The organism is Streptomyces sp. NPDC088747 (genome assembly GCF_044751025.1).
Lineage (GTDB): Bacteria > Actinomycetota > Actinomycetes > Streptomycetales > Streptomycetaceae > Streptomyces.
Genome location: NZ_JBIVKZ010000006.1, coordinates 394,465 through 452,135 on the forward strand (window position 1 = coordinate 394,465; position 57,671 = coordinate 452,135).

45 protein-coding genes, 1 tRNA gene and 3 pseudogenes (1 of these 49 running past the window's edge) are annotated in these 57,671 nt (G+C 69.3%); 24 read left to right on the forward strand and 25 right to left on the reverse strand.

The window, feature by feature from the left end; all coding sequences use genetic code 11:
• The 5 genes and pseudogenes from ACIP79_RS17490 to ACIP79_RS17510 form a co-directional block, all read right to left on the reverse strand.
• Positions 1 to 374 (reverse strand): annotated as a pseudogene (locus tag ACIP79_RS17490) (hypothetical protein); the annotation flags it as partial.
• Positions 371 to 1,765, reverse strand: a complete 1,395-nt coding sequence (locus ACIP79_RS17495; RefSeq protein WP_401224062.1) for an O-antigen ligase family protein — start codon at positions 1,763 to 1,765, stop codon at positions 371 to 373. The pseudogene ACIP79_RS17490 and the gene ACIP79_RS17495, both read right to left, overlap by 4 nt.
• Before the next feature lie 4 nt (positions 1,766 to 1,769).
• A complete protein-coding gene (locus tag ACIP79_RS17500; protein WP_401224064.1) occupies positions 1,770 to 3,209 on the reverse strand; it encodes an exopolysaccharide biosynthesis polyprenyl glycosylphosphotransferase in 1,440 nt (479 codons plus the stop codon).
• Positions 3,206 to 4,426: a glycosyltransferase gene (locus ACIP79_RS17505; protein ID WP_401224066.1), complete on the reverse strand. Its 1,221-nt coding sequence runs from the start codon at positions 4,424 to 4,426 to the stop codon at positions 3,206 to 3,208. The genes ACIP79_RS17500 and ACIP79_RS17505 overlap by 4 nt, the downstream gene beginning before the upstream one ends.
• A 40-nt stretch (positions 4,427 to 4,466) precedes the next feature.
• Positions 4,467 to 5,564 carry a DUF3344 domain-containing protein gene (locus ACIP79_RS17510; RefSeq protein ID WP_401224068.1) on the reverse strand — a complete coding sequence of 366 codons (1,098 nt, stop codon included), beginning with the start codon at positions 5,562 to 5,564 and terminating at the stop codon, positions 4,467 to 4,469.
• A 345-nt stretch (positions 5,565 to 5,909) separates the two neighbouring features.
• Between ACIP79_RS17510 and chpG the strand changes: the two genes are divergently transcribed.
• From chpG to ACIP79_RS17555, 9 genes are all read left to right on the forward strand, one after another.
• Entirely contained in the window at positions 5,910 to 6,149 is a 240-nt protein-coding gene (gene chpG, locus ACIP79_RS17515) for a chaplin ChpG (RefSeq protein ID WP_266461998.1), read from the forward strand.
• Positions 6,150 to 6,382: 233 nt separating this feature from the next.
• Positions 6,383 to 7,135 carry a hypothetical protein gene (locus tag ACIP79_RS17520; protein WP_401224072.1) on the forward strand — a complete coding sequence of 251 codons (753 nt, stop codon included), beginning with the start codon at positions 6,383 to 6,385 and terminating at the stop codon, positions 7,133 to 7,135.
• 232 nt (positions 7,136 to 7,367) lie between these two features.
• Positions 7,368 to 7,670 carry a hypothetical protein gene (locus ACIP79_RS17525; protein ID WP_383690639.1) on the forward strand — a complete coding sequence of 101 codons (303 nt, stop codon included), beginning with the start codon at positions 7,368 to 7,370 and terminating at the stop codon, positions 7,668 to 7,670.
• 95 nt (positions 7,671 to 7,765) lie between these two features.
• The gene (locus ACIP79_RS17530; RefSeq protein WP_383690636.1) at positions 7,766 to 8,005 is read left to right on the forward strand and encodes a chaplin; all 240 of its coding nucleotides are present in this window, start codon (positions 7,766 to 7,768) and stop codon (positions 8,003 to 8,005) included.
• A gap of 187 nt (positions 8,006 to 8,192) precedes the next feature.
• A complete protein-coding gene (locus tag ACIP79_RS17535; RefSeq protein WP_401224075.1) occupies positions 8,193 to 8,690 on the forward strand; it encodes a DUF5949 family protein in 498 nt (165 codons plus the stop codon).
• On the forward strand, positions 8,690 to 9,274 hold the full coding sequence (locus ACIP79_RS17540; protein ID WP_401224076.1) for a vitamin K epoxide reductase family protein: 585 nt from the start codon (positions 8,690 to 8,692) through the stop codon (positions 9,272 to 9,274). Before ACIP79_RS17535 ends, ACIP79_RS17540 begins: the two co-directional genes overlap by 1 nt.
• Before the next feature lie 101 nt (positions 9,275 to 9,375).
• On the forward strand, positions 9,376 to 9,891 hold the full coding sequence (locus ACIP79_RS17545) for a hypothetical protein (protein ID WP_401224078.1): 516 nt from the start codon (positions 9,376 to 9,378) through the stop codon (positions 9,889 to 9,891).
• A gap of 145 nt (positions 9,892 to 10,036) precedes the next feature.
• A complete protein-coding gene (locus tag ACIP79_RS17550) occupies positions 10,037 to 10,567 on the forward strand; it encodes a tyrosinase family oxidase copper chaperone (protein WP_401224080.1) in 531 nt (176 codons plus the stop codon).
• Positions 10,551 to 11,417 carry a tyrosinase family protein gene (locus ACIP79_RS17555; RefSeq protein WP_401224081.1) on the forward strand — a complete coding sequence of 289 codons (867 nt, stop codon included), beginning with the start codon at positions 10,551 to 10,553 and terminating at the stop codon, positions 11,415 to 11,417. Before ACIP79_RS17550 ends, ACIP79_RS17555 begins: the two co-directional genes overlap by 17 nt.
• 238 nt (positions 11,418 to 11,655) lie before the next feature.
• Here the strand turns inward: ACIP79_RS17555 and ACIP79_RS17560 are convergent, their stop codons facing one another.
• Positions 11,656 to 11,940 (reverse strand): chaplin, encoded by a 285-nt coding sequence (locus ACIP79_RS17560; RefSeq protein ID WP_401224083.1) that lies wholly within the window; start codon positions 11,938 to 11,940, stop codon positions 11,656 to 11,658.
• A 196-nt stretch (positions 11,941 to 12,136) separates the two neighbouring features.
• On the opposite strand from ACIP79_RS17560, the gene ACIP79_RS17565 reads away from it, so the two are divergent.
• Positions 12,137 to 12,685, forward strand: a complete 549-nt coding sequence (locus ACIP79_RS17565) for a DUF2087 domain-containing protein (protein ID WP_401224086.1) — start codon at positions 12,137 to 12,139, stop codon at positions 12,683 to 12,685.
• Between the two features lie 37 nt (positions 12,686 to 12,722).
• Here the strand turns inward: ACIP79_RS17565 and ACIP79_RS17570 are convergent, their stop codons facing one another.
• Positions 12,723 to 13,682, reverse strand: coding sequence for a D-2-hydroxyacid dehydrogenase family protein (locus ACIP79_RS17570; RefSeq protein ID WP_401224088.1), 960 nt, complete (start codon positions 13,680 to 13,682; stop codon positions 12,723 to 12,725).
• Between the two features lie 126 nt (positions 13,683 to 13,808).
• Here ACIP79_RS17570 and ACIP79_RS17575 point away from each other — a divergent pair, with 126 nt between their 5' ends.
• Complete coding sequence (locus ACIP79_RS17575; RefSeq protein ID WP_401224090.1) at positions 13,809 to 14,390, forward strand: hypothetical protein; 582 nt, start codon at positions 13,809 to 13,811, stop codon at positions 14,388 to 14,390.
• 30 nt (positions 14,391 to 14,420) lie between these two features.
• Positions 14,421 to 15,158 (forward strand): YcnI family protein, encoded by a 738-nt coding sequence (locus ACIP79_RS17580; protein WP_401224092.1) that lies wholly within the window; start codon positions 14,421 to 14,423, stop codon positions 15,156 to 15,158.
• 236 nt (positions 15,159 to 15,394) lie between these two features.
• On the opposite strand, the gene ACIP79_RS17585 is transcribed toward ACIP79_RS17580, so the two are convergent.
• The 4 genes from ACIP79_RS17585 to ACIP79_RS17600 form a co-directional block, all read right to left on the reverse strand.
• Positions 15,395 to 16,804, reverse strand: a complete 1,410-nt coding sequence (locus tag ACIP79_RS17585) for a Cys-Gln thioester bond-forming surface protein (protein WP_401224094.1) — start codon at positions 16,802 to 16,804, stop codon at positions 15,395 to 15,397.
• Positions 16,805 to 17,070: 266 nt separating this feature from the next.
• On the reverse strand, positions 17,071 to 17,517 hold the full coding sequence (locus ACIP79_RS17590; protein WP_401224097.1) for a single-stranded DNA-binding protein: 447 nt from the start codon (positions 17,515 to 17,517) through the stop codon (positions 17,071 to 17,073).
• A 305-nt stretch (positions 17,518 to 17,822) separates the two neighbouring features.
• Positions 17,823 to 20,000, reverse strand: coding sequence for a GTPase (locus tag ACIP79_RS17595; protein ID WP_401224100.1), 2,178 nt, complete (start codon positions 19,998 to 20,000; stop codon positions 17,823 to 17,825).
• A gap of 5 nt (positions 20,001 to 20,005) precedes the next feature.
• A complete protein-coding gene (locus ACIP79_RS17600; protein ID WP_383682295.1) occupies positions 20,006 to 21,613 on the reverse strand; it encodes a dynamin family protein in 1,608 nt (535 codons plus the stop codon).
• Between the two features lie 310 nt (positions 21,614 to 21,923).
• Between ACIP79_RS17600 and ACIP79_RS17605 the strand changes: the two genes are divergently transcribed.
• Positions 21,924 to 21,996 (forward strand) — tRNA-Arg (locus ACIP79_RS17605).
• A 293-nt stretch (positions 21,997 to 22,289) separates the two neighbouring features.
• Entirely contained in the window at positions 22,290 to 24,194 is a 1,905-nt protein-coding gene (locus ACIP79_RS17610; protein ID WP_401224104.1) for a TerD family protein, read from the forward strand.
• A 45-nt stretch (positions 24,195 to 24,239) separates the two neighbouring features.
• On the opposite strand, the gene ACIP79_RS17615 is transcribed toward ACIP79_RS17610, so the two are convergent.
• Both ACIP79_RS17615 and ACIP79_RS17620 read right to left on the reverse strand, forming a co-directional pair.
• Entirely contained in the window at positions 24,240 to 25,676 is a 1,437-nt protein-coding gene (locus ACIP79_RS17615) for a tyrosine-type recombinase/integrase (protein WP_401224106.1), read from the reverse strand.
• Positions 25,673 to 25,873 carry a helix-turn-helix transcriptional regulator gene (locus ACIP79_RS17620; protein WP_401224109.1) on the reverse strand — a complete coding sequence of 67 codons (201 nt, stop codon included), beginning with the start codon at positions 25,871 to 25,873 and terminating at the stop codon, positions 25,673 to 25,675. Before ACIP79_RS17620 ends, ACIP79_RS17615 begins: the two co-directional genes overlap by 4 nt.
• Positions 25,874 to 26,615: 742 nt before the next feature.
• Between ACIP79_RS17620 and ACIP79_RS17625 the strand changes: the two genes are divergently transcribed.
• The 4 genes and pseudogenes from ACIP79_RS17625 (at position 26,616) to ACIP79_RS17640 (ending at position 31,092) form a co-directional block, all read left to right on the forward strand.
• Positions 26,616 to 27,464 (forward strand): helix-turn-helix domain-containing protein, encoded by an 849-nt coding sequence (locus tag ACIP79_RS17625; protein ID WP_401224111.1) that lies wholly within the window; start codon positions 26,616 to 26,618, stop codon positions 27,462 to 27,464.
• Positions 27,465 to 27,470: 6 nt separating this feature from the next.
• Positions 27,471 to 28,167, forward strand: a pseudogene (locus ACIP79_RS17630) (hypothetical protein).
• A 577-nt stretch (positions 28,168 to 28,744) separates the two neighbouring features.
• The gene (gene mobC, locus ACIP79_RS17635; protein WP_401224113.1) at positions 28,745 to 29,389 is read left to right on the forward strand and encodes a plasmid mobilization relaxosome protein MobC; all 645 of its coding nucleotides are present in this window, start codon (positions 28,745 to 28,747) and stop codon (positions 29,387 to 29,389) included.
• Positions 29,389 to 31,092 carry a relaxase/mobilization nuclease domain-containing protein gene (locus ACIP79_RS17640; RefSeq protein WP_401224116.1) on the forward strand — a complete coding sequence of 568 codons (1,704 nt, stop codon included), beginning with the start codon at positions 29,389 to 29,391 and terminating at the stop codon, positions 31,090 to 31,092. The genes mobC and ACIP79_RS17640 overlap by 1 nt, the downstream gene beginning before the upstream one ends.
• Before the next feature lie 87 nt (positions 31,093 to 31,179).
• Here ACIP79_RS17640 and ACIP79_RS17645 read toward each other — a convergent pair whose 3' ends face one another.
• The 3 genes from ACIP79_RS17645 to ACIP79_RS17655 all read right to left on the reverse strand — a co-directional run bounded on the left by ACIP79_RS17645 (position 31,180) and on the right by ACIP79_RS17655 (position 34,315).
• Positions 31,180 to 32,259 carry a transposase gene (locus tag ACIP79_RS17645; RefSeq protein ID WP_401224119.1) on the reverse strand — a complete coding sequence of 360 codons (1,080 nt, stop codon included), beginning with the start codon at positions 32,257 to 32,259 and terminating at the stop codon, positions 31,180 to 31,182.
• 137 nt (positions 32,260 to 32,396) lie between these two features.
• Positions 32,397 to 32,804, reverse strand: coding sequence for a transposase family protein (locus ACIP79_RS17650; RefSeq protein WP_401224121.1), 408 nt, complete (start codon positions 32,802 to 32,804; stop codon positions 32,397 to 32,399).
• 98 nt (positions 32,805 to 32,902) lie between these two features.
• Complete coding sequence (locus ACIP79_RS17655; protein ID WP_401224123.1) at positions 32,903 to 34,315, reverse strand: pentapeptide repeat-containing protein; 1,413 nt, start codon at positions 34,313 to 34,315, stop codon at positions 32,903 to 32,905.
• Positions 34,316 to 34,846: 531 nt separating this feature from the next.
• Between ACIP79_RS17655 and ACIP79_RS17660 the strand changes: the two genes are divergently transcribed.
• Positions 34,847 to 35,230, forward strand: coding sequence for a hypothetical protein (locus ACIP79_RS17660; protein WP_401224125.1), 384 nt, complete (start codon positions 34,847 to 34,849; stop codon positions 35,228 to 35,230).
• A 296-nt stretch (positions 35,231 to 35,526) separates the two neighbouring features.
• On the opposite strand, the gene ACIP79_RS17665 is transcribed toward ACIP79_RS17660, so the two are convergent.
• From ACIP79_RS17665 to ACIP79_RS17700, 8 genes and pseudogenes are all read right to left on the reverse strand, one after another.
• Positions 35,527 to 37,659 carry a protein kinase gene (locus ACIP79_RS17665; protein ID WP_401224127.1) on the reverse strand — a complete coding sequence of 711 codons (2,133 nt, stop codon included), beginning with the start codon at positions 37,657 to 37,659 and terminating at the stop codon, positions 35,527 to 35,529.
• Between the two features lie 506 nt (positions 37,660 to 38,165).
• Positions 38,166 to 39,272, reverse strand: a complete 1,107-nt coding sequence (locus tag ACIP79_RS17670; RefSeq protein ID WP_401224129.1) for a hypothetical protein — start codon at positions 39,270 to 39,272, stop codon at positions 38,166 to 38,168.
• A gap of 87 nt (positions 39,273 to 39,359) precedes the next feature.
• Positions 39,360 to 41,441, reverse strand: a complete 2,082-nt coding sequence (gene fxlM / locus ACIP79_RS17675; protein ID WP_401224132.1) for a methyltransferase, FxLD system — start codon at positions 41,439 to 41,441, stop codon at positions 39,360 to 39,362.
• Between the two features lie 22 nt (positions 41,442 to 41,463).
• Positions 41,464 to 42,717 carry a lanthionine synthetase C family protein gene (locus tag ACIP79_RS17680; protein ID WP_401224299.1) on the reverse strand — a complete coding sequence of 418 codons (1,254 nt, stop codon included), beginning with the start codon at positions 42,715 to 42,717 and terminating at the stop codon, positions 41,464 to 41,466.
• Between the two features lie 23 nt (positions 42,718 to 42,740).
• Positions 42,741 to 45,691, reverse strand: a pseudogene (locus ACIP79_RS17685) (lantibiotic dehydratase); the annotation flags it as partial.
• Between the two features lie 219 nt (positions 45,692 to 45,910).
• Positions 45,911 to 46,090 (reverse strand): FxLD family lanthipeptide, encoded by a 180-nt coding sequence (locus ACIP79_RS17690; protein WP_401224134.1) that lies wholly within the window; start codon positions 46,088 to 46,090, stop codon positions 45,911 to 45,913.
• Between the two features lie 194 nt (positions 46,091 to 46,284).
• The gene (locus ACIP79_RS17695) at positions 46,285 to 46,473 is read right to left on the reverse strand and encodes a hypothetical protein (RefSeq protein ID WP_401224137.1); all 189 of its coding nucleotides are present in this window, start codon (positions 46,471 to 46,473) and stop codon (positions 46,285 to 46,287) included.
• A gap of 228 nt (positions 46,474 to 46,701) precedes the next feature.
• On the reverse strand, positions 46,702 to 47,148 hold the full coding sequence (locus ACIP79_RS17700) for an ATP-binding protein (protein WP_401224139.1): 447 nt from the start codon (positions 47,146 to 47,148) through the stop codon (positions 46,702 to 46,704).
• Between the two features lie 242 nt (positions 47,149 to 47,390).
• On the opposite strand from ACIP79_RS17700, the gene ACIP79_RS17705 reads away from it, so the two are divergent.
• Together ACIP79_RS17705 and ACIP79_RS17710 are read left to right on the forward strand one after the other, a co-directional pair.
• Positions 47,391 to 48,674, forward strand: coding sequence for an XRE family transcriptional regulator (locus ACIP79_RS17705; RefSeq protein ID WP_401224142.1), 1,284 nt, complete (start codon positions 47,391 to 47,393; stop codon positions 48,672 to 48,674).
• Positions 48,671 to 49,210, forward strand: a complete 540-nt coding sequence (locus ACIP79_RS17710; protein WP_401224145.1) for a GNAT family N-acetyltransferase — start codon at positions 48,671 to 48,673, stop codon at positions 49,208 to 49,210. The genes ACIP79_RS17705 and ACIP79_RS17710 overlap by 4 nt, the downstream gene beginning before the upstream one ends.
• A 114-nt stretch (positions 49,211 to 49,324) precedes the next feature.
• Here ACIP79_RS17710 and ACIP79_RS17715 read toward each other — a convergent pair whose 3' ends face one another.
• Positions 49,325 to 50,527, reverse strand: a complete 1,203-nt coding sequence (locus ACIP79_RS17715; protein WP_401224148.1) for a DNA cytosine methyltransferase — start codon at positions 50,525 to 50,527, stop codon at positions 49,325 to 49,327.
• Between the two features lie 227 nt (positions 50,528 to 50,754).
• Here ACIP79_RS17715 and ACIP79_RS17720 point away from each other — a divergent pair, with 227 nt between their 5' ends.
• The 3 genes in view from ACIP79_RS17720 to ACIP79_RS17730 are tightly spaced (at most 22 nt apart) and all read left to right on the forward strand, a layout consistent with a single transcriptional unit that may run on beyond the window.
• Complete coding sequence (locus ACIP79_RS17720; RefSeq protein WP_401224150.1) at positions 50,755 to 52,827, forward strand: hypothetical protein; 2,073 nt, start codon at positions 50,755 to 50,757, stop codon at positions 52,825 to 52,827.
• Between the two features lie 3 nt (positions 52,828 to 52,830).
• Positions 52,831 to 53,808 carry a hypothetical protein gene (locus ACIP79_RS17725; RefSeq protein WP_401224153.1) on the forward strand — a complete coding sequence of 326 codons (978 nt, stop codon included), beginning with the start codon at positions 52,831 to 52,833 and terminating at the stop codon, positions 53,806 to 53,808.
• Between the two features lie 22 nt (positions 53,809 to 53,830).
• Positions 53,831 to 57,671, forward strand: the 5' portion of a protein-coding gene (locus ACIP79_RS17730; RefSeq protein WP_401224155.1) for a DEAD/DEAH box helicase. Its footprint extends 1,607 nt past the window's final position; only the first 3,841 of its 5,448 coding nucleotides appear in the window; it begins with the start codon at positions 53,831 to 53,833; its stop codon lies beyond the right edge, outside the window.

Sequence of the window (57,671 nt, forward strand, 5' to 3'; positions counted from 1 at the left end):
CCGGGTGGACGGGCTGCCGTGCTGCCGCCGACAGCGCTTGTTGAAGCGTTGCCGCCGGTCGGGCTCGTCATCACGCCTCTGTCGGTCGCGACTGCGGCTTCGTCATCGCCGGGTGGACGGGCTGCCGTGCTGCCGCCGACAGCGCTTGTTGAAGCGTTGCCGCCGGTCGGGCTCGTCATCACGCCGCTGCCGGTCGTGCCGGCGATCTCGTCGGCGCGGGTCGCGACCGCGTCGGCGCGGGTCGGGTGCGTGCCCGCGCCGCCCGGCCGGGCCACCGCGCCCACGCCCGTGCCGCTCACCGTGGCCCCGGTCGTGCTGTCGGCCTCGCCACCCGCCCCACCCTCGGCCCCGGCCCGAGGCGGCGTCACCGTCATCGTGCGGAGGCCTCCTCAAGTGGTCCCGCCACGGGTACGTGCCCTGCCGGCGAACGGGGTGCCGAGGAGGCCGGGTCCACCAGCGCCCACCACCCCACGAGTCCGAGACAGACCGCGGTCAGGACCGTCGAGGGGCCGCCGATGTCGGCGTACATGAAGTCGGTCAGCTGCCAGCCGAGCAGCCCGCACGCGACCAGCGCGCAGTCGAGGCCTGGTGGCACCCCGTTCCCGGACGGCGCCCGCCGCGCCCGTACGAGCCCGCGCAGCGCGCACGCCAGGAGCGCCAGCCAGCTGCCCGCCAGGGCCAGCAGCCCGATCAGCCCCTGTTCGCTCAGGACGAGGAGGTACATGTTGTGCGGGGAGAGCAGCGGCTGCTTGCGGAACGCTGCGCCCGCGCCCGCGGTGTCGCTGCCCGAGGAGAGGGCGAGGGAGGCGTGGCCGTCGCGGTGCTCGGGGAAGCCCTTCAACCCGACGCCGGTCAGCGGGTGTTCGCGCCACATGTCGACGGCCGCCGCCCACATCGTGTACCGGTCGGTCACCGACTGGTCCGGCGCGTCGGCGACCTGCGTGATGCTGCTGATCCGCTCCTGGAGCATCGCACTGCCGAAGCCGAACCCGCCCACCAGGATCACCGCCGTGGCGGCGACCACCGCGCCCACCTTCACCGCGCGCCGCAGCCCGGCGAGCACCAGCTGCGCCCCCAGCGCGGCCACCGTGGCGATCCACGCGCCCCGGCTGAACGACACCGCGAGCGGCAGCAGCAGTACCAGCGAGCACACCACGGCGGCCGTACGCTGCCGTGCGCCGCCCGACCCGAGCGCCAGCCCCACCGCGCACACCAGCCCGAACGCCACCACGGTCGCCATCCCCATGATGTCCGAGGCCCCGAAGGTCCCCACCGCCCGGATGTCCTCGCCCTGGTAGGAGGCGCCGGTCCCGGTGACGAACTGGTGCACCCCGATCGCCCCCTGCCACAGCGCGAGCCCGACGAACGACCAGGCCAGCAGCCGGAAGTCGCGCCGGTCCCGCACCAGCAGCAGCACGGCCGCCGGGACCAGCACGAAGACCTGGAGATAGCGGGCGAGACCGGTGATCCCGGCGCCGGCGCTCGCCGCCCCGGCCGCCGCGACCGCGATGCCGACCACCGGCAGCCCGATGACCACCGCCGCCGTACGGGACAGGGGGCGCCGCCGCCCGCGCAGCAGCCGTACCGCGCAGCACAGCACGACGAGCCCGGAGACCGCGTCGGCCGCCGTCGCGCCGCCCTCGCCGCCGGGCGTCACCGGCAGCCCGAGCAGGGCGATCACCGCGACGACCGGCAGGACGGGAAGCGCCCGGCCGAGAGTGGCCGTCAGGGCGTTCAGCGGGGACAGGGGCAGGGCTTGACTCACCGGGTCAGCTCCCTGTCGGGCGTACGAGGGAGGCGGCCGTGCGCAGCAGGATGCAGATGTCCTGCCACAGCGACCAGTTGTCGATGTAGGCGTTGTCGAACCGGCAGCGGTCCTCGATCGAGGTGTCGCCGCGCAGCCCGTGGATCTGGGCCAGGCCGGTGATGCCGGTCCGCATCCGGTGGCGGGCCGCGTAGCCGGGATACGTCTGGCTGAACTGCCCGACGAAGTAAGGGCGTTCGGGCCGCGGGCCGACCAGGCTCATGTCGCCCCAGAAGACGTTCCAGAGCTGGAGCAGTTCGTCCAGCGAGGTGCGGCGCAGGAACTGGCAGAACCGGCTCATCTCGCGCTCGTTCGCCACGCTCCAGCGGGTCGCGGCCTCGTGCGCGTCGACCGGCCGGTGCGTGCGGAACTTCAGCAGCGTGAAGGGGCGCCCGTCCTTGCCGATGCGCTCCTGCCGGAAGACCACGCCGGGCCCGTCGATCAGCCGCAGCGCGACCGCGCACACCAGCAGTAAGGGGCTGACCAGCAGCAACAGCGTCCCGGAGACGGCGACGTCAAGGAACCGCTTGGCGACACTGCCACGGCGCCCCGGTGCGGAGAGCTGCCGGCAGGAGAACTGGGCGAGCTGCCCCCGCTGCCCGCTGCCGTACGACGGGGAGTCCGCGTCGACCTCCCACACCACACAGCCCGCCTCGGCCAACGCCCGCAGCAGCGGCGCGTGTTCGCCGCCGGACTTCACCACGAGCACGGCGCGCACACTGTTCTGGATCAGGGCTCGCTGCACTTCCTCGCCGGTGGTGAGGACCGGCAGGCCACCCTCACCGCCGGCGGGCTGGTCGGCGACGACGCCCACCGGCCGTACGCCGCACGCCGGATGGCGCAGGAAGGCCGCGGCCACCCGCTGCGCCGTCGCCACCGGGCCGATCACCAGGGCCGCGCTGGGACGCAGCACGAGAGCCCGCCGCCGGCGCCAGTGCAGCGCGCCGCGCCCCGCGCAGCTCACCGCCGACTGGAGGACGCAGCCGATAGCGAGGGTCCGCGCGGACAGCGCCTGGGCCGGGAAGAGGGCCGCGAGCAGGGCCGCGGGCACGCACCAGGCCACCGCGATCCGCGCGCACACCGTCGGCAGTTCGTCCAGTACGGCGGGCACGGACTCGGCGCGGTAGAGCGCCGCGTGCGAGTTCAGCCAGAGGACCCCGAGCACCAGCGCGAGGACGAGGAGGGGCTGCCGCTGGGTCTGGGTGAGCGCCAGCCCGGCCAGCAGCGCCGCGCCGCCGTCCACCGCGAGCAGCGGAAGCCGCGAGGGCCGTCGCACGGTGGGCCGCTGTCCGGCCGGGAATCTGAAGCCGTCGGCCGCACCGCGAGGTGGGATGACCGAGACGGGTGAGTATCCGTACTCCCGGGGCTGTCCGCCGGGGGAGGGAACGGTGCTTTCCGCAGTCACGAGTGGATGGACTCCCTGCACTCGGTGGGTTCCCCGCTCGCGGCGCGCACACCGCTCGGGGGCTCGGCGGGTACGCCGGGCCCGGGAGCGAGCAGCTCGCGGTAGACGTCCGCGACCGCGTCGGCCGTGCGGCGCACATCGTGCGTGGTCAGTACGTGGCGGCGTCCCTGATGGCCGAGGGATTCGCGCAACAACGGGTCGGACAGGAGTTCGGAGATCGTGTGGGCGAGCGGGCCCGGTGCCTGCGACGGCACCAGACAGCGCGCGGCCAGATCCGGCGGCAGGCTCTCGCGGGCCCCGTCCACATCCGTCAGTACGACCGGCCGCCCGCAGGCCATGGCCTCCAGTGGAGCCAGCGCCATGCCCTCCCAACGGGACGGCAGCACCACCAGATCAGCTGCCTGGTACCAGGGCACGGCGTCCTCGGCGGCCCCGGCGAACAGCACCCCGGCGGGGGCCCCGGCGCGCAGCCGCTCGGCGTCAGGACCGTCGCCCACCAGCACGAGCCGGGCCGCGGGCACCCGCCGCGCCACCTCGGGCCAGGCCTCCAGCAGGACGTCCTGCCCCTTCTGCCGGCACAGCCGCCCCACACAGAGCACCAGGGGGGTCACCGGCCCGACGCCCGCCCGGGCGAGCGGCGCGACCCCGGCGCGTACGGTGTCCACGGCCGCGGGGTGGAAGCGGGCCGGATCGATCCCGTTGGGGATCACCCGCCAGGGGGCGTGCACCTCGGCTCGTACGCCGGTGGCGCGCTCCGCTTCACTCACGCACACCACCTGGGACGCCCAACGCGCCCCCCACCGCTCCCACTTCAGCGCGAGCCCCGCGGTCACCCCGCCGACGGCCTCGAACGACCAGGCGTGCGGCTGGAAGACGGTCGGCACCCGCCCGCGCACGGCGAGCCGCCCGGCGAGCCCGGCCTTGGCACTGTGCGCGTGCACCACGTCGGGCCGCACCTCGGCGACGACGCGTGCGAGCCGCCGTACCTCCCGAAGCAGAGCGGGACCCGGCGCGCGTGTCGCCTGCCAGTCGTGTACGTCGCCGCCGAGCGTCCGGAGCGTCTGGGCGAGGCCGCTGCCGCCCGGGCACGCGACGGCGACGTGTGCTCCTGCGGCGAGTTGCGCCTTCACCAGGTCCGTCACCACCCGGGCGACACCGCCGTCGACCGGCTGGGTGATGTGCAGGACCCGCAACGGAGGGTCGGTTGACAGTTGCATGCGCGGTTCCTCGCTCACGGGCGGCGCGCTGGCGCGCGCGTCACTGCTTCGCGTCAACGGCGGTGAACAGTGCCCCGACCCACGCCGTGTCCCGTTGCGAAACGAGCCGGAAGGTCAACTGGTCACCCCCGCGCCCGATCCCCTTGCCAAGTTCGAAGACGTCCGAGTCGTAGCCGAGCGTGTTCGAGTACGCCGGCACCCGCTCCATGGCGTCGGGTCCCGGCTCGCTGATCGTCGAATTGAGGACGTCGTCAAGGGGGTTGGCCGCGTCGCCCAGCGCGGTCGGCTCACCGTGTCCGTCCGAGACGGTCAGCGAGTCGCCCCGGCTCCCGCGGTCGCCGTTGTACGCGACCAGCCCCACACGGCCGCCGGCCCCCTCGGGGGAGGGCAGGCCGCGCAGCCGGACCACCTGGTCCCCACCCGGGCCGATCGCGTCGAAGCCGTCCCACATCGCCAGGTGGCGCAGCGGCTCCGACTTCTTCTCGTACGCCACCATCAGTGTCCAGCCGCCCCAGGCCCCGGCGGCGGAACGGCCCATCGCCACATTGACCTGAGCCACCGTGTAGAGCCCCGAACCGCTCGCCCGCACCAGCTTCGTGACGTCCGCCGACGCCTGGAAGGCGTCCGCCCCGTGCGCCACCCGGTGCCCGACCACGGTGTCCGCGAGCACCGCCTTGTACTCGCCGTCGGGCTCGGCGAACAGCACCCGCCCGTTGTCCTTCGGCGGCTTCTGCTCCCCGACCCGGAGGTTGCCGCCCCAGTAGAGCCGCGCGTACGTGACCCGCGCGCCCTGCGGCAGACGGACCTCGCCGAGACTGGAGTTGTAGGTGTTCGGGTCCTTGTCGACGTCGATGTAGAACATGTCGAAGTCGCCGTTCACGGCCGGTCCGCCCGCCCGCGCGGACGAGCAGGGCGACGCCGCGGCGTCGGAGAGCGCCGTACGGCAGTTGATGGAGGAGTTGGCCGCCCGGACGATTCCGCCGTGCTGAAGCGCGTGATACCGCTGGGTGAAGTCGACGCTCTCCGCCTCGGCGGCGGAGGGTGCGGCCGTCGCGGGGCAGCCCGGTGCCAGGAGGGTGGCGAGGGCGAAGCAGCCGACCATCGCACGGCGCAGCAGAGGACCCGGGGAATTACGCATGACCGGCGGTGCCCTTTCGGGGAAAAGGTTCTGGACCCAGCGGACGTCCGGAGGGTTCGGTGAACTCCGGATCGACGGAAATCTGCAGATCACATATGTGCGGGACGACTCCCCGGCTGTTTCCGACGTCGTGTGAGGCCTGCCGACGAGGGACCTCGGGAGGAGCGCAACACTAGCGGCTGTCCGTATTTATCGGTGAAAGCTGACAAGTGTGTCGGAATGGTGAAGTCGGCCCGTTCGGGAGATCACCCTTTCGGAGGCACAACCCACGCGAGCGCCGCGCGTTGTTTTCAGAGCCGGGCATCCCCGCCCGGATGTTGTGTCGACTCCAAGGAGCACTTCTCCATGTCGCGTATCGCGAAGGGCCTGGCCCTGACCTCCGTTGCCGCCGCCGCTGTGGCGGGCACCGCCGGCATCGCCGCCGCCGACAGCGACGCACACGGCGCGGCCGCCCACTCCCCGGGCGTCCTGTCGGGCAACGTCCTGCAGGCCCCGATCCACATCCCGGTCAACGTCTGTGGCAACACCGTCAACGTCATCGGTCTGCTGAACCCCGCGTTCGGCAACACCTGCGTCAACGACTGACGTCGTCGCGGCCCCTTCTGCCGGCCGTCCTCCCCAACGGGAGGGCGGCCGGTTCGCGTTGCCCCGGATGGGGGGCGCGGGCCCCGCCTCCCCGCAGGGCGTCCCACCTGGGAGGACGCCGGTGTCGCGGACGCCCGGCGGCCACATGGAGTACTCGATCGGTTGCAGAGGGCGATCACCGCTTCCACGGTGAGCAGCAAGGCCCGAAAGAACCATCGAAGGGAACCCCCTCCATGCGTGCTCTGCCCGCACGGCGCATCGCGTGCTCCGCGCTCTGCGCCACGCTTCTGCTCGGGATCGCCGCGCCGGCCGCCATGGCGGCGGACGGTGACCGGGCGCGTGGCCACAGCTCCGCGGTGGCGGCGCCCGTCCCCGGCGCGGACACGCTTCTGGCGCAGGTCCAGTCCCTGGCCGACATCGGCACCGTGCTGACGCCGGTCACCGACCTGCTCAACGCCGCGCTCAAGGCCGACAACGGCCGGCTCTCCGCCGACGAGGCGGCCAAGCACGGGCAGTCCGTGAAGGACGCGATCGCCAAGCTCGCCGCGGCGGCTCCGCTGGCGCCACCGGCGGCGGTACCGGCGGCGGTACCGGCCGTTCCCGCGGCGCCCGCGCTCTCCGCCGCTCCGGCGCTGCCGGGCCTGCCCTCGCTCTCCAGGAGCGGGGACTCCCAGGACGACAAGGCGCCCGGGGCGGCCGGTTCCCGTGTGGTGGCTCCCACGGACCCTAAGGGCGACGCGCTCGCCGCCCTCCAGAAGGCGGTCGCCACGCTGCTCGCGGCGGTCACCTCCGGTGACCCGGCCGGAGTGGTCCCGGCGGCGACGGCCGTCGTGACGGGACTCATCAACCTCGTCGTCGCCATCGTGCTGGGCGGCGGCCTGCCCGCGCCGAACCTGCCGGGCCCGCCGAGCCTCTCGTCACTGCCGAGCGTGCCGGCGGTCCCCGCGGCTCCGGGCCCTCCGACGGGCGGTCTTCCGTCCTCCTGAATACGGGGAGCGGCGCCTGAGGCGAAGCAGCGCCACCCCGCCGCCGTGCCGACAGTTCGGGTCGGCACGGCGGCTTTTCGCATTCGCTCTTATATGAGAATGCGACGCGCCGTTCATTCGGGTGGGGTGCAGGAAATTTCTGCACACAGGGTTTCCGTCGAGTCCGGTTCTCGTTAGCCAGGTCGTACGCACATTCCGTCTGGTGACATGAGTTGCCGAAGAAAGGAACACGATGAAGTCTCTGAAGGCCGCCGCTGTCGTTGCCGGGTCCATCGCCATCGCTGGTGCCGCCGCGCCCGCCTTTGCCTACGAGACCTCCAACCTCACGCCCACCAGCCTCAACGGCGCCGTGGAGACCATCACCAGCCAGGGCACGCTCAGCCTGAAGGACCTGCAGCCCCTCCAGCACCAGTCGGACGCGCTCAACACCGAGAACGCCGACTCGCCGCTCAACGCCGTGAACAGGGCGACGGACGCGCTCAACTCGGCCGGCGGCCCCACGGCGCTCCTCGGCGGACTTCCCCTCCAGGGCTGAGTCGAGGTAATCGGTTCATTTCATCGCGTGTCTTTTCCGCGAGCCCCATGGGCACCTCCATACGCTGGAGAAAATCTCCGAGGAAAGGGCTGACGATGAACACTGCCAAGAAGGCCGCTCTGGTTATCGCCACCGCCGGAATGGCCGCGGGTGCCGCTTCCGGCAGTGCCTTCGCCGACGCCGGTGCGGAAGGGGCGGCCGTCAAGTCCCCGGGCGTTCTGTCGGGCAACGTCGTCCAGGTCCCGGTGAACGTTCCGGTGAACCTCTGCGGCAACACGGTCGACGTCATCGGTCTGCTGAACCCGGCGTTCGGGAACACCTGCGTCAACAAGTGACGTCGTACGCCCGTTGACTCGTACGCGATCCACAAAGGCCGATTCCGCATCCCGTGGAATCGGCCTTTCGTGTTGTCATTCTTATTGTTCGAATAACGTCCCTCGTTCGTGTGGTCGGGCGGGTGCTTGTCGCCCGGTCGGGTGAGAAAGGGGCGAGCCCGTTCGGGTGCGTCGATAAGGTTCCGCGGTGACCTCAACCTCAAGCGAAACGCGCCCTTTCCGGGCCGCCGATCTCGGCACGCTCGCCGTGATGGCCTTCAGCGGTGACGCCCCCGACGGCGACATGCCGTACCTGCTCGCCTATTCGCTGGGCGACAGCGAGGGTGGCCCGGAGGTGGCCACGGCCGCCATCGAGCGGCTGCTGAGCGACAACGGTCTGCCCGTCGGCGACACGCTCCTCGACGGTTCTCAGCACCCGAGCCTGCCGCTCAAGCTCCTCGTCGAGTCGGGCCAGGCCGTCGTCACCATGCCGTCCCTCAACGCCCAGTGCGTCGTTCCCCCGGAGTGGCTCGCGGCGATCGGCGAACGCGGCTACGCCTACTTCCTGTTCGCCACCCGCCCCTGGCCCGACGCCGAGCCGGGCAAGCCCGTCGACCCGGAGAACCTGGCCGCCTTCGCGGGTGACGAGGAGACCCTGAACAGCGCGGCGCACGTGCTGCTGCCCGCCCGCCGCCTGCGCGGCTGATGGCACGTACCGCGGGTGGCAGCCGTGCGCTCGCCCTGCTGCTGGTGATCACCGGGGCGGCCGGCCTGCTGGCCTCCTGGATCATCACGATCGACAAGTTCAAGCTGCTGGAGAACCCGGACTTCGTACCCGGGTGCAGCCTGAACCCGGTCGTCTCCTGCGGCAACATCATGAAGAGCGACCAGGCCTCGGCCTTCGGGTTCCCCAACCCGATGCTGGGCCTGGTGGCGTACGGCATCGTCATCTGCGTCGGCGTCGGGCTGCTCACCGGAGCCGCCTTCCCGCGCTGGTACTGGCTGCTCCTCGACGCGGGCATGCTGTTCGGCGTCGGATTCTGCACCTGGCTGCAGTTCCAGTCGCTCTACCGGATCAACTCGCTCTGCCTGTGGTGCTGTCTGGCGTGGGTCGCGACGATCATCATGTTCTGGTACGTGACGTCGTTCAACGTGCGGAACGAGTTCCTGACCGCGCCACGCTGGTTGAGATCGTTCCTCGCCGAATTCACCTGGGTCCTGCCGCTGTTGCACATCGGCATCATCGGAATGCTGATCCTGACCCGATGGTGGGACTTCTGGACGAGCTGACTATTGGGCTCGTTGGGGGAATCTTGCGCTGTCGGGGTTCTCAGGATCGTTACGCGCTACGGACGCTGACCCCCCGAACCCTGAAAGGGACCGTACCTGAGATGAAGCCGACCACCCGAGGAACTCTTGCCGCTGTCCTGACCGGCGTCGCGGCCGCGGTGGGTGCCGCCGCGACCCCCGCCGCCGCGGGCGAGACGGTGCCCGTCCCCGTACCGCTGGACGGTGTGGAGAGGGCCCTCAACGTGCAACTGCCCAAGATCTCCGGTCAGTTGCCGGTACCCATGCCGGGCAGCCCCGACGGCCCCCGGTACGTCGAGGGCCGGCTGATCCCCGAGCACGCGCTGCCGCAGCTTCCGGTCAGTTCCGGACTGCCCGGAGTGGACGTACGCGCGCCCCTTCCGCATCTTCTCGGGGACGGTTTCGACCACCTGGGAATCGCGGCGCCCGCCGCCGACGTCCAGACCCTGACCCCAGGGCTGTCGGTGGACACCCCGCTCACTCCGCCGAACCCCGACAACTTCGGCCTGCCGAAGCCGAAGGTCCCTCAGGCCGCCGTCCTCACACCGCTGCTTCAGACGGTGCTCGGGGCGAACGTGGCCACGGGGTCGGGGGCGTAACCGCCGGACGGTGAAGGCCCGGGCGTCCGGCCCGGGCCTGCCGCCCGCACCACGGTCGGCCGGTCGGCCGGTCGGCCGGTCGGCCTGTCCGCCTGTCTGCCGGTCCGGCGACCTGCCGGTCCGCGGATCCGGCGAGGAGGGAACCATGTTCGTCAACAGAGTGCCGAGCAGAGTGTCGAGCGCGTTGTCGGTGAGGGCGACGGAACCGGTCGTCCCGGGGGACGCGGGCGAGCTGGGCCGCCCGGTGGGTTCGCCGCGGGTGAGCCGGCGGGACGTCGTGCGAGGCCTGCTCGTGTCGGCCGTCGTCGCGGCGCTGGCACCGGTCGTCGCGGCCTCGCGGCCGTCGCACCCTCCGCTGCCCGCCCGCCCGGAGGACTCCCCGTTCGACGAGGTGTACCGGGGCCGGCATCTTCTCGGCTCGAAGACCGGGACGGACGGTCGCGACGCGCTCGGTGGCGAGTTCGGCGGCGGTCGGTGGCGGATCACCGTGGACGGACGGCCGCTGCCCCTGATGCGCCGCGCGGACGGCACCTACCTGAGCATGGTGGACCACTACCAGTCGTATCCGACGGCGCTGACGGCGGCCCGCGCGGCCGTCGACGAACTGGGCCCCGCCGAACGGCTGCGCGGCACGGACGCGGAGGGGGGCGGTCACCGGCATGGTGTACACGCGTAAGGACGTCAGCACGCTGACGCGCGCGGAGCGGCGTCGCTTCGTCGGCGCGATGCTGGAGATCAAACGCCGGGGCGAGTACGACGAGTTCGTCCGCACGCACATCGAGTACTACGTCTCGGACGGCGACGGGGGACTGCGTTCGGCCCACATGGCGCCCTCCTTCCTGCCCTGGCACCGGCGGTTCCTGCTGGAACTCGAAGGGGCGCTGCGCCGGGTCGACCCGGGGGTGAGCGTCCCGTACTGGGACTGGACGCGGGACCGTTCGGCGTCGGCCGTGCCCTGGACCGCGGACCTGCTCGGGGGCAACGGGCGGCGCTCCGACCGGCAGGTCATGACCGGGCCGTTCGCCTACGCGCAGGGCAACTGGCGGATCACGGAGGCGATGACCGACGGCGAGTTCCTCACCCGCGAGTTCGGGCGCCCGCGGGAGCCGCTCGAACTGCCGACCAAGAGGGAACTGGACTCCGCGCTCGCCGACCCCGTCTACGACACCGCGCCCTGGAACTCCACGTCCACCAAGGGGTTCCGCAACCGTCTCGAAGGCTGGGGCAAGGGGTCAGGGAACGCGGCCTGGCGCAACCACAACCGCGTGCACCGCTGGGTCGGCGGCCACATGCTCGGCGGCGCCTCGGTCAACGACCCCGTCTTCTGGCTGCACCACGCCTTCGTGGATCTTCAGTGGTCCCGCTGGCAGAAACGGCACCGTGGCGCGCGCTACCTGCCTGAACGGCCGCCGGGCCCGACCGACGATCAGCACCGGCGGATCGTCGCCCGGCACGAGGAACTGCCGCCGTGGGGCGTGACTCCCGACGAGCTGGAGGACCACGACGGGATCTACCGGTACGCGTGAGCGGGGCGGTGGAAGCACGTGAGTGCGGCGGCCTGAGTGGCGTTGCCGGAGTGGGGCGGCCTGAGTGCGGCGGCCCGAGTGGCGTTGCCTGAGTGGGCCTGCCCGAGTGGGACTTCCTGGGTGCCGTCGCGTGAGTGGGACTTCCTGAGTGGCCCGGTCTCAGTGGCGTGGCCCGAGTGGAATTGCGAGGCCCCCGGCAGTGACGTACTGCCGGGGGCCTTCTCGGTCGTGCGTCGGCTCAGCTGCCGTAGCCGCCGGGGCCGTTGTGGCCCTTGTCGTGGTCGCCGTTGTTCACGCAGGTGTTGCCGAAGGCCGGGTTGAGCAGGCCGATGACGCTGATGGTGTTCCCGCACACGTTGACCGGCACGTTGACGGGGAGCTGGACGACGTTGCCCGAGAGGACGCCGGGCGAGCCGACGGCCTGGCCCTGAGCACCGGCGTCCGCCATGGCCATACCGGCTCCGCTGAGCACCACGGCACCCGTGCCGAGCGCGACACCGGCCGCCTTCGCGATGCGAGACATCACGTTCTCCTTTGACTCGATGAGTGCGACCGCACGACAGCGACCGCACTCACCCTTCAACGCGTTCACCCACCACTGGTCACGGCCGCCCATGCCGTTACCTGGCGTTGCCCGGCGGACCGCTCCCGGGCGGGCGGTGGCCGCGAGGGGAAAAACCGCTTCGGCTCGCGGTGTGCTCTCCCGTAGCCTGCCGCGCATGCCAACCGACCAGCTGATCGGCCTGTTCGCCGAGGAGACCCGGGCCCGCGCCTTCGCCGCGGTGGCCCTCGGCGCGGACACCCCCGCGAGGGTCATGGAGAAGGCGGGACTCTCCCCGAAGGACGCGACCGTCGCGCTGCGACGGCTCCAGGACCAGGGCGCGATCGCGACCGGCGGTGACGGCGGACTGAGCGTCGCCTACGACCGCTTCAGGGAACTCGCCCGCTCGGCGCAGGCGCGGACACCGTCCACCGAGGACCACGGCTCCGGGGACGAGCGCACCGAGGAGGTCCTGCGGACCTTCGTACGCGAAGGGCGCCTGGTGCGGCTGCCCGCCCAGTGGCAGCGCAAGCTGGTGGTTCTCCGGCACATCGCCGAGCGGACCTTCGAGCCGGGCGTCGAGTACCCGGAACGGACCGTCAACGAGAAGCTGCGCTCCTGGTGCGAGGACTCACCGGTCGACCATGTGACGCTGCGGCGGTATCTGGTGGACCTTCGTCATCTGCGGCGCCAGTACGGGACGTACTGGCGGCCCGCGGAGGTGTGAGGCGGCCGGCTCGGGTGCCCGTGCCCGAAGGAAGTCCTCAGCCCAGGAGGCGTACGGGCGAGCCCGCGAGGAACGCCTGGATGGCCTCGACCGCCCCGGTGTAGTACGCCTCGTAGTTGGCCCGGGAGACGTAGCCGAGGTGCGGGGTGGCGAGGAGGCGCGGGGCCGAGCGCATCGGATGGCCGGCGGGGAGCGGCTCGACGTCGAACACGTCGACGCCCGCTCCGGCGATCCGGCCCTCGTGCAGGGCGGCGAGCAGCGCGTCCTGGTCGACGATCGCCGCGCGTGAGGTGTTGACGAGGTAGGCGGTCGGCTTGAGGAGGGCAAGTTCGGCGGCGCCGATCAGACCACGGGTGCGGTCGCCCAGTCCGAGGTGCACGGAGACGAAGTCGCTGCTCGCCAGCAACTCCTCCTTCGTGAGGGCCAGTTCGACCCCCACCTCGTCGGCGCGCTCTTCGGTGAGGTGCCGGCTCCACGCGCTGACCCGCATGCCGAACGCGAGGCCCACCTGAGCCACCCTGCCGCCGATCTTCCCGAGCCCGAGCAGCCCGAGCCGGCGGCCGTGCAGATCGGCGCCGACGGTGCTCTGCCACGGGCCGCCCGTCCGCAACGCCTCGTTCTCCGTGACGAGCCCTCGCGCGAGGCCGAGCAGCAGCGCCCAGGTCAGCTCGACCGGGGGAGTCGAGGAACTCGGGGTCCCGCACACGGTCACCCCGTGTGCCTCCGCCGCCGCGTAGTCGATCACCGTGTTGCGCATCCCGGAGGCGATCAGCAGCCTCAGATGGGGCAGCCGGGCCAGCAGCGACGCCGGGAAAGGCACCCGCTCGCGCAGGGTGACGACGATGTCGAAGTCCGCCAGCGCGGCGGCCAGCGCGTCCTCGTCGGCGAAGTGCCGGGGGAAACCGACGACCTCCACGTCGTCCGCGACCGGCGACCAGTCGGCGATCTCGGTCGCGGCGTCCTGATAGTCGTCCAGCACGGCACAGCGAAGTCGCATGTCAGGTCCCTTCCAGGCTCGCTCGGACCCTATCCGAGCGACTGGAGCGCGCCCCGGCCGGCCTCGGGAGGCGGCTCCTCCGGAAGCAGCGACGGCCGCTCGTTCTCCATGGCAGTCTGGGCACCAATGAGTGCGTCCCTGGCGGTACGGAGCCTGCGCGCGGCGGTCTTCGCCGTGCTGTGCGTCCTGCTGGCCGCCGGGGGACACGGACTGGCGACGGGGGAGGCGCCCCCGCTGTGGGCGGCCGGCGCCGGAGTGCTCGCCCTCTTCGCGGCCGGCTGTCTGCTGGGCGGCAGGGAGCGGTCGCTCGCCGGGATCGGCGGCGGGATGCTGGCAGCGCAGGCGGGACTGCACGTCGGTTTCGGGGCGGCCCGGCCACGCATGGCGATGGACATGCACGGCGCGCACATGACGCACCACCACGCGATGACGCCCCACGCCACCGCCGCCCACCTGGCGGCCGCTCTCCTGGCGACCTGGTGGCTGCGGCGTGGCGAGGCCGCGCTGTGGTCCCTGCTGCGCCGGGCGGTGACGCTCGTACCGGGTCTCGCGGCGTGGTGGCGGGGGCCGGCCGGGCCGTCCGACACCAGGGCCCGGTGGAACGCCGTATGCGGGAACGCCGCCGAGCCGCGGCCACTTCGGCAGGCGCTGCTGCGGCACGCCGTCTCCCGGCGGGGGCCGCCCGCGGGCGCCGTGTGCACGCCCTGACCTCATCCCCACCAGTACGGAGCTTCCCTGATGTCCCCGATACGCACGAACCTGCGCCGGGCCGGTCTCGTCGCCGGTCTCACCTCGGCCGCGGTCCTGGCCGCCGCGGGCGCGGCCTTCGCCCATGTGACCGTCCACCCCGAGAGCTACGCCAAGGGCGCCACGGACGGTGTTCTGACCTTCCGGGTCCCCAACGAGGAGGACACCGCCAGCACCACGAAGGTGCAGGTCTTCCTCCCCACCGACCATCCGGTCCTGGGAGTGCTGGTCACTCCGCAGGACGGCTGGACCGCGGAGGTGACCACGACCAAACTGAAGACACCGGTCAAGACGGACGACGGCTCGATCACCGAAGCCGTCTCGGAGATCACCTGGACCGGCGGCAGGATCCGCCACGGCGAGTACCAGGACTTCAACGTCGCCTTCGGTCAACTGCCCGACGACGCGGACCAGTTGGCCTTCAAGACGCTCCAGACCTACTCGGACGGCAATGTCGTCCGATGGATCGAGGAGGCCGAGCAGGGCGGGGAGGAACCGGAGAACCCAGCGCCGGTGCTGGCCCTCACGGCCGGGACCGCGGCCGACTCCGGAGCGGCGGCGTCATCGAGCACGGGCTCGGACTCGGCCTCGGACTCCACGGCCGAGAGCTCTGTCGCGAGCAGCGACTCGACCGCTCGTGGTCTGGGCATCGCCGGTCTGGTCGTCGGAGTCCTCGGACTGCTCGCGGCCGGCTTCGCCCTGGCCCGCGCCCGCTCCGCCCGCTCGTAGCCGCGAGCGGCTGTCGCCCCGCCGGCCTCTACTCCCGTCGGCGGGGCGGACCGCGCACCACTGCCGCCCACCCTCTTCAGCGGCAACCACCGCTCACCGGTAGGCCACATACCGGGCCGCCGTGAGTGGGCCGACGACGCGGCCCCGGACGCCTGAGAGGGCGGGCCGGGGCCGTCGACTCACCTTGCCGCACTCGATCGCTGTTGAGTTGCCAAGGTGCCGTGTGGCTCAGTCGCTCAGTGCTGCCCCGGCGTCTTCTTCCTTTCGACCAGGACGATCGCCGCGCCGCCGACCACGACGAGGACGATGGCTATGCCCGCGATGACCGGGGTGGCGTCGGAACTGCCGGTCGCCGCTAGGTCGGTGGTGTCGGAGAAGGTGCTGACCGAAGCGGCGGGACTCGGCTCCCCCACCGTCTGGGTCGTGACCTCGCTGGTGCTGCCCTGTGTCCGGCAGTCGAGCATGCCGGTGAACCGCTTCTCGGAACCGTCCGTGCCCTTTACCGCGAAGTCGTACGACCGGTCCTCTTGGAGGGGAACCGTCACCGTCCGCGACTCGCCCGCCGGGACCGTGTGCTCGATCCCCACCAGCTCGAAGGTGAACGGCTCGTCACCCTCGTTGGCGGCCGTCACGTCCACGCCGCCCTCGGCGCAGTTCTTCTCGGCGGACAGCGCGGGTATCGGGCCCTCGGCGGCCCAGTCGGCGGTCGCCGTCGCGGCGACCGTCGACTCGCTGGAGCCGGCGAGTATCTGGGTCTGGCTGCGCGTCTCCGAGGCGAACGCGCGCCCGACGGGCACGGTCGTCGACGCCTGCACGGTCAGTGAGGCGGAGCCGTCCGCGGTGTCGGTCGGCACGTCGAAGTAGAGCCGGCTGCCGTCGGTCGCGGAGGTGACCTCCTTGCCGTCCGTGTCCACGATCCTCACCCCGCTGGTGGCGGCGTCCGCCGGCGGTGTCACCGTCACGCTGTCCGCGTCGGTGTGCACGGTGACGGGGCCGAGCTTCTCGCCGGCGTGACCGGAGACCGCGGGCGAGTCGAGGGTCAGGGAGGCCGCGGGTTCCGGCAGGTTCCGCGCGTTCTTCTCCAGGTAGTCGGCGAGCTTCTCGGCACGCGGGTCCACCGCGTCCACGTCGGCGTCGTCCGAGTACCGCCAGATGGCCACCTGGGTACCGGCCGCCGCGTCCTGTTCGGTGAGGCCGGCGGCCCCGGCCTTCGCGGCCAGCGCCGCCAGGTTGTTCACCTGGGGATAGGAGTTCTGAAGGATCCAGCGGATCTTGCCCGCGTTCGCGTTGCCGTTGAGCGAGGTGCCGCTCCAGGCGGTCTCCTGGTACTTGGCGTCCTTCTGCGTCGGGTTGTGCAGGTCGACGCAGTAGGTCTGGAGAGTGCCGCCGTTGTCCACGGACATCTCGAACAGGCCCGCGGAGACCGGCTGGTCCTCGCCGTTGTCATGTATGACGGCGGAGCCGTAGGTCTTGAGGCCGCCTATGGTGGCCGTCGCACCAGCCTGGTTCTGCGGCGTCTCCTCGGCGACGGCCGCACCGGCGGTGGCCAGCGCCCCCGCGGCGACGAGCCCTGACACCAACGTCACGGCGGCGAGGCGGGCGGCGCCCCGCCCGCGCGCGGAGAACGCTGAGAACGAAGAAAACACAGAATCCCTTTCGGGCAGGACCCGTTTACGTGGGGGGACGGTCCCGCCGGCAGAATCAGAAGCCTCGTGATCCACTAGCTATGTCGGGCATCCTAGGGACGCGGCGCACCACACTCCCCAGTCATGTCATCCGATAACCGATCCGACTCGGAATCGTTATCGCCCAACACGCCTTTGAGCTGCGCTTATCGACAAATCCATGAGAACTGCTCGGAATGTACTTGTCGATAAGCCGCAGTTCGGTCAGGCCGTTTCCGGTCCCCGCCTCACGTCACTCCGGCGGGTTCGGACTGAGGCTGTGGCTCCGTTTCCCAACTGGGCTCCGGCTGCCCGGCCGGAGCCGCTCCGGTGTCTCCCCTGGAGGCACGCCGGAAGGCCGACGTACCGCGTGAGAGGTCGTGGCCGATCGCCACCGCGTCGATGTCCGCCGACGTCCAGCTCTGGCCGTCGCGTTGTTCGGTGCGCACCTTCAACCTGCCCTGCACGATGACGGGATCGCCCACCGACACCGACGCCCCCACGTTCGTGGCGAGCGCCCGATTGGCCCACACCGTGAAGAAGTTGGTGTGTCCGTCCGTCCACGCGCTCTTCTCGCGGTCCCAGTACCGCGCCGTCACCGCCAGCCGGAACCTCGCCGACGCCCCGCCTGCCAGCTCCCGGTACACAGGTGGCGTCGCCACGTTGCCCACCGCGCACACCGTCGTCTCGTTCATCCCCGAACCCCTCTCCGTACGAATGCGTCTGTCGCGTTTCCGCGTCCGTCGCGGCGACCGCATGCGCTGCGATCGCCGCGAGATCAGACTGCCTTCGCCGGGCCGGGCCCGCTGGGCGCTGTGTGCCGTCGGCCGGTTGTGGACAACCGCGTCACCCGGCGGGGTGCTGCCGAGCCCCGCGGGGTCCCCTGTGAGGTGATACCGCGCCGGGTGGGTGATGCGGTGATGCTGCGCCCGGTGAGGTGATGCGGTGATGCTGCGCCCGGTGAGGTGATGCCGCACCGGGCGCACGCGGTCGTGCCGTGTCAGCCGACGGGGGCTGCCACGCCCAGGACCCGCGTGTACTGCTCGCGGACCTCCCGGTAGCGCAGCAGTTCCGCCGCCACCGGATCGAGCACGCGCGCCCTTCCGCACCCGGCGGCGGCCTCCCGCAACCGCCGTTCCGCTTCGAGCCCGTAGCGCCGGGCGGGTCCGCGCGCCGCCAGCCTGCTGCTCCACTCGACGGCCGGACCGCCGATGATGCCCGTCACCATCAGCAGCACCGGCACCCCGAGATTGGGCGACGCGATGCCGACGATCTGCCCCAGCAGCCACAGGCCGCCGATGATCTGGAGGACCGTCATCGAGGCCTGCGCGAACACGGCGACCGGCCACCAGCCGGGCCGCGGCGGCCGGCCCACCGGCGCGGTGGCGCGCACCGCCATCTCGTCCAGCGCCTCGGGCAGGCCCTGCGCCCCCCGCGCGGCGGCCTCGCGTACCGCCTGCGCCCAGGGAGCGGGCAGTCCGTACGCCGCCCGGTCCGCGACCGTTCGTACGGCCTGCTCGACACGCTGGCGGGCGGTGGCCTCCTCGTCCTCGGGTGCCTGGACGGTCAGACGTCCGGTGGGAGGCTCGCGCCGGTCCTCGTACCAGCGCCACAGCCGCAGCCAGGGCGTGCCGCAGGCGCGGTTGGCGTTACGGCGCCACGCGCGCTCGGCCGCGTCACCGGCCGCGACAGCGCCCACCGCGTCCGCGAGCCTGGCCGCGAACTCGTCGCGCGCCTCCTCGCTGAGGCCGGCCCGCCGCCCGGTCGAGTAGACCGGCCGCAGCCGAGCCGCGGCGGCGTCCACGTCGGCCGAGATCCGGCGGGCGGCGGCGCCCCGCTCGCCCACGAACTGGCCCAGCGACTCGCGCAGTTCGCCGACGCCGTCCCCGGTGAGCGCCGACACGGCGAGCACGGTCGCGCCGGGTTCGCCGTACTCGCCGAGCGCGATCCCGTCCTCGTCGAGGAGACGGCGCAGATCGTCGAGGACCTGGTCGGCCGCCTCACCGGGCAGCCGGTCCACCTGGTTGAGGACGACGAAGGTGACCTCCGCGTGCCCCGCCATGGGCCGCAGATAGCGCTCATGGATCATGGCGTCCGCGTACTTCTCCGGGTCCACCACCCAGATGACCGCGTCGACCAGCGCCAGGATGCGGTCCACCTGTTCGCGGTGCTGCACCGCAGCGGAGTCGTGGTCGGGCAGGTCGACCAGGACGAGGCCGCGCAGCTGCGCCTCGGCCTCCGGGCTCTGCAACGGGCGTCTGCGCAGCCGTCCGGGGATGCCGAGCCGGTCGATGAGGGTGGCCGCGCCGTCGCTCCAGCTGCACGCGATGGGAGCCGCGGTCGTCGGACGGCGGACACCGGTCTCCGAGATCGCCACGCCGGCGAGCGCGTTGAAGAGCTGGGACTTGCCGCTCCCGGTGGCCCCGGCGATCGCGACGACGGTGTGCTGACCGGAGAGTCTGCGCCGGGCCGCCGCCTCGTCGAGGACCCGGCCCGCCTCGGCGAGGGTCCTGCTGTCGAGCCGGGTGCGGGACAGTCCGACCAGTTCGCGCAGCGCGTCGAGGCGTGAACGCAGCGCTCCGTCGTACGCGAGGGGAGCCGGCGGGGCCTGTACCGGGGGCTTGGCCTCGACCACCGGCGCCGCCTGCGCGTTGGCCGTCTCGGACACGCGCCGCGCGATCAGACCGTCGTCCCAGGCGGGGCCGTCTTCTTCGGGAGCGGAGGGGGCTTCGGCCTTCACGCGCGCGTGGCCCGTCTCTCGGCGGTCGTGGCGGTCGTGGCGGTCGTGGCGGTCCGTACGATCCGTACGGTCCGGGCGTTCTTGACGGTCCGTACGGACCCTGCGTTCTTGTCGGTCCGAGCGGTCCGGGCGCTCGGGGCGATCCTGTCGGTCCTGTCGGTCCGTGCGTCTGTGCCCGGGTTCCTCGCGCTTCACGCGCGCGTGGGTGTCCCCTGAGGGCCTGGCGTTCTTGGAGGGTTGCTCCTCGGAGCGTTCGTCGTCGCCGGTGTTCTTCCCGGCTCCGCGCTTGCTCTCGTTCTTCTCCTCGTCCTCGGAAACAGCGTCCCCGGGGAGGTCCTTTCCGGAGGTGCCCTCTTCGGGGGAGGCGTTTTCGGCGTGGCCCTCCCCGGACCGGTCGGGGCGGTCGGCGTGATCCGTGCGGTCAGTGACGGCAGTCACCGCGGTCACCTCTCCTTCTGCAGTACGGACAGCGCGGCGATGAGTTCGGCCTGGGGTTCTGGATGTACGTCGAGTGCGTCGAGCGGGGCGAGACGGCGCTCGCGTTCGGTGTGCAGGGCCCTGTCGAGGTAGTCGGTGAGCAGCCGTCCGCCGCGGTCGCGCAGCCGGAGGGCGCTGTGGGCCCCGATCCGCTCGGCGAGCCCCTCACCCGCGGACCGTGCCCTGCGGCCGCCCAGCAGCGCGGTGGCGACCAACGCGGCGACCACCTCGGCGTCCTGCGCGACACTCCTGTCGAGGTCGCGCACCTCCTCCTCGGCGTACTCCTCGAGGATCCGCCGCCACCGTCGTACGGCCATCCCGATCCGGTGCTCGGCGCTCTCCAGCGTCGGATCACGGTCGGTCAGCCCCGGTGCGCCCGCGGCCGGTTCACGCCGCCAGGCCTCGTCCACGCGCTCGTCGGCGGCCGTCACGGAGCACAGCAGCAGCGCGCCGAGGCTCTCGACGAGCGCGTCGAGCAGTTCCCCCGCCGTGCAGTCGAGCGGGTAGGCGCGCCACCGCTTGAGCGCGTCCCCGGAGAGCACCGCCCCGGCCTGCAGACGCCCCCTCACGCGCGCGTGCTCGCTGTCGTAGGCCCCGTCGACGGCCGCGGTGAGCCGCAGGGCCGCGGCGTACTGCGCGGCGGCCGCACTGGCCAGCTCGGGCATCCGCGACTTCAGTGAGTCGAGAACTCCGTACGCGGTGCGGGCCATCGCCTCGTGCCGGGCTCCCGGGTCCTCCGCCTGGTGCGCGAGCCACGTACGCAGGGGGGCGACGGCGGTGGCTGGCAGCAGGCCGCCTCCCCAGGCGGACTCGGGGAGTTCGGGCACCGTGAAGCGCGGCACCTCGCCGAGGCCGGCCTTGGTGAGCAGGGCGCCGTACTGCCGTGAGACCTCCGACACCACCTGGTGGGGCACCCGGTCGAGCACGGTGACCAGGGTCGCCTTGTGCTCCTTGGCCGTACGCAGCAGATGCCACGGGACGGCGTCGGCGTACCGGGCGGCGGTGGTGACCATGACCCAGATGTCGGCCGAGCAGATCAGCTCGGCGGCGAGCACCCGGTTGTCGGCGACCAACGAGTCGATGTCGGGCGCGTCGAGGAGGGCGAGGCCGCGGGGGAGGGTGTCCGCGGTCTCGATCCGCAGCACCCGTTCGCCGCGCTCGCCGAGCGCCGGAAGGTCGTCGCCGGGCTCCTGATGGGGCACCCACACGCGCGTGAGGTCGGGCAGTACCCGCATCCCGCTGAACCAGTGGTGGTCCTCCGGGTGGCACACCAGCACCGGCGTACGGGTCGTCGGCCGGAGCACGCCCGCCTCGCTGACCCGGCGCCCCACAAGGGAGTTGACCAGCGTGGACTTCCCGGCGCCGGTCGAACCCCCGATGACGGCGAGGAGGGGTGCTTCGGGTTCTCTCAACCGGGGCACCAGATAATCGTCGAGCTGTGCGAGTAGTTCGTCGCGGTTGGCACGCGCGCGTGGAGCCCCCGCCAGGGGCAGCGGGAAGCGTGCGGCGGCGACACGGTCGCGCAGGGCGGAGAGTGCGTCGAGCAGCTGAGGCCGTACGTCCAAGGTCACCACATGCGAAGAATGCCCAATTTTGTTGCCTTTCTAAAGCATATGGGTATGTCTGCGCGCCGACAGGACACACGGGGGCGGAAGGGATGACTGGGGCGCAGGCATAACGAGTGCACAACACCCGATGCGGGAGACGCCAAAAGCGGTGCACGATTCGTACCCACCTGCGATTATCAGGACCGCTTCACTGAACCTCCACATCGAGCCACGGAGGGGAAGCGCGAGGGACAGGGATTCAGGAGCTCTATCCTTGTCCCGGCACCGTCAGGGATCAGCCCACACCCGGGCACCAGGACACAGGCCACCACACCCGGCCCCCGTAGCTCAGTGGATAGAGCAGGCGCCTTCTAAGCGCTTGGCCGCAGGTTCGAGTCCTGCCGGGGGCGCTTCGCGTACGTCCCGTATCCGCCCTCCCTCTGGGAGGGCGTTTTTGCTGTTCAGGGGCATGTTGGTGGGCTCGGTATCGCGGTGGCGTGAGGCCGGACTGACTCCCTGGTGACGAGGGTGGCAGTCCGGTTGGGAGCGGTTCCGCACGGCCTTTGGTGGGTGTTCTTCCCGAAAACTTCCCGAAGTTTTGATGCGGTCTCTCTGCCGTCGGCAGGGCAGTACATCCTTCCAAAGCAGGGCAAAACGGCATACAGGTTGAATGAGAGCCACATATCGAATCATCCTTAGCACCATGAGTCTCGCCTCCACCTCCTTCGACCTGCCCGCCACGGGCGACTACGCCCGCGACTGGGCCCTGGTCGACGTGGAGACCTCCGGGCTCATAGCCCGGCGGGACCGGGTGCTGTCCGTCGCGGTGGTGACGATCGGACCGGACGGTGAGCAGACCGGGGAGTTCTCGACGCTGCTCAACCCGGGATGCGACCCGGGGCCGGTGGAGGTGCACGGGCTGACCGTCGAGCGGCTGCAGGGTGCGCCGGCCTTCGACCAGGTCGCCGGGCGGATCGGAGCGATGCTCCAGGACCGGGTCCTGGTCGCCCACAACGCCCAGTTCGACTACGACTTCCTGGCGCACGAGTTCGCCCGCGCGCGGATGTGGCTGCCGGTGTCCCAGCGGCTCTGCACCCTGGCTTTAAATCGTCAGGTGGATCCGCCGACGGACGACATGAAGTTGGGCACGCTGGCCGCCCACTACCGCGTACCGCAGCAGCGCGCGCACGATGCGCTGGACGACACCCGAGTGCTTGCCGGGATCCTGCGGGCTTCACTGCGCGAAGCGGCGCGGCTCGATCTGCCCTTGCCGCTGGTGAGCTGCCCACCGCGGGCGGAATCGCAGTTCACGCCGAAGCCGCCCAAGACACCGTGCGCCTACCGCAATCCGGGGCGTATGACTCCCGGCGGGCCGCTGCTGCAGGGGATGAAGATCGCGATAACCGGTGAGACCGCGCACGCACGGGCGGAGCTGGTCGGGCGGGCTGTTGCCGCCGGGCTGAACATGGTGACCTCCGTGAGTCGGCACACCAGCGTGCTCGTTACCAACGAGCCGGCGTCCCAGTCCGCGAAGACCCGACGCGCAGCCGTCGAGGGCGTGCCGGTCATCGACGAGCACACCTTCCTGCGGCTGCTGGCCGACGTGCAGGCCGGGACAGCGCATGAGGCGACGGCCACTTCCGCCGTGACCGCGCCGGTGAAGGCGCCGGCGACGGCAGAAGCTCAGGCCACCGAGCCCGAATCCACCACAGCACCTGTCCCGGAAGCGCCTGTCCTGCCGCCGCCCTCCCTCGGCGCGACCGTCCCCGCTCCGCGCCAACCCGGCGACTCGGCCCGCACCTTGGCCAAGCCGCTGGTGAGCCGCCGGGTGCTGGTGCTGGGCGGTGTCCATGCCGATGCCGTCGCGGCTCGTACCCGCGTCGTCGAGCTGGGCGGATCCGCAGCGGTCAACCTGTCCGCCAGTGTCACCGACGTCGTCCTTCTCGCCAACGGCGAGAAGGACCGCCGCATGAGCCGCATCAACGCCCTTGAGCTCCCCGTGCACGACGCGGACTGGCTGAATTCCCCGACCGCCATCGACCCGGACGCGGCGGTTGTCCGGCCGCATGAGCCGCACGTGATGCCGAGGGGCGGCGTCATCGACCTGCCCATGCCACACGGCACACCTGCGCCCGAGTGGTACGTCACCGTCGGCTGGGCTCCGCAGGCCGACTGCGAGATCGACGTCGTCGCTTTCCTCCTCGACGAGGACGAACAGGTCACCTTCGACGAGGACTTCATCTTCTACGGCGTCCCGGAAAGCCCCGCCGGCACAGTGCGGCTGCTCACTGGCGGTCCCGCCGAACAGACCATCGCCCTCGATCTCGCGTCCCTGCCGCCCGCTACCCGCAAGGTCGTCGTCGCCGCGGCCATCGACGGCGCCACCACCTTCGGGACGGTCGGCGCGATCCAGATCAGTGCGGCTCCCGGCAACAGCGGATCACCCCTCACCCGGGCCACCCTGGACGGCGCGACAACCGAGCGCACCATGCTCCTCGCGGAGATCTACCGCAGGGGTCCGGTCTGGCGTCTGCGCGCCGTCGGCCAGGGCTACGACCACGGCCTCGATCCCCTCGCGCGGGGATACGGCGTCGGCATCGCCGACTGAACGACGGTGCCGGAGGTGGAGGTGGAGGTCTGTGCGTCCCCTGGATCAGGCACGGCGACGCGGTGTGGGTGAGGAACCAGGCGTAGGAACCCGCGGGCTTGGGGACAGCCCGGCGGGCAGTCGCTGAGGACCTTCGATGCGCTGCTGGAGCGCGGCGAGCTGGCCGGTGATGCAGCGGGCATACGTGGCGAGCAGGACAGGGACGCTGTTGCCAGCCCACTCGGCGACCTGGGCCGGCGGGACGCCGTTGTTCAGCCAGGTGGTCAGGCAAGTGTGCCGCAGGTCGTACACGCGCTTGCCGGTCGGCGAGTTGTACTCGTGCTCGGGCAGGACGGCCTCGCGGGCCTTGTTCCACGCGCGCCGGAAGACCGATCCCGCGAGCAGGCCGCCCTTCTCCCCGGGGAAGAGGAGATCGCCGGGTTTCAGGCCGTCTGTCTTGATCAGGTCTCGCAGGATGGCGGCCAGAGCGGGGTGGACGGGGACGGGGCGGGTGTCGCCTTCGGCGCGGCCCTTGAGGTGGCGGGTCTCGTGGACCTGGCCGTCGTCGGTCCACTGGCTGCCGACCTCGGGCTCGGCGGTGTGGACGAGCAGTTGGCCCCAGCCCTCGGCGGGCAGCGTGGCATCGCCGACCCGCAGGGCGACGGCTTCCTCGGGGCGCAGGCCCGCGTAGTAGAGGGTGGCGAAGAACGCGTGGAGTCGGTGGCCGGTGCGGGGGCGGGCGCCGATCCAGACGAGGAGCGCGGCGACTTGGCCGGGGTTGAGCAGGGACCGCTTGTCGACGGCCTCGGCGACCCTGGGTGCCGTGTCCTCGTCCTTGCCTGTGGGCAGCGGGTTGCCGGCGAGAATCTTCTGGCGGACGGCGTACTTGATCGCCACGTTTAGGATCCGCCGCTCACGCCTGACCGAGCTGGCGGCGGCCGGGGCGCCGTCCAGGAGGGTGTCGAGCGCTCGTAGGACCGCGTCGAGGTGCTTGGTGTCCTCCCAGGCCGTCATGGGAAGGGAGTTGCGGTCGATCCAAGACAGGATCGTGCGGACCTCGGGTGGGGCCTGGTCGCGTTTCAGCTTGTTGAAGGCGTACTCGCGCAGGGCCCTGCGCACCTCGACCGGGTCGAAGCGGTCGGGGAGTTCGGCGCGCAGGAGGGCGAGTGTGGCCTTGGTGAGTGCCTTGGCGGTGTTCTTGCGGTTGTTCGCCGAGATGCGGGGCCACTTCGCATCGATGTACTGGAGGGCGAACTCGTACCAGGTGAGTTCGGCCGCCGGCGCGACCTGGGAGACCGGCAGTCCGGTGTCCACATCGAACGGCTCGCCGTTGTTGGCGGCGACGCGCAGTGTGGCGCGAAACGATTCCGCGAGTGCGCTCGTCTCGAAGCTCCGGCCTCTACGGTTTCCGTTGACGGACCAGCGGACGGTGTAGGTGGTCTTGCGCTTCCCCTTGTAGACCTCCGTGTCGTAGAAGCGGACCTTGAAGGACCGGTTGCTCACGCGTGGTCCTCGCAGTCGGTGAGCCAGTTCTCGTAGTCACTGCGGCGGATGCGTAGAGCACCGTTGGGGATGCGTATGCAGCGCGGGGCTCGGCCTTTCTTGCGCCAGTCGTAGAAGGTGGAGCGGGAGATGCGGAGGTCGGTGCAGAACTCGTCGACCGTGAGCTTGTCGGTGGGGCGGCGGGACGGGGACGTCAAGCGGTGTTCCTTGGGCAGGGGGCGGGGAGTCCTGCGCTTGCGCCGGGACGGTGCGAAAGGCAGGCGGAATTGCGGATTTGCAAGCCGATAGCGGCGTAGAGCCGTAGGCGGGCTCGGCCTCAATTGGCACCACAACTCTCCGGAGAATCGCCGGTTTCGCAAACCGGCGATGTGATGCTATATTCCCTGCCCTTTTTGTTCGGTTTGCCGGGCCTGTCGCCATAAAGGCAGCGGAACGCAGCACCGAATCCCGGATTGACGGCAGCGGTACTTCAGGTCAGCCACCCTGGTGGACGCGCCAGCACTACTGGGCGTCCTGACCTGCCCGGAGACGGCGTACCGCAATACGGGCGGGGCGCTGCGGACGCGAGTATCGAAGGTTACGAGTTGCCCCGGTTCGACCTACCGGTTTCCGGCACTATTTCGTCAACCGCCAATCCGGGCTTACTGTCTTTGAACCCCGCTCATGATGTGTTCGCCGTGGGCTGTTTGATTTCTCGGCGGAATGCTGGACTTGTCCGGGGTGGGTGTGGCTGTCTTGCTCAGGCGCCCGGAATGCCGATTCCGGACGCCTGGGAAACCTCGGTATGCCAAGGCCAGGACCGGATGCCCTCGTGCACGCGCCTGCGGCCCTCGGCGGCGCCACCAGACCGGGAACGCCACGCCGCGCACTTCCCTGCGCCACCCCGAAGCGGGCTGGTGCTGCCTCCTCCCCCGCCTCGAACCCAGGAGCCGCAACCCGATGAGCCACGACGCCCGTGCATGGGTGTGGGACCACAGCCGAAGCAAGGGCACCGCCCGCATGGTCCTCACCCTGATCGCCGACCGGTGCCTCGACCTCCGCTGCGTCGCGTACGCATCCGTCCCCGCCCTCATGAAGCGGGGGAACGCGTCCCGTACCGCTGTCCGTGACGCCATCGACAAGCTGATCGCCAGCGGCGAGCTGGTGCAGCTCGACGGCCGCAAGGGACCTCGCGGAGAGACGTACTACCAACTCCCGGCCGCCGCCCGGTTCCTCGCCGAACGAGCCGCCGAGGGGGATCAGAATCCGACCCCTGAGGGGGACCGGATACCGGTCCCCACCGGACCGGAATCCGACCCTGCCGACCCACTTGAAAGGGGGTCGGATACCGGTCCCCGGGGCCGGATCTCGGCCCCCTGGGGGAACGGATTCCGACCCGGAGGAGGCACGGATTCCGGCCCCCAGAACAGTAGAGAACCAAAAGTGAACGGTAAGAGCAGCAGCTCAACCCTCACTTCACCCACCCAGTGGCAGATCGACGACGAAACCCGTGCCTGGGCTCGGCAGCAGGGGCACCTCGCCCGGCTCGGCGAACACGGACTGCAGGCCGCCGACGAGAAGTGGCGCGCCAACCGGGCCACATGGCCACCCCGTCCTGCCGCCGCCTGGGCTGCCGACTGGCGCACCTGGATCACGAACGAACGCACGGCCGACCATGGCCGCCGGCATCTACGCGGCCTACCCGGCGGAGGCACGCCCACGCCCCCCAGGGCCCCTGGCATGACGCGCTCCGAGGAGCACATGGCAGCCTTGCTCGCCGCCCTCGACGAACCGATTGGAATGGAGTAACCCACCCTGGACCCCCGCGAAACCGCCGCCGTCCTCGCCTACATCGGCCGCCTCGACCCCCGCACGATCCGGACCGCCACCGGCGCGGCCCGCGACCAGATCGCCCAGTGGCACGAGCTGCTCAGCGACGTGCCCCTCACCACCGACCACGGCTGGGACATCCGCGAGGCGATACGGGACCACATCCTCGACTCCCCGTACCCGATCCTGCCCGTGGACGTCGCCCGCACATGGCGTGCCTACCGCCGCGACCGCCTGGAGCGGCACACCGACCCCACCCCGTCCGCCAGTCCGGACGACGAGGCTGCCTGGCGTGCCGAACTGGTTGCCGCCCGGTACGCGGTCGCCGCCGGCGCCGCCGCGCCCTCGACACACCGGCAGATCACCAGTGGTGGTCCGGGCCCCAACGTCGGAGCCCGCCTGCGCGCCATCGGCTCGTCCATCCCACCCGCCGCCCGCGCCCAACTCGCCCGCTACCGGCCGACCCGAACCGCCCGCGAGACCGCCGTCGCCGAGGGACACCCCGACGCCCTCAGCGTGCCGTGCCAGTGGTGCCACGCCGCCGAGGGCAAGCCCTGCCGCATCCGGCGCGTGAGTCCCGACGGCCACACCCAAGGCAACGCACCCCGCACCCCGCACCACGCCCCACCCGAGCCGCGTGGACCTCGCCGCTGCGGAACTCGCCCGGCAGAAGGCTGCGTGACCTTCTTTCGGCTCTCCGTCTCCCGCTGTCGCTCCGCTTCGGGGCAGCCCATGGGGACCACGTCGCTGACGCCTTCGGTCTCCGGGACCGGCCGGGGACCGCACGACGACGGGGACCGGTCCCGCAACGAACCTCGGAGGCTGAGGGACGGTCCCCGCGCAACTCGGCGGGACGGTCCCCGTGACATCCCGTCAGGGGGGCGGTCCCGCTGGCGATGTGTCACGGGGACCGTCCCCAACCACAGCGCAGCCTGGTCGCGCGCAGTCCTGGGACCGGTCCCCAAAGGCCCGGTCCCCGGATCAGTTTGTACGCAGGTCAGCGGCCTGAACGTCTCGGCGACCCGGCAGTCCCCACCCTGACCTCTCCGGGACCGGTCCCCAGTCGGTCCGGCACCACGAGACCGGGAACCGCGCAGAGCCCGGCAACTGATCTGCGGGTTGGGGACCACGAACCGCTCTGGTCCCCAACCAGGCGCGGTCCCCGAACCGTCCCCGTCTCTCCAGGCCAGAGCGACACCTCGCCCTGACGCCACAGCACGGCCACTCCCACCACCAACAACCCGACGGAGAACCGCTACATGCACGACCAGTCCCACGAACCCCTCAACCACCAGCAGGAGATGCCCACCACCACAGGCAACCGCGCAGCAAGGTATCCCGTTGGACCGTCCAAGGGCCGGTCCAACGGGGAAGTCTCCGCCCCGGGGGTGGCGGAGGCACTCGGGCACCAGGGGGCGCCCGAGCAGGAGAAGACCGGCACCGCCGCCGAGCTGCCGTTGCCGCGCGCCGCCGACGAAGCTGCCTTCCGCCGCGTCGCCCGCCGCCGCACGCGCGAAGACGAGCAGCGCAAAGGGCGCGTCGACGCCCGCTACAGCGTCAGCGAGAAGACCAAGATCCTGGACAAGGCGCGCTCGCTGAACATCGCCGGAGCCCATCTCGTCGGCGCCGCGGTCATGGCCTACGTCGACGGCGACCTCACCGTCGCCGGCCAGCGAACCGCGCTCGACGACTACATCGACGAACTCAACGCGCTGCGCGAGCAGGTCGCGACGATCGGCCGCAATGTCAACCAGATCGCCAAGAAGCTCAACTCCGGCGGCCATCCACACCCTGGGGACACCGACCTCCTCGCCCAGACCGACCGCACCCTGGACGCAGTCCGCGAGGCCGTCAAGGTCATCGCGACAGCCGCGAACCAAGCCGTCACCAAGAAGGCGGCCTGATGATCGCGAAGATCAGCAGCGGCAAGGACACCGCGGGCCTGATCCGGTACCTGTTCGACACCAAGAAGGCCAAGGACCACACCGACCCGCACCTGGTCGCCTCCTGGGACGGTTTCGCCCCCGACCCCGGCCGCACCGACGACTTCACCACCACCAAGAAGCTCCTCGTGGCCGACCTCGACCTGCACGTGAAACAGGCCCGACGACTCGACCGCGCCCCCGAGCAGCACGTGTGGCACTGCTCGATCCGCGCCGCCGAGACAGACCGCCACCTCAGCGACGAGGAGTGGTCCGACGTAGCCCGCCGGGTTGTGGCGGCCACCGGCATCGCACCCGACGGCGACCCGGACGGCTGCCGCTGGGTCGCCGTCCGCCACGCCCCCGACCACATCCACATCGCCGCCACCAAGGTCTGCGGAGACCTGCGCACCGCATGCCACTGGAACGACTACCTCACCGCCGACCGCGAACTCGCCGCCATCGAGAAGGAATACGGCCTGGTCCAAGTCGTACGCGGTGACCGCACCGCAGCCAAGTGCCCCACCCGCGCCGAGCAGGAGAAGGCCCGCCGCGCCGGCCACGACAAGACCGCCCGGGAACGTTTGCGCGCCACCGTCCGCACCGCCGTGGCCGCCGCCACCAGCACCGAGGAGTTCGTCCACCTGCTCAACCACACCGACGGCGTGCTCGTCGAGGTCGTCCACTTCCCCTCCGGCGACGTACGCGGCTACAAGTTCGCCAGCGAGGACACCACCACCGCTGCCCACGAGCCCGTCTGGTTCTCCGGCTCCGAACTCGCCCCGGACCTGTCCTTCCCCAAGATCCGAGAGCGCCTGGAGAACATCGAGTCGCAGCCCACCAACCAGCCGGGCCGACGTAGGCCCAACCCCTGGCACCAGGCCACGGCCGCCGCCGAGCGCATTCCCCACCGCCTCGACCAGCCGGACGACGAAGCCTCCCAAGCCCACCTCGCCGCCTTCGGCGAAGCCCTCGACGCACTCCCTCTCATCGCACCCCAGGCCCTCCGCCCCCAACTCCGAGAGGCAGCCGGCGCGTTCGAGCGCGCCACCCGCTCCCGCATCCGCGCTGAACACCACCACGCCCGCGCCCTGCGCGGCGCCGTGCGGGCCGTGGTCCGCGAGCCCGCCCCCAGGGACGGAGCTGTGCTGGCGATGTTCCTCGACGCGACGATCCTTGTCGTCATCGCCGCGGCCCGCTGGCACCAGCTCCGCCACCACGACCAGCAAGTCGCTGCCGCCCACCAGACGCTGCTCCACCTCCAGGCCGCCTACGACCAAGCCGCAGCCGTACCCCTGGCCGTCCTCACTCAGCGGCGACCACCCCAGCAGACGGTGGATCGACACATCGGCCACCTACGCCGGGCCGTGCCCGACCACGCCGAGCAGATCATCGAAGACCCTGCCTTCGACGCTTTCACCGTCACCCTCGCCGAAGCCGAAGCAGCTGGCCACGACCCCGAGCAGCTCCTCCAGCAGGCCGCCGACCAGCGCGCCCTGGACGACGCGCGCCGCCCCGCAAGGGTCCTGACCTGGCGCATCCAACGCCTCAGCGCACGGTCGGCACCCAGCGCACGAGCCCGCGCAGCACAGGCCCGCAGTACCGCTGCACAGCACATCGACGCTCCGGTGCACACGGCAGTAGCTGTCCCGGTCCCACAGCCGCCACAAGCACGGCGGCGTTGATCACGATGCATCGACAGCCCTCTTCGTGTGGTTGCGGGACATCGGGCTCTCGGCATTCAGCCAGTCCCGCAGCCGCTCGACGAGCCATCAGGCCCTCTCTGCAGGGGGGTGTCCGTTTGTGACTGAGCACGCCAGTTGGTTGTGGCCGCGCTTCCGTGATGACTGCGGCTGGAGGAGGACGCACGTTCTGAGCAGGGTGAAGGAGGCTCGACCATACATCTGGCGCTTGATCGTTTTAATTCTGTTGACGTGGCCTTCGACGAGGCCGGAGCTGTAGGGCAGGGTGAGGCTGGCGGTCACGGCCTTGAGGTCCTGGCGGATGGAGTCGGCGAAGACGCCGATGGCATCCGGGCCGCTCAGCTCAGCCTTTTGGATCCAGTTCCGGAGCTGGTGCCCGCGGCGGTGGCGGAGCATATCTGTGAACTCTCGCGCGAGGTCGCAGGCCAAGGCAATCTCCGGGCAAGCGTTGCGCGCGACTTCCAGTTGCGCTGCGTCAGAGGGGCTGAGGGTCCCCTGGGGGCGCATGATCCATGAGGTGATGGCGCGGGGGTTGGGAGTCGCAGTCCGGGCCGGGATTTCGATGCCCTTCCGGATGGCCATCACATAGCGGTTCACCACGTGGTACCCGCCGATGTAGCCGAGGGCGAGCAACTCGCGATAGAGCTGCATCGAACTGGTGCAGCCAGCCTTGAAGCGGTGCTGCACATGGTCGATGTACGGGTCGAGGACACCGTGGCCGCAGTCTCGCACTGAGGCGAAGAGGTCCTCAAGGGTTTTGTTCCGGTAGCGCCGTACTGTTTTGCGGTCCAGACGCAGACGGCGGCTGATGGCGTTGAGAGACATGCCAGTGGCGGCCAGTTCGTTGACTTCCCGGTGACGTTGACGGATCCGCTCCAGGAGCGGCGATTGCGGGGCAGCCGGCTGCTGCCCGGAGTTGGCGGCGGGCTGTCGCAGGCAGTCACGATGTCCGCGGCAGATCTTCTCCACGGCTGTCGAGAGGTTCTGGAGGAGGTGCCAGCGATCTGCCACCTCCAGCGCGTCGGGGGCTGCCTGCCTGATGGCCTTGGTGAAGGCCATCAGCCGATCACGGCACACGATCTCGGCGCCGGGGTGCTCAAGGAGCCAGGCGGCGACCGTGCTGGTCTCGCGATCAGGCAGCACGTCCACCGGCTGGACGTCTCAATGTCGACGAGGACCGTTCCATAGGTCCTTCCCTGGCGGAATGCGAACTCGTCGATGCCGAGTATGCGCGGCGCCCGGTTCGGCACGGCCGGTGCCGCCAGCTGTTCCAGAAGGGCAGTCCGTCAGCCGTGAAGCCGTAACTTCGCACAGAGGCGCTGGCCCGGACGACCGCCGAGCTCTACCGCGACCGCCTTCATGGCAGACCGTAGCGCGGCCGAACAGCGGCGTCGTAGCTCGGTCAGGCCCTCTACCTGTTCCGCGAATGTACGACGCCTGCACTGGTGTTGATCACGGAAGAACCGACGCAGACTGAGGCGGACGATCATCGTCTGTCTGCCGACGGGCAACCCGGCAATGCGACGCCAATACCGGCTGTGAACCCGAGTGGCAGGACGCTCGCACTGAGGGCACCTTCCAGGCGGTCCGCACCCTGCTTCGTCGATGATCAAGCTGTCATCGACCGCCACGACCTGTCGCACCGTGAGGTGCAGGCCGGGGAAGAGGACATCCTCAAGCGTCTCTGTCTCCATGACAGGGGGATTCCCCGACGGAAAGATCCTGCAATCCAGTGGGCACTGCCAGCCACTCTCCCTGATCACAGATGCGGCGGCGCCCGTACTTCGTGGAATCACCGCTTGACTCGACCACGGATCGCTAGGGCTGCGAGGCCAAGGAGAATAGGCTCTGAAAAGCGCGATGCCATCTCGATGTACCCACCTGCCGTGGTCAGGTCTTGACCGCTGGAACGGAACACAGCAGAGTTCAAAGTAACGCTTAGCGCCTTCTCGAAGCGCATGCTAGTGAATCTATCCCCGCTTGGATTCTTCGGATCTTCCTTGTCGATCTCGAACGATACTCTGCCTCCATCGGGCGGAACGGTACCCGTGACCGCCTGTCTCGGCGATTCCTGCGGCAGTCCGAAGCCCATCATCAAGATAATAGTAAAGACCATCGAGAGGGCGAACCACCCCACAGCCCGTGCCGCGCGCAGGCCATAGCCAGACAGTATCCAGTACGCTTGCAGGAGCCAGCGCTCAGTCTCGTTCCACTTCAGGCATTGGCGCCGCATTTCCATCTCGCCATAGTAGAAGTCTGCCGCACCCGGTTCATCCTTCGCGTCTTCACGCGACTTTCGGAGCTGCCGATAGGTGATAGTCAGGGTTGACGCCCTTGGTGTATGTGAGGAGAAATGAACCGGAGGACCCCACCCTTGGCGCAGTTGCGCTGTCCGCCCATCTGTCGCTCTCCATTCGCACTCTTCTTTGATGACCTGCCTGGATGTCCATCGAAATGGGAGGGGTGACCAGATGCGATGGCGAGGCGTGCGGTGCAGAACCCAGGAGTCGTCGAGGCGCAATTGGTCTAGGTGAACTGCCTCAATGAAGGAGCACTCGCTCAGGTCCATGTCGGCCAGCGTTAACATGGCGCAATCCACTCTCTGGAGGGACGAGAGTGCGGACTTTTCGCTCCTTCCGATTGCCATGATCGGGGCTTCATCAAGCGGTAGCGAAGCACCGGCTTCCGTCATCGAAAAGAATGGGTATTTTCGGCTAATGACCACCGCTGAATTCATGAATATGGCATCTGTGAGGTCGAGCCTGGCGTAGCGGAGGCGAATGGTTGCCGGGTACTCCCATCTCGCTTCTCTGCATAGAACTTCCCTGGCTACAGCCTGAATGGTCATGGGCGCGTGAAATTCAGCTAGGGAAAGATCGAATGTGCCGTTACATGTCAGTGGCCCGACATTCTCGGCTTTCTTGAAGATAGTAATATCGAGCCTGGCACTGTCATGAAAGACCGCATGCCATAGATTTACTTGGCCGTCAAATGTACATCTGCTGAAGGATGCATCCTTTTTGAAGGTGGCTCCACTGAAGTCCGCTGCAACGTGAAAATGACATCGATCGAACGCCACTTCCCCTTCGAATAGTGCCTCGGCGAACTGCGCGACGCCTAAAAACACGGTCTCGCGGAAGTCGACGTTGCGAAAGTGGGGCTCGCCGGTCGTCGGATCTTTTACGGAATTGACGATATTCTGCATCAATTCATCGCCAATCGTTGTGCCTCGCAAATCTAGATCGGACCCTGCAGCAAGGCCGCTGAGGTAGTCTCCACGGTCATGGTCTGAGCAGTGAACGAGACATTCCGTGACTCCAACCGGGATGTGTCCCCGGCATCCGATGGGATCGGTGTCCGGGTCGGCTCCGTGTCCGCAGTGGTCCCAAGGGGGCCTGATCTGTGAAGGCTGAGACATACCGACATCGACGCAGCAAGGGCTCCTGGAGTTCCCGCGCCACACGTCGGGATGCTGATGCTTGCTCGTCCACGCGCGCTCGACTGCAGTTCCTGCGCCGATGACCCCGAGGGCGCCGCGACGAGCCTCCTTCACCCTGCTCAGAACTCGCGTCCTCCTCCAGCCGTAGTCATCACGGAAACGCGGCCACAACCCGCCAGTTGGCTCGTGAGCGCAGGAGTTGGCCTGCCGGGTCTCGGCGTCCTACGCTTTCGATCGGCAGGTTGCCTCTCATGACACGCCATGGGCGCCCGTCGGCCGAGCGGGCAGACTGCGTCCATGCAGCTCCCCGCACAAGCCGTTGCAGCCACCGTGCTGATCGAAGTCGTAAGGATCTCCGCGGTTCCGACCAAGCTGGACGCCCCATACCCCGGCGAGGTAGTTACCCACTGGGCCGGGAGTGAGGCCGCCGACGCCCTGACCTTGATCGAGACCCTGCCCGGCAGCGAACAGCACCGCTGCGGCTTCTCGCCAGGCTGGAGCATCCGGGCGTACGAGAACACCCTCGACATGGCGTTGTTCGAGGCGGCGTTCTGCTTCAGGTGCCATGAGGTCCGCATGCATGGAACGGCTGTGCCACCCGCGCTGGCCACGCAGTTCTTCGACGCGGACGCCCCGCCGGCCCAGACCCTCCTGGCCCTCTTCTGCGAGGCGGCCCTGTAGCCAGCAGGCTTCCGGATCTAGCGCCCCAGTTGGCCAGACGGGCCAATTGGAGGGTTGTGACCGCGCTTCCGTGAATGGCCGACCCGATCAGGTACAGCCTGACAGGGCATTGGGCGTAGCCATCATGGAAGTGCGGTTAGAACCAAATGCGGGTTCTGACCGCGTATTCGTGGGCTCAGCGAGGTAGTGGGAGATCCGCTTCTGTCCGTAGCCGTCGCAGAGGCGCGGCCAAAGCCGCAGCCCAGGAGGGTTCAGTTTCTCTCCCCCCGGCGGATGACTCTTCCTCCTGCGCACGCTCACTTTGTGGGCGGAGCTACCGCGAAGATCGATCCCGTGGTCGACCCCGCATACACCACGTTGTGAAGCACCGCGGGTTCCGGGCGCCGGTTTTGGAACCTCGCGGCACTCGTGTTGGGGTCGCGTCGCGCTGCGCTCCGCCACACGGTGTGCCCCGTTGCTGCGTCGAGGCAGGTGATCCGCCCGTCACTGGCAAGGCTGTACAGCCTGCCGCCAGAAAGCACCGGACGGGCGGGAGACTCGCTTTCCGTTTCAACGGTCCAGATTCGTCGGCCCGTTCGTAGGTTGTACGAGGCGAGGGTGCCGTCCGCGCGGCTGAGGTAGAGGGTGTTGCCCTGCGCGCGGGCATTGCCCTCCAAGGCTCCCCGGAGGAGAAGGCGTTCCGTGTTTCCGTCTGCCCTGGTGACGCGGGTAACGCTATGGCCGTCGAGCAGGAGGGACACCGAGCTGTTGTCGGCCGTGAGCGGCATGCCAGGGTCCTCGTCGAATGAGGCCAGAACCTTCGTGGTGCGCAATGTGGCGGCATCAAGGTCAGCGACGGACGTGATGAAGCCTCCTGTCCCGTACTTCAGCAGATACAGCGCACCGCTCTCGCTGCCGAAGATCTGGTAGTGCTCGCCTGCGGGAAACGTTCTGGACGCGACCAGCCTTCCCGTCCGTGCGTCCCTGCGGTCGATCCGGGTTGAGAGCCCGTCCAGATGAGCCGTCGTGACGGTGGACTTTTGCACGCTGAACATCGGAACCGACACTCGGGCTGACCACAGCAGGTCACCGGTCTTCACGTCGAAGGCTTTGAGCTGTTCCTTGCCCGCTCCGTCGGTCCGCGTGTCGTCGACCAGCACTGTCTCTCCAGCGAACCCCACGACCGAGCCCGCCATTAAGGCCGGGCCTGTGTACTGCTTGCTCCACATGACCCGTCCAGAGGAGACGTCGACCCGTTCGGCCACCACATCGACCTCAGTGCACACAAGGACATCCCCAGTACCGGCGCAAGAGGGGAGGTCTTCGAAGCCGTCGCCGCGGTGCCCCGCGACGGTAGTCGGCTTCTTCTCCCACAAGGCCCACCCCTTGGGCCGCAGAGCTGCCACTGGTTCGACGGCGCGAGCTGCTCGTGTCGACGAAGGCTTGGCCGATGGCGATGCATCACCACGGGATCCTCCCGCATCGCTCCCCTGCATCACCGGCACCACCACTGTGGCCGCGATCGCGGCCACAGCGGCGAGCAGGTAGGTGCGCGTCCGGGGCCGTCGCCTGGGACCGTTTGCGAAGCCTTCCGGCTCCGCGATCTTCTCGGGTTTCTCCGGCCTTGCTGTCTCTACCCCCTTTTCCTGAAGCAGAGCAAGCAGTTCGGCGGCGGAGGGCCGGCCGGTGGCGTCTTTGCGCAGGCACTTCTCGATGATGGAACACAGGTCCGCCGGGACCCCTACGAGGTCCGGATCGGCCTGCGCAATTTTCATGGCGACCGCTATAGGAGGGGCGGCCGTGTCGCCATCGAACGGTCCCCGGCCCGTAGCCGCATACGTGAGGACTCCGCCTAGTGCGAACACGTCTGCGGCCGCGCCTACTTCGCGCGGCGTGCTCAGCTGTTCCGGTGCCATGAAGGACACGGTGCCGAGAATCTTGCCGGTCCGCGTCAGCCGTTCCGCGCTCAGCACCCGGGCGATACCGAAGTCGATGACACGGGGGCCGTCCTCTGTCAGCAGCACATTGCTCGGCTTCAGATCGCGGTGCACTAGACCGGCCCGGTGGATGTCACGCAGGGCCTCGGCGAGCCCTCCGCCCAGCCGCCACACGACGTCTTCGCCGAATGCACCGTTCTTGCGCACCCGTTCCGCCAGCGTCGGTGCGTCGAAGTACTGCGTCGCCATCCACGGGGGATTGGCATCAGCATCGGCGCCCAGCACCGGTGCCGTGAACGCACCGCTGACCTGTCCCGCAGCCTCGATCTCTCGCCGGAACCGGGCGCGATAATCGGCGTCGTCTGCAAACTCCCCGCGGATGACCTTTAGGGCGACCCGTCGGCCCGACGGCGACGTAGCCAGGTAGACGACCCCCATGCCGCCCGCGCCGATGCGACGCTCGATGCGGTACTCCCCGATCACCGACGGCGTCTTCTCATCCAGCCAGCTCAAGAACCCCCCTACGACTCCGCGGCGACCGAGCCCTCCTCCACGCATCAAGGTGAGTGGGCAAGGTTCACAGTCCCGTTCCTGCGGCAGCACGGACGCTAGCGCATTCTGGTGCCAGCACCGTTGCGAATGCCTGCCCCGGTTGACCCGGTGCTGTCCTCGGGCGCAATGGATGGGGATCACCACCGCTTGCGGCAACAGCCAAGCGCAGCTGCGTCTCGGACGACCGCAAGCGCACCGCCGCCACGGACTACATCTGGACCTCAGGCGTCCAATGTGGGGCTCACGTTCCTCCGCTGTCCCCCGAAACTCGCGTGATCCAGAAGACCGAGCAGCATAGGAGCAGGACCGCTACTCCATCAGGCACTGGTTCAACGGCCGCTGCCCAAATGAGGGTTCAGAACGCGTACTCGTGAGCCTAGGCTCCGCGACGTAGCGGGAGATCCGCACAGGTCCGTAGCCCTCACGGAAGCGCGGCCAGAGCCAATTGGAGCGCTCAGTCACACCGTTCAGGCGAAGGGACGCACGAGGCTCCCCCGGATCACGCTGTCACTGGCGCGCAGTGCTGCCGTCAGTTGTCCTTGCAGCTCATCGGGGACGGTCCGGACCCCGAGGGCGCAAACACGCACCAGCGCTCGGCAGTCCAGCTGTTGCCGGTCTGTGGCGAGCGCGGTGAACAGTGGGTGCGCCAGGTTCTCGCGGGCCGCGTAGCCGTCTTCGGCGTCCGTCGTCCTTCGGTGCAGTTCCTCGACGATGCGGCGCGCGCCGGGTGCCTTGGCGGAACCGATCGCGTCAAGGACGGTAAGTCCGAGCCGGGTGTCGAAGACGGTCAGCCCGGGTTCGGTCTTCCGCTCGAAGTAGGTCGTCACCAGGTCCGCCAGGTGGCCGTCGATCGGCTGTCCGGCGTCGCGGCGACACAGGGCGGTCAGGCAGGCCGTGACGGCTTGCTCCCAGGGATCGCCAGACATCGTGTCGGCGAGGAGGGCAGCGGCCCGTGCCGTGTTACCTGCAACGAGGGCGGCGAGTATGGCGACTTGGCGCCCGTCGAGCATCCGTTTGCCTACGCCGCGGTGAGCTTCGATGTGTGTCAGGGCCTCGGCCCAACGTCCCTCGGTGGTGAGGGTGCGTGTGCCGTCGGCGAGGAGCACGCGCCACAGCCACGCGCGGACCTCGTGGCGGTCCTCGTCGGTCGTTGTGAGGTCCGCCGGCACCGCGATGCCCTCGAACCGAGCAGTTGTGCCAGCCTCGACGGCCTCGTACAGGTTGAGGAGTCGCTGGCGGCCCTCATCGGCGCGGCCGGCGCGGATCCGGAGGCGGGCGAGGTTGACGACCGGTTCCAGTCCCCGGATTGCGCTCATGCCGGGCAGGGGACAGGCGTGGAGGTAGGCGGCGGCGTGCTGGTGGCACATCTCGCCTGCGAGGTCGGGAAGGTCGAGATCGGAGGCGGTGAGCGCGGCCTGGTTGTAGACGGCCGATGCGAGCCCCTGGTCGGTCTTCTTGACCGCGGTGTCGGCCAGATCGACGAGCGCGCGAACGCGCTCAGGCAGGGGCAGACAGGCGGGCCGGAATCGGGCGACGAGCGGGAAGCGCTGGGCTATGGGTCCGTGCGGGTCCATGTGTCTTCCGTGCGTGGGTGAGAACTGCTGAGGCGACGGTGCCCGCCGGCCGTACGTCGGCGGGCACCGTCCGCTACGCGTGGGGCGTCACTGCCAGTCGACGACGATGCGATTCAGCGGGGTGTCGAGAGCGAAAAGGCCGGGGCGCTGCTCGATGGCGGGGGCGTCGAGGGACTGGATTTCGAAAGTGGCCTCACGGCCGCGGTACTCCCGGTCCCAGGTGCGGACGGTGTCGGCGACCTTCGCGGCCAGCTCGTCGCTGCCGGGGCCGTGGCCGATGACGCCGAACTCCCAGAGCTTGCCGCCCTCAGGGGTCTTCTCCTCCGACAGGCGCCGCGCCATGTAGGTGACGGCGCCCTTGCCGACGGCCGCGGTCGACGAGGGGTAGGGGTCCTCGGTGAGCAGACCGCCCTTGGCGCTCTGGGGGAACAGCATCCTGACCAGGCCGGTGGGAAGGGAGCAGGTGACGAACAGTTCCATCCACTCCGGCGACTCCATGGCGCGGACCGTCATGCCGGTCCACTCCTCGGTGCGCGACTGATCCAGGACACCGGCAAGGGCATCGGCGTCGATGTTCTGCCCAGCGGGGGCCTGAAGCCGCACGGTGCCGTCCGCGCTGAGCGGGATGACGCGACGGTCGTCGTCGGCGATGCCCCGCCGGAGCGGCATGAAGGTGTTCATCTCGCTGCCGAGGGACGCCCATCGGCCGTCGCGCTGCTCGTAGGCGATGGAGCGGGAGACGCTGCCCTTGAGACGCTGGGGGACGAGTAGCCGGCCGCCGGGGGCAAGCTGCTGCAACCAGGCGTGCGGCACGCCGTGCGCGCCCACGGTGGCGATGATCCGGTCGTACGGCGATCCTTCGGCGTAGCCGAGGGCTCCGTCGCGGGTCACGGCCTCGACGTTGGTGATTCCGGCGGCGGCGAGGTGCGCGCGGGCCCCCTCCACGAGGTCGTCGTCGACGTCGAGGGTGGTCACCTGTCCGCTCTCGCCGACCAGGTGGGCGAGCAGAGCGGAGTTGTAGCCGGTGCCGGCGCCGAGTTCGAGAATGCGCTCGCCGGGCTGGACGTCGAGCTGGTCCAGCATGAGGGCGACGACGCCCGGCTGGGAGGCACAGGAGATCGACGTGCCGTCGGTGTCGTACTTGATGTGCACCGGCGCATTGGCGTAGGCGTCTTCGAGCGATGCATCGGGCACGAACACGTGGCGGGGCACGGTCCGCAACGCGGTCTCGACGGCGGCCGTGCGGGCGTGCCCGTCCGCACGAAGCTGGTCGACCAGGGCGTTGCGGAGCCGCTCGGCGTCCGCTGCGGGGGTGGTGATCGTGTCGGTGTTCACCGCGTCGACGCTATCGGCGTCGGCCATTGCCTCGTCGGGCGACGCGGTGTTGTCACTTGTTCCCATGATTACCTCTCGTGCGATGTTCGACAGGGCGCTTTGGTCGTCCCGGAGGAGACCGGCGCGGTTGGCATGGAAGATCACGTGATGGGCGATGACGGCTCGCAGGCCGCGAGTGAGGGCGCCGCGGCCCGCGAGGTAAGCGAGCGTGGCTCCCGCCCGTTCGAAGGCGGTCACCCATTCGTCGTGCGCGTGGAGCGGGCCGTCCGGACGACAGAGGCCGTGGGCATCGGTGGTCATCAACTTCCGCATGGCCGGGGCCAATTCGTCGACTCGCTCGGGCGGCAGAGGGTTGGTGGTCGGCCGGAGGACGGCGACCTTCGCCCACACGTCGCCCTGCTCGAACCAGTCGAGTTCGGCACCGCGCATCATGGCGCTCGCCAACAGGACGGCGGTTTCCCGGCGTCCCAGGTGCTCCGGGCTCGGCTGGTAGGTGAGCAGGTGGCGGGAGTCGCTGTGGAACAGTTCGTGGGCGGCGTCCATAGCCTCCGGGCCGCCGAACGTGTCGGTCTCGGGCTCGTAGATGCAGGGCAGCCACGACACAGCCACGCCGTCGCCGACGAGATTGCTCAGCAGCGACTCGATGACCGGTGAGGGCTCCTCAGCGAAGTAACGCAGCGGCCAGGGCTGCTTGTTCATGAACCACCAGCCGGTGAGCTGCCCGTCCCCTTCAGCCGCGAGCAGGGCAGGGCCAAGACGTTCGGCGACGACGCGGCGGGCGCTCTCGCGGTCGACGAAGGTGATGTTGTGCTGCTGCCAGCGGTCCGGGGGCATAACGAGTCCTTCGGTCGGCGGATCAGGCAATGAGCAGGCAGGTGTCCCAGGCGGTCCGGGGCGGTGCGGCGGTGCTGGGCGCGAGGATGGCAAGGGCCGTACCGGCAGCGCCGTCGAGGAGACCGGGACCCTGTTCCTCGTCCTGAATGAGCGCCGTAGCGGTGAGCTCGGGGTCGGTGCCCGGCGGGTGGACCGCAGCCAGGAGTGCCGGGATCGCGGCGCGGAGTTGGCCCACGGTCGAGGGGTGAGCGTCGTCGGCCGTACGGGCGGCGACGTGGGCGAGGCCGGCGAAGCCGTGGCACAGGCCGTTGTCCGTGGTGGCCTTCAGCTGGTCGGGATCGGTGAGGGCGGCCACGAGCGCGTTCTCCGCGTCGATCTGGCGCCCGGTGTCGCCGAGGGCGAGCGCGGCGAGTTGCTGGGCGCGGGCGAGGCCGGCGGTGCCGTAGCACCAGGACGGTCGCCGGGGTGCGGACGGGGCGAGGCGACCGGTACGCAGCTCGCTTCGGGTGATCCAGTACGGCCAGGCGGGTCCGCGGCCGGTCTCCTCCTGCCAGCGGTCCAGCCACGCCAGGATGGTGCGCAGTGCTGCGTGGTGCCCGTCGGCGACGGTGCCGTTGGGGGCGGCGCGGGCCAGGAGCGCGAGCACGCCGCCGATGCCGTGCGCCATACCGCTGTTGGCGTGCCCGCCGGGGAATCGGTCGTCGTCCGGGCTGCCCGAGGGGCCCGTCTCCGTCCACCAGCCCGGCAGGGTCTCGCCGTGGCGGGTGATCGGTTCGGTGAGGCGTACGCAGTAGTCGAGGACGGCACGCATCGAGGGGCTGCCGGGGTCGCGGCGCAGGAGGTAGGCGCCGTATCCGGTGAGGCCCCGGATAGCGTCGAACTCGGCGAGCTCCGGCAGGCGTCCGCCGTCAATGCGGAGGTGTGCGGCGTCGAGACGGTGTCCGGCGTCGACCGCGACCTGTCGGTCCATCGTGTTCAGGGCTCGCTGGTAAGCGCCGGGCAGGTGGTCGGCGGCGCAGGCCAAGGCGTGGGCGAAGGCGGGCGCCCCGTAGAAGGGATGGCTGTCGGGGCCGCTGGTGAACGGCTGGCGGGAGACGGCGGCAAGCCAGTCGTGGGCGCGCTGCCACGGTCCCAGGCCCGTCGCGGCCCGCTCGATGTGTAGGAGCGCGATTCCGGGAGGGCCGTAGGCGAGGTGCTGCCGGTGTGAGGACGCTGTCCTGGGTCCGAGGGGCGCCGTGTCGGGGTCGGCGAGCTGGGAGGCGACGGCGTCGACCAGGCCGAGCGCAGGGTGGGCGGTCCCGAGGCCCTCCCGGCGCTGCGGGCGGTCCAGGCCAGGGCGGCGGCGCGCGCCAGGTAGAGGCACACCTCTTCCTCGGGGAAGTTCACCGCGACGTGCCGCACGAAGTGGACGTGCAGCAGGGAGGTCAGGACGTCGTCGATGGCGATGCCCTGGGTCTCCGGGCCCGGAAGGTGCGGCCGGTACGCAGCGAGAGCCGCATCCCGGTCTGCCCATGCCGACACGATGGCGTCCCCGCCCGGGACGCCGCGCAGCGCCGTCCAGTCGTCGCGCGGGTTGGCGAGCCGTACGGCCTCGGCGAATTGCGGGCGTGGAACGGGCTCGGGGGCGGTCGGCGGGATGTGGTCGATCAGCCACCGCATTGCCGCTTCGGTGCTGCCGAGGAACGCGGAGGCGACGGCGACCGTATGGGCCCCCACCAGCGTGCGCTGGTGGGGGCGCTGCGGCTGCGCGAGCTGGGCCAGGACGGCACGTGAGTCCGCCTGGAACACCTCTTCGGCCGCCTCCCAAGCGGCGCCGGAACCCCAGCGGCCCATCTCGCGGTAGGAGGTGGGGTAGCGCAGATCAGCCAACAGGCCGGCGCCGCGCAGCACATCGGCCCACGCGCTCACCGTACGGGCCGTCTCGGCGAAGGCTCCAGGGTCGGGGAGGGCGATGCGTACGCGGAGGTGCTGGTCCGGGTCGCGGAAGCGGATGAACCACCACGGTGGGTTGCCGAGTTGTTCGAGGAGACCGGGCAAGTGCTGGGAAAGCAGGGTGTTTTGGCGGCGGGGATTTCCGTACAGCGCCGCCAGAAGCACTGGGGAGGCGGCCGGGGTCTGCATCTGTGCCGGGGAGAGTGCACGGGCCCGGCTGGGGGCGGGTAGGGGCGGCCACGCCGGCGGCCGGGTCGCGTTGAGGGGCACTACGACCTCGTGTGCTCGCCCGTCGCACCAGCCGTACGCCTCTGGTTCCGGGGCCTCGACGAGCACGGCCAGGCGCGTACGGTCGAGGTGCTGGCGCAGGAGCGTCCGGTGGTCGGCCTCGTCGAGGTCGAGGAAGAGGCGTCGGTCGTCCTCAACGAGGTAGACGCGGCGAGGCAGCCGCCGTCGGGCCTGCCAGTCGGTGAGCGCGGTGTCCCACTCGGCCCGAGGGCGGGCGCGGCCGGGCAGTTCGGGCGCCTCCAGTCGCCAGCGTGCCGGGGCTAGCACCGTGCGCCCGTACCGCAGGCGCGGCAGGAACGGCATCGCCGCTGCGGCGCCCAGTCGAACACGGTGACCTGCGCACACTGGGCGCGGGACAGCTCGGTGAGGAAGCGCGCCAACGGCGGAGTGTGCGTGTGCAGGTTCAGTGCGTTCATCCCGACGGCTTCGACACGGTGGCCTCGCTCCGGGGCGGCCAGGTACATGCGGCGGCCGTCGCACCCCACCGCCAAGTCTTCCGGGGTGAGGACGGTGTCCTCCGGGGCGCGGTGTTCCTGGAGGCTGATCACGGTGGGCAGGACCTGCGGGGCGCGGGTCACGTGGGCGCTCTCGGGGAGCAGTGGCGGGAAAGAGAGCTGCGCGGGCACGGTGTTGCTGTCTGCGGCCGGGAGATTGACCAGCTCTGTGGTCAGGGCCTCGCGGTCGGCGGGAGCCAGGATGCCGAGGAACCGGCCCATAGAGACTCCGGCCCCGCGGGACACGCTCACGATCTCCAGCTGGAACCGCCCGTGCTGCAACTCCCGCAGGCTGGCCGCGTGCACCCGCACCCCCACCTCCAAGTGCGGTGGCACCCGGGGCTCGTCGGAGCCCACGTCCAGGGCCGCAACCAGTTCGTCGGTGAAGACCACCTCGTCGCGGCCATCGAGCGCGGCGGCCTGCGCCAGCCGTACAAGGGCATCATCCCGAGCGGAGACGCAAGGCCGACGCGCGCCCGCCGGAGCACCCGGGTAGCTGTCGGGAAAGCCGGTTCCGCTGTCCGCCACGACTTCCTGGAGCGGCACCATCGTGCCGATGCCGTAGCGCTCGTAGAACCGCTGGTGGTACTCGCCCCACGCAACGGTCCCGTACGGGCGGGTGCTCACTCGGGTCAGGATGAGGGCGGTGCGCTCGATCTCCCGGGCTACTGCGTCCGGCAGAACGATCTGTGCGTCCAGTCGCAGGTCGAGCGCGACGGGGTGGCGGCGCAGGCCGGGCACGAGGGCCCGCATCCGCGCCGCGACGCTGTCCCGGCCGCAGCGCGTGACGCACTCCTCCAGTCCCGCCCGGACCGCACGCAGCTCGCCCACAGTCTCCGCAACCGGGGCGAGGGCTCCGGCGTCGATCGCGTCAAGCTGGTCGAGCAGATACCCGAGGGCGTCGGTCTCGGTGCTCGGTGCGTGCAGACTCGTGATCAGCACCCGCCGCCGGATCAGCTCCGCCAGTAGACGACTCACCCTCTCCGGCCCGGCCTCGGGGAACTCCGCCCGGAGCTTGTCCACGAGCGCGCCGACACGGATCGGTGCCCGAGTCGCGGCGAGGACCGAGTTCACTGGTTCAGCCAGAGCCAGGGACGCCTCGACCGCGCGAGTCCGGTCGTCCTGGACGTCGGGCTGGAACGGCACGATGAGCCGGTCTCCCCGGCTGGTCACGGTGTTGTTGACGACGACGGGCAGCCGTTCGAGGAGGTCGGGGTACGACTCCAACCGTTCGACCACGGCGGCTAACCACTCTGCCCCCGCGCGGCCGACGGCCACGTGCTCCGCGCCCCAGCCTGCACGCGCCTGCTCACCGAACTCCGCGGTGGTCACACCGGCGAACAGGCCGAAAGGCGTCGCCCGGTGCTCGGCCCGCAGCAGATAGCGGGCAACGGACAGCGCCGCACGCCGCACGTCCCGCGCAGAAGGCTCCTCGGCCGTACACAGGGCCCGTACCTGCGCGGCCAGGACCGGGCTGGAGTGTTGTAGTGCCTCGGCGATGTCCTTGTTCGCCCAGACCGCGCGCAGCCACGCCACACCGGCCGCCGAGCTGCTGGGCGAGCCGTCATCGAGGTCAGGGCACGGAGGAACCGGCAGCGACGGCCGGGCTACGGCGCGCACGAGAGCTGTTGTGCCGGTCCGGAACGCTGCGGGCGGAGCAATCACCAACTACCTCCGTAGGGCGTGGGGACGGGCGGCTGGTGCCGCCACGCCGGGGCGCGGCGGCACCAGCCCGGAGTGACCTGACGGTCCGGGTCAGGCGACGTTGGTGGTGCAGGCTCCGCAGGTGGAGCCGCAGCCGTCGTCGGTCAGGTTGACCAGGCCCGCCGGGTCGGCGATCTCGACGAGAGAGACGTCCAGGTCGAAGCCGTCCGATGATCCCGGGGTCTGCGGGCGCACTTCGGTACGGCTGGGAACAACGCGGTTACGGGTCATGCTCCAACTCCTCGCAATCGTTGGTGTGTTGCTGGACTGTGGTGCCCACCAGGACCCATCAAGCGGAGCGTTGCCGAAGACGGCTTGCTCCCCGGACGGTTCCTGGCCCACCCGGCACGAGGGGACGTGACCCGCGTAAGAATTCCTCGCGGGCTGCCTGCCTCGCACCGGGAAGTCGTGTGCCGGGAGTCTGATCAAGCGGACGCCGGCCGCCGCTCCATGAAGTAGCCGAGTGCCTGAGCCTTGAGGCGGTCGAGGCACGGCTCGCACGCGTAGAAGGGGGCGTGTTGCCCGTCCCACTGCACCCGGCCGAGCCAGATCACCAGGACTCCGGTGCGCTCGCAGCCGAGCCAGCAATTACCGGTGATCCATGGCCACTCCACGGCAGAACGTCCCCTTCTCTTAGGTGGTCGGGATGGTCGATCTCGCCGCTTGGCAGCCGGGTATGCAGGCCCAGAGCCGAAACGGCAGGCCCCGGTGGCATACCTCACCCAGCGCCCGCCCGCTCGTTCCCAGCAGGCGGGCGCAGAGGGCACAGTCCATGGCCATCTGCTGACGGGGGCGGAGCTGGGCGACGTGCGGGAGCGTCGGGCTCGCCGTGGCCGGGGTCCTCACGCGCCGTCCTTGATACGGAGTTCGGCCCAGACTTCCTTGCCCCATGGGCGCCTGCCCGAGCCGTGCAGGTCGTAGCCCCAGCGGTCGGCGACTGCATCGATGAGGAGCAGTCCGCGGCCCGACTCGTCATCGTCATCGGCTGGGCTGAGAGTCGGCAAGCGCGCCGGCTCCCGGTCCAACACCCCGACACGTAGCCGCGTCGCGCTCGGCCGCTCGACCAACAGGCGGATCTCGTGGCACGGGGTGTGCCTGGCGGCGTTCGCGATCAGCTCTGTGATGATCAGCGCGGCGCGGTCGGCGAGGTTGTCGAGGTGCCATATGCCGAGGACATCCAGGACGAGCTTGCGGCCGATCTCGGCCGTGGACGGCTCGCAGGGGAAGCTCTGGCTATAGGCGGGGCGGCCGACTGAGGTGACGTGAACTTGCGTAGTGAGACTCGTCATTGGGGGGGAGCCTTCGGGTTGTCTCGGCGCCCGGCCGACCCCCGCGGGGGAACCTCAGGGGCGGGCCGGGCCGTCAACAGCCGCCCGCACAGTGGGGCGTGGAGGGCGACCGACAACAAGACAACTCCCTTTCTCGGCAGGGTGATTAGGGCGATCCAGCGTCCGTCCAACGGAAGGACCTAGGGCGATTTGACCTCCCCTTTACCTGGTGGGTGAGGGGGCACGAGAGCTACCGTGCAGGGATGGACACCACGCGCAACACCGTTCTTGAGGCGTGGATGGCCGAACACGGCTACAGCTCCAACAGCCTTGCTGACACTGTGAACAGGGCTTTAGAGCCGTTAACGGGGCGGCCAGGCGGCCTCGACGGCTCATCGGTCAGGGCCTGGAAAGCAGGCCGGGTTACGTGGCCCAAATCGGCTACCCGCAAGGCACTTGAGGACATCAGCGGCCTGCCCGCCATCGCTCTAGGGTTCGTCCCACGGGGCCGGACTCCGTCCACCCCAGCCCCACCGCAGCAGGAGGACCCCGACATGAAGCGCCGTACCCTCGTCGGCGGCATCGCAGCGGCTGCTGCTGCGGCAGCAGCCCCCGGCACCGCATCGCCTCGCCGCATCGGCATGAGCGACGTCGACCGCCTCCAGAAGCGCTTCGCCGAGATCATCGCCAGCGACCACCGCCACGGCGGACAACTCGGCATCGAGCAGCGGGCCGCCGCACTCGCCGACGAGGCGCTGAACCTCCAGAACGCCGGCAGCGCCAGCCAGCGCGTACGCAGCAGCCTCTACGCCTCCGCAGCGGCGTTCCGTTCCTCGGCGATGTGGGCCGCCATCGACGGTCGGCGCTACGACGTTGCCAAGGCGCACATGCGTGAGGCCCAGGCCCTCGCCGAGATGTCCGGCGACCAGGAGATCAAGTTCCGCATCTGGAGTCACGCAGGAACTATGTACCGCCACATGGGCCGCCCCGCCGACGCATTCGCCGCAAACGACGTCGCCCGCAACCTGCACCTCACACGCCGTGACCCGCTGTTCGCGTCCCTCGGCCTGGCCCGGCAGGGCGCCATCCATGGCGCGGCGCAGGACCGCACCGGAACCCGTCGCGCGTTCGAGCAGGCGCAGGACGCCATGCTGCGTGCCGACCCCGCCGACTACCGGCCGGTGTGGATGCTCGCCTTCTACGACCAGGCCGAGCTGGACTCCCTGGCCCTGTCAGCGCACTTGGCGCTCGGCGACTACTCGACCGCCGAGTACCACGCCCACCGCTGCCTGTCTGCCCTCCGGCCCCACATGGTCCGGTCCTTCGCCATCACCACGACCCGGCTTGCACACGCCCAGCTCGCACAGGGTGCCCCCGACACCGCCACGGCCACCGCGATGAAGGTCCCCGCCGACGCCGCTACCCAGCACGCCCGGGTCACGCGCATGCTGCAGGAGTTCGGGGCCGCGCTGCGCGCCACCGCGCCGGGCAACTCCACCGTGCAGACCTGGACCGACCACGCCGCCACCTGGAGGATGGCCGCATGACCACGGCGCCCGCCATCGACCTGCGCACGTTCACCACCCTCGACACCGCCCGCGGCGACCTCCTCGACGTGTACGCCGAGGTGCGCGCCCCGCTCCTCCACCGGCCGAACTACGCGGTCACCGCGTTCGGCGAGCGCCTGGACCGGCACAGTGCCGAGCCGGGGTTCACGGCCGTCCTCGCATACGCGGACGGCCATCCGGTCGGCTACGCCTACGGCAACACCATCGAGCACGGCGACCGGTACTGGCAGCGCACCAGCCCAGCGCCGGCGGACAAGTTCACCGAGCGACCGGCCGTGGCCCTGAAGGAGATCGGCGTCCGACCGAGCTGGCGGAAGACCGGCACCGCGCGCCGCATCCACGACGCGCTCCTCGCCACGCGAGACGAGTCGTTCGTCACGCTCATGGTCAACCCGGCCGCGGGCGACGGAAAGGTCCACGCGCTCTACCAGTCGTGGGGGTACGAGGACATCGGGCAGAGCCAGCCGTCACGGGCCTCGCCGGTCCTCACCGTGATGATCCGCGCCATCCGCTAACCGGCGCCCATGACAGCCCGCTGTCTGGGCGCGAGTCACGCGAACCCAGGGGCGGGCTCTCCTTCGGTTGAAGGTCAGCCCAGCAACAGATTGCACAGAAAATGGAAGGGCAAGTCAGCCCCTCGTCACCAACCGTCGGGGCGAAGGTCCAACCCCCTCGCCTGGATGAGCCTCCTTGGTACCCACCTGCGGTTGGTACTCCTCAGGGATCGGAACGGGCGCGACGGCATGCGGGACCCTCAGTTGACGCACGGGCAACAAAGAAGGCACTCCCCTCAAGAGGCGAGACCTGGCTGAAGCCCCGCCCAGTTCAAGGTCTCCCACGATTGTCCGCCCCAACACCTCTGCAAGGAGCGGAGGAGTCGCGTTGCCCACCATCCGCCGACCGGCGCGGAACGGCTGGTCGATGCTCCATTCGTCAGGGAACGTCTGCAAGCGCATCTGCTCACGCACAGAAAGAGGCCGATTATCCCAGTGGAACGGCCCTGTACTCGGCCCAGGAGAGGCCGGCAAGGTCCAGGACGGTCGGTCCTTGGCCAGCTTCAACAGAAACGACCAGTACCGGGTTCGCCAGCCGAAGAGTTCCTCCCCGTCGCCACGGGCCGTGAGATGGAGATAGTTGCCACCTTCCGGGATCGAGGGCAGTAGCGCTGCCCATTGCCCCGTGGCAGCAGGCTTCTCGTCCTGTTCAAGATCCCAGAGCACATCCCAGGCCCGCATCGGGTTGTCTGCGTGGGTCGCCTCCGGCAGGTGAACCTCTACACCATCCCGGTATGCAATGCCGATAGCCCGACGTCGACGCTGAGGCACCCCGTAGTCGGCCGCATCAACGACCTTCGTCACCAGCCTGTAGGAAGTGCCATGCCGGTCATTGACGCCCGCGAGCCCCTCTTCAATGACCTCGGAGGCGTTCCCGTTCCCTCGTAGGAACCCCTCGACGTTCTCGATGAGCAATGCCCTCGGGAGGAAATTCTCCAACAGGTCGAGCATCCCATGCACACACTTGGCTCGGTCATCCTCCATGCCGCTGCGGGCCGTCGAAGCCCACTGCGCAGCCTTTGAAAACGGCTGACAAGGCGGTCCCCCCGCGATGAGGTCGAGTTCCCCGCGCTTCATCCCTAGCGCTCGGGGAGTGAGGTACTGGGCAGCAGTGTTGACATCACCGTCGCCAGGCATGACCCATCCCGGCCGATTGGCCGCGAGCACGGCCCTGGCGTCAGTGTCAACTTCCATGCAAGCGACGGTAGCCAGACCCGCCCTCTCCAGACCTATGTCAAGGCCACCCGCCCCTGTAAACAAAGAGAGCACCTTACCCATGGGCCGGGTTCGCGCTGACGATCGTACGGCGGTCAACGGAGGCACTCCCGGAAGTAGGTCTGCTCAAGGTCTTGACAGAGGGAGCTCACCGGAGAAACTCACGGTTGTCAAGGCAGTCGGGTAGTTAAGCAGACACCGGTGCCGAAGAATATCCAACACATGTTCGAAAAGCGACCAATGTCCTACCGATGGGCTAACTTTTCCCTACGCAGACGAGGGGGTTGCTCATGGACTATGACGGTTGGAACAGAGTTCTCGCGGAACACTTCTTCGCCGTCCGTGAAGCAGCAGCCCCCGTGTACTTGTCGGTAGACGATGCCCTGCTGGCTGAACTACTGACGAGTCAGACCCAGGCTGCCGCACCGTTCCCGACCGCCGCCAAGGACTTCCAAACTGCCATCAGGAGCCAGGTCTTCGGTCGCGATCCCTTCGGCGGCATCGCCTCCCGCGCTCGCCGCTGGCGCCGGCACGGGGCTGCAGGCAACCCGCCGTTCATCGCACTCCTCGCAGCAACAGTGCTCGCTGCATCCAGGATGAACCGCTCCGAGAACACTGCAGTCGGTAGGTTTTCCTACTACGGTCCGCTCCGCGAGCTGCTGGGCCTGCACGAAGGTTCAGGGATGCCAGATGGCTACGACGTAGTCATCCCCACCCTGTGGGATCACTTGAAGTGGTGGCTGACTGAACATGAGCAGGGCCGCCGCGGCCTACCTTCAGCCATACCTCACCCCACTCAGGTCAACATCGGCTGGTCCCTGTCCCAAGCCGTGTTGGTCGGATCCGACCGCGTGCAGGTCGGGCTGTTCCTGTCAGCGATCGGAGCACAGCCGGGAGATTCGGTCCCCGAAGCGGAACTCCTCGCCCGGTTCCAGGAGTGGGTACGGCTCAATCGGCCCAGCCCGAGAATCCAGCGCGCCCTGGCATCTCCAGAGTTGCGACCGATCCTCGCGAGCATCCTGCAGCAGGAACTCGCCCACTACGACGGGCTCCCGAGAAACTCCGCTGGCCTGCCGTGTGTGCCCTTGTCTCTCACGACTGATGCCGGCGGTTTCCCGTACGGCATCGCAGCCCGCCTCCCCTCCCACCTACGTCTCGAATCGCTCAGTCTGAACGGCGACGTAATCAGGGTTCCCTCAGGCGCGGAATGGTTACCTCTCACGCCTCCGGACCAGAAGCTCGCTCCAGGATCGGCCCTCGAACTGGCCGCCGACACCACCACACTGCTGCTCCCCGCTCGCGACCTCTACGTCCTTCAGGCCAACGACCTGGTCGGGAAATGGACGTCCGTCAATACAGCGGAAATCGGGGTACCGCATCGGGTTTTGGTGAGGACCGCCTTCGCAGCGCAGGCCGAGGCGGTGATGCTTGCCTGCGGGTCAGACGCCGTACGCCAGCCCCGCAGGGTTCAAGTGCCGCCCGGCTGGACGTTGTTCAGCGGCTACACACCGACCCGTTCCGCGACTGTCCCCGGCGTCCTCGGCCCGCTGACCCCACTGCACCAGCAGTTGGCCCGCCTGTCCGGCGGCCTTCGCATCGATGGCGGCAGACAGACCTACCTCCTCGGGTACGCACCCGACCTGGTTCTGCCAGCGACTCCCAATGACCATCCGCGCGCTGTCACCATCGATCGAGTGCCCTTAGCGCCGGTTTCCCCGGCCGCAACGGACACGATCACGATCCGGCTGGCGGATCTGGTGCACTCCGCCGGCGAGCACCAGATCGAGGTCGGAAACCGCAAGCTCATCTTCACCCTGGTCGAGCGCTACCGGGAGAGCGTTGCCCCGCCACTGCTAGCGCTCCCTCCGAGGAGTGACAAGCTGGCCACCATCCCCAGCAAAATCCAGAACACGGCAAGTCCGTCGGCGCGCGCCCCCTGGCTGCCGCCCGGCCATTTGTCCGGCTCGCTGTTCGGAAGCTATCAGCGCGCCCCGCTTCCTCCGATGAGCCTCCTGCGCCTCGGCGGCTCAATCTACGCCTTGGGCGCGAATCGCCTCGCTGCCCAGCTCGTTCCCGAAGCGCCGGCCTGGATCGCCACCATGGACCACGTGCCTCACGCGATCGACATCGAACCGCTGCTCGATGCTCTGCCTTTCCAAGCTCTATGGCTGCTTCAGGGGACCCGTTCCGGGAACGCCAGGGTCTGGCTAGCCCCAGCCGTCCAAACCGGTACGTATGGCGCGCCTTCAGGGAGCTGGAAATTTCTCAGCCAAGCCGACTGGCGCAGGCTGACCTCGGGAAACATCACCACCGCCGCGGTGGCCTGTGCACAAGACTGGACCGACTACACGTCAGGGAAGTGAATCGTGCACGACGAGCTGCTCCTGTGGTGCTCCGAACGCGGCGCTGGGAGCCTCGATGCCTTCCGCGATACGTACGCATGGCTGGAAAAGGGCAAGCAGGAGAGTTCCGCGCCGGACTGGCGCATCGCGCTGTACAACCTGCAGGTTCTCGGGCACGCCGAAGTGGACTGGGAGGCCCGGATCTGGAGCGTAACTCCACCGGTCCTCACCACCATGCCCAATTCCGGAGGGCACGCACTCCTGGTGGGACAAAGGCCGCTCTGGCTCATGCAGCGGCTGGAACGGCTACACGAGGACCCTGACTCCGACATCGCCACCCTCGCGCAGTCCGTGGTGCCGCTTCCACCACTTCGGCAGGCCGACGGCCCGTCAGTGCGGATGGTGACGCTGGCGGATCCTGAGAACTGCCGCGCTCTCTGTGAGGCACTCGGCATCGTGTTCGAGGACCGTGCCGCGGATCAACTCGCTCTGCGTCTTCCCCGCTTCCAAGAAATGCTTACCGAGCGTGGCGTACAGCGGGGGCCTGGCGGCATCGAGCCGCAGAAGATGTCCGAGGGCGGAAGTGACATCTGGACAGATGTCGAAGGCCACGGCGAGCCACCTCTCCACGGCGCCTACCGATATCAGCGCTACAACACCCACCGTTATATCTACTGGATCGGCATGAGCGGCTTCATCGCTGACAAGCGCACGGTGGTGTATGCCGAACTCGCGCGAGCAGAACGCTGGGTGCTGCGGTACAACCCACTGCGGCGGGAACTCTACGCCCCGAAACGCATGCAGCTACCGCATCTCCACGCCCGCGCTGCCGTGCTGCGCAGCGGGCTGCTGCCGCAACTCACCACCCTCAATCCGCAGACAGCGTCCGACCGGCAGTCGAACCCTGAGCACAAGAGCTACGTCAAATACGTGAACATCGACGAGCCATTCGCCAGACAAGTGGCCGAATCCCTATACCAGAAACTTCAACTCGTCCCCTAAATCAGGACCCGTTAGGATCTTCATGTCTGGCATCTCTCCCTCGGTCGTCCACGGCCGACTGGTCGAGTACTTCCAGCGGTACTACGACACCGCCTACTCCCTTCGCGACTCATCGGTGGGCGAGGAACTCAGAACGTTGCTGCGCACTCCCGGGGTCCTCTTTCAGGAGCCATACCTGGAGCTGTTGCCTCAATACGTGCAGTCAGCCCAGACCGTGGAAGAGCTGACGACGGAGATAGGTCTTCCGGAGTTCGCCGGACTTCTGGGAGCCGGTCTGCTCCGGGGAATCCCCAGGCTCTACACCCACCAGGCGGACGCGCTGAGGGCAAACAACCAAGGACGGGACATCGTGGTGACGTCCGGAACCGGTTCCGGAAAGACCGAAGCCTTCCTCGTTCCGGTGCTAGCCAGGCTGACCGATGAATCACGTCGGTGGGCAGCGCCAGGGCCCCAGGATGCCCAGCGGCCTTGGTGGCGCACGTCACGGGACTGGCAGGCCCAACGCCACGGCAACGGTCGACCCGCGGCCATGCGAGCCATGTTCCTCTATCCGATGAACGCGCTGGTGGAGGACCAGCTCATCAGGCTGCGACGCAGCCTGGACGCACCGGACGTACGCGACTGGTTCGACAGCCACCGTGACGGGAACCGCTTCCACTTCGGACGCTACACCGGCCGTACGCCAGTCGCTGGCCCGCTGGAACTCGCTTCCAAGCCGAACTCCTCCAAAATGAAAGAATTGCGCAGGACTCTGGCCTCGATGGAGGACAGAAGCCACCAGCTGGAGCAGCGCATCGCGGACGGCCTCGTGGAGGACGAAGAAGCCCGCTACTTCCTCCAGCGCCCCTTCGGGGCCGAGATGCGTTCTCGCTGGGACATGCAGGTCGCTCCGCCGGACATCCTTATCACCAACTACAGCATGCTCAACATCATGCTCATGCGCCGAGACGAGGATCCCATCTTCGATCGGACCCGTGACTGGCTGAAGAGTTCCAAGGATCACGTCTTCAGCCTGGTCGTGGACGAACTCCACATGTACAGGGGCACTCAGGGCACTGAGGTCGCTTACCTCCTACGCAAGCTTATCGACCGGCTCGGATTGTCCACCGATTCCGACCAACTGTCCGTGATTGCCACCTCCGCCTCCATGGATCCGGAAAACCCGGTGGACCGGAAGTTTCTGAGCGACTTCTTCGGACGGTCAGCCGACCGCTTCTCCGTGCTGGCCGGTGAACGCGTCCGGACCAAGGGCAGGACCGATCTCATGCCCTGGGCGGACACCGTTGGCCAAGGAACAGGTGCCCTGCCTCCGCTTCCTGACCGGCACGCGGCGCTCCAGGCCGCGTTCAGAGCGAGCAACGAGGACGACTCCCCCCGAGCGAAGCCGCTGACCGACGTGTCCGCCAAACTCTTCCCTGGCCTCGCACCCGACAAGGCGCTGGACGCCACCGACGTACTCATCTCGCGCCTCGACGGGCAGGCGGATGCCGGCTCGCGATTCCGGCTCCACCTATTCTTCCGGAACGTCACCGGCATGTGGGCGTGCGCGGATCGCAACTGCTCGGAGGTCCAACCGCGCACCGCAGAGTCACCGGCGGACCGCTTGGTCGGAAAGCTCTACAGCCGGCCCAGGTATGCCTGTGAATGCGGTGCTCGCGTCCTGGAATTGCTGTATTGCGACACGTGCGGAGAGGTCTTCCTCGGAGGATTCAAATCTCCGATCATCGGCCACGATCCCACCAGGCGCTACCTGGTCTCCACCGCAACCGATCTCGAATCCCTCCCGGACAAAGCGCGCTTCGATCGCACCGCCGATGTGTACAGCATCTTCCTGCCCACTGCGGGAGAACGCTCCGATCTCGACGTATCGCCGCACAGACACAAGGGGGGCCGACCGAAGGCAAAAAATCGTCCGGAATACACGTTCACCTTTGTTCCGGCCTTGCTGGATCCCGTGAGCGGCAAGGTTGTCAGCTACCCGGACGGGGAGAACAACGGATACCTGTTGGTGGCACACAGCCAACCGCAGGGCCACCTCGGGAAGGTCCGCGCCTTTCCCACTGTCTGTCCCTGCTGCGGGGAAGACAAGGAGATCTTCAAGAACGTCCGCCAGTTCGAGGACCCGTCACGGTCTCGGTCCCCCATCCGCACCATGGGTACAGGTTTTGAGAAGTCCAATCAGGTCCTGACCGATGCCCTCAAGAGGCAGCTGCAGACGAAGATCGTCGTCTTCTCGGACAGCCGACAGGACGCGGCCCGCATCTCGGCGGGCCTGGAGCGATCGCACTATCAGGACTTGGTCAGGCAGCTCGTGATCGCCACCCTCGACCATCCGAAGGATCTCGTGGCCCTGGCTGCAGAGTTCTTCAAGGGGAACCAGGCAGGCCAGGCCGCGCTAACCCAGCTCACTGGGACTGGTTCACCCGATCTGGTTGCAGCAGTGGTCGCCTTGGCCCATGACAGCCTCACCCCCGAGCACGAACGCGTGCTGGCGGACTACCGGGCCCAGCAGAAGGGCCCGACACTTGTCGAAATCGGCAACGGAGTCAGCGCGCAAGCAGTCACATACGGCGTGCATCCCGGGGGACCCTCGTTTTCGCTGAGCGCAAGCACCGAGGCACGGAGCTGGACCAATCTCTACGACTGGACCAGTGGCGTCCCGGTCCAACGGCCCGATGCTTCCCTCACCAACGATCTGCGCGTCCTGAGTTCAGAAATCCACCGGACAGTGCAGGCACAGGTCCAGCAGGCGGTCTTTGCGGGAGGCGGCCGCGACCTGGAGTCGCTCGGCATCGGCCATGCCGCTCAGGACATCATCGTCAAGAGCCGGTTGCTGGATGACGAGGTCTTCCACCAGGTGTGCCTGTCCGCGCTGAGGCTGCTGGGTGTACGCCGCCAGTTCCAGGAGCAGCGGCCTGAGCCACCGGCGAATCTGCACACCGCAGCTAGGAAATACATCAAAGCCGTCGCACAACGTTACGATGTATTCCCGGACGCACTGGTCCAAGAGGTGAAGAATGCACTGGGTCTGAGCGACGTGGAGCCCCGGATCGAAGGGCAGAAGATCAGGATCGTCCTGGCCGGCGGGACAGAATGGCGCTGTGAACGCTGTACCAGAAGGCACCTCCACGGCTCCGCAGGCGTCTGCGCCTTCTGCCTCAGTTCACATCTCGTTGCCGAACCCCTCGACCCGGATTCCGTCACCCTTGACGACTACTACACCTTCCTAGCCCGCGAGGCCGGGACCCCCTTCAGGCTCCACTGCGAAGAACTGACGGGCCAGACCGACAACGACGATGCGCAGGCCCGGCAAGCCCTCTTCCAGTCGGTCTTTCTGAGCGGGAAGGACATCGAGTTGGTCGATGAGGTCGACCTACTCAGCGTCACCACCACGATGGAGGCTGGCGTCGACGTCGGCGCGCTCCGCGCGGTGGTAATGGCGAACATGCCACCACAGCGCTTCAACTACCAGCAGCGTGTGGGCCGGGCCGGTCGGCGGCTCGATCACCTGTCCATCGCCCTGACACTGTGCCGTGGCACCAGGACTCATGACGACCACTACTTCCAGCACCCCTATCGCATCACCGGCGACCCCTCGCCGAGCCCATACGTGGATCTCGATCGCCTGGAGATCCTGCGCCGCTGCTACGCCGCAAGCCTGCTGACTCTCGCCTTCCGGTCGGTCGAGGGAACATCCGGCTGGGATCCGGGACGCAATGTCCACGGGCCCTTCGGGACCGTCAGCGGATGGTCACTGGTACGGGATGACGTCCGCGCCTGGCTGGCCGGGAACGACATCGCCAAGAGACACGCAGGCCAGGTTCTCCTACAAGGGGCGTCTCCCGGCGCGCCTTCGATGGATG

Excerpts from the sequence above, each read along its gene's own strand:
- ACIP79_RS17555 (WP_401224081.1), top strand. The coding sequence starts at position 10,551 with ATGGTGTACACGCGTAAGGACGTCAGCACGCTGACGCGCGCGGAGCGG.
- ACIP79_RS17540 (WP_401224076.1), top strand. The coding sequence starts at position 8,690 with ATGGCACGTACCGCGGGTGGCAGCCGTGCGCTCGCCCTGCTGCTGGTG.
- mobC (WP_401224113.1), top strand. The coding sequence starts at position 28,745 with ATGCACGACCAGTCCCACGAACCCCTCAACCACCAGCAGGAGATGCCC.
- ACIP79_RS17580 (WP_401224092.1), top strand. The coding sequence starts at position 14,421 with ATGTCCCCGATACGCACGAACCTGCGCCGGGCCGGTCTCGTCGCCGGT.
- ACIP79_RS17700 (WP_401224139.1), bottom strand. The coding sequence starts at position 47,148 with ATGACGAGTCTCACTACGCAAGTTCACGTCACCTCAGTCGGCCGCCCC.
- ACIP79_RS17670 (WP_401224129.1), bottom strand. The coding sequence starts at position 39,272 with ATGGACCCGCACGGACCCATAGCCCAGCGCTTCCCGCTCGTCGCCCGA.
- ACIP79_RS17705 (WP_401224142.1), top strand. The coding sequence starts at position 47,391 with ATGGACACCACGCGCAACACCGTTCTTGAGGCGTGGATGGCCGAACAC.
- ACIP79_RS17610 (WP_401224104.1), top strand. The coding sequence starts at position 22,290 with ATGAGTCTCGCCTCCACCTCCTTCGACCTGCCCGCCACGGGCGACTAC.
- ACIP79_RS17590 (WP_401224097.1), bottom strand. The coding sequence starts at position 17,517 with ATGAACGAGACGACGGTGTGCGCGGTGGGCAACGTGGCGACGCCACCT.
- ACIP79_RS17530 (WP_383690636.1), top strand. The coding sequence starts at position 7,766 with ATGAACACTGCCAAGAAGGCCGCTCTGGTTATCGCCACCGCCGGAATG.
- ACIP79_RS17625 (WP_401224111.1), top strand. The coding sequence starts at position 26,616 with ATGAGCCACGACGCCCGTGCATGGGTGTGGGACCACAGCCGAAGCAAG.
- ACIP79_RS17565 (WP_401224086.1), top strand. The coding sequence starts at position 12,137 with ATGCCAACCGACCAGCTGATCGGCCTGTTCGCCGAGGAGACCCGGGCC.
- ACIP79_RS17550 (WP_401224080.1), top strand. The coding sequence starts at position 10,037 with ATGTTCGTCAACAGAGTGCCGAGCAGAGTGTCGAGCGCGTTGTCGGTG.
- ACIP79_RS17710 (WP_401224145.1), top strand. The coding sequence starts at position 48,671 with ATGACCACGGCGCCCGCCATCGACCTGCGCACGTTCACCACCCTCGAC.
- ACIP79_RS17715 (WP_401224148.1), bottom strand. The coding sequence starts at position 50,527 with ATGGGTAAGGTGCTCTCTTTGTTTACAGGGGCGGGTGGCCTTGACATA.
- ACIP79_RS17525 (WP_383690639.1), top strand. The coding sequence starts at position 7,368 with ATGAAGTCTCTGAAGGCCGCCGCTGTCGTTGCCGGGTCCATCGCCATC.
- ACIP79_RS17545 (WP_401224078.1), top strand. The coding sequence starts at position 9,376 with ATGAAGCCGACCACCCGAGGAACTCTTGCCGCTGTCCTGACCGGCGTC.
- ACIP79_RS17650 (WP_401224121.1), bottom strand. The coding sequence starts at position 32,804 with ATGGAGACAGAGACGCTTGAGGATGTCCTCTTCCCCGGCCTGCACCTC.
- ACIP79_RS17570 (WP_401224088.1), bottom strand. The coding sequence starts at position 13,682 with ATGCGACTTCGCTGTGCCGTGCTGGACGACTATCAGGACGCCGCGACC.
- ACIP79_RS17660 (WP_401224125.1), top strand. The coding sequence starts at position 34,847 with ATGCAGCTCCCCGCACAAGCCGTTGCAGCCACCGTGCTGATCGAAGTC.
- chpG (WP_266461998.1), top strand. The coding sequence starts at position 5,910 with ATGTCGCGTATCGCGAAGGGCCTGGCCCTGACCTCCGTTGCCGCCGCC.
- fxlM (WP_401224132.1), bottom strand. The coding sequence starts at position 41,441 with ATGCCCCCGGACCGCTGGCAGCAGCACAACATCACCTTCGTCGACCGC.
- ACIP79_RS17520 (WP_401224072.1), top strand. The coding sequence starts at position 6,383 with ATGCGTGCTCTGCCCGCACGGCGCATCGCGTGCTCCGCGCTCTGCGCC.
- ACIP79_RS17505 (WP_401224066.1), bottom strand. The coding sequence starts at position 4,426 with ATGCAACTGTCAACCGACCCTCCGTTGCGGGTCCTGCACATCACCCAG.
- ACIP79_RS17510 (WP_401224068.1), bottom strand. The coding sequence starts at position 5,564 with ATGCGTAATTCCCCGGGTCCTCTGCTGCGCCGTGCGATGGTCGGCTGC.
- ACIP79_RS17640 (WP_401224116.1), top strand. The coding sequence starts at position 29,389 with ATGATCGCGAAGATCAGCAGCGGCAAGGACACCGCGGGCCTGATCCGG.
- ACIP79_RS17575 (WP_401224090.1), top strand. The coding sequence starts at position 13,809 with ATGAGTGCGTCCCTGGCGGTACGGAGCCTGCGCGCGGCGGTCTTCGCC.
- ACIP79_RS17720 (WP_401224150.1), top strand. The coding sequence starts at position 50,755 with ATGGACTATGACGGTTGGAACAGAGTTCTCGCGGAACACTTCTTCGCC.
- ACIP79_RS17560 (WP_401224083.1), bottom strand. The coding sequence starts at position 11,940 with ATGTCTCGCATCGCGAAGGCGGCCGGTGTCGCGCTCGGCACGGGTGCC.
- ACIP79_RS17690 (WP_401224134.1), bottom strand. The coding sequence starts at position 46,090 with ATGACCCGTAACCGCGTTGTTCCCAGCCGTACCGAAGTGCGCCCGCAG.
- ACIP79_RS17655 (WP_401224123.1), bottom strand. The coding sequence starts at position 34,315 with ATGCAGAATATCGTCAATTCCGTAAAAGATCCGACGACCGGCGAGCCC.